The organism is Burkholderia stagnalis (genome assembly GCF_902830275.1).
Classification (GTDB): Bacteria; Pseudomonadota; Gammaproteobacteria; order Burkholderiales; family Burkholderiaceae; genus Burkholderia; species Burkholderia stagnalis.
Map to the genome: position 1 here is coordinate 56,720 of NZ_CADESW010000025.1, position 54,989 is coordinate 111,708.

Consider the following 54,989-nt stretch of genomic DNA (forward strand, 5'->3'; position numbering starts at 1 on the left):
CATCGCGCGGCACGCGGCGCTCGCGCTGCGTGTCGCGAGCAAGCGGCTGCCGATTCTGGTGCTCGGCGAAACGGGCGCGGGCAAGGAAGTGTTCGCACGTGCGATCCACGACGCGGGGGCGCGGCGCACGCGGCCGTTCGTCGCAGTCAATTGCGGCGCGCTGCCGGAAGCGCTGATCGAAAGCGAGCTGTTCGGCTATGCGGCCGGCGCGTTCACCGGCGCGCGCAAGCACGGCGCGCGCGGCAAGCTCGCGCTCGCGGACGGCGGCACGCTGTTCCTCGACGAAATCGGCGACATGCCGCTGTCGTTGCAGACCCGCCTGCTGCGCGTGCTCGCCGACGGCGAGGTCGTGCCGCTGGGCAGCGATACGCCGGTGCGCGTCGACCTCGACGTGATCTGCGCAACGCATCGCGATCTCGCGCAGATGGTCGCGGCCGGCGCGTTCCGCGAGGATTTGTATTACCGGCTGAGCGGCGCGGTGTTCGACCTGCCGCCGCTGCGCGAACGGGCCGACGTCCGCGACGTGATCGCCGCGGTGTTCGCCGAGGAAGCGCACGCGACGGGGCACGTGCTGACGCTCGACGCCGCGCTCGCCGAGCAGCTCGCCTTGTACGCGTGGCCCGGCAACGTGCGGCAATTGCGCAACGCGCTGCGCTATGCGTGCGCGGTGTGCGACGCGGCGCGCGTGACGCTGCGCGACCTGCCGGCCGACCTCGCCGCGCGGCTCGCGCCGGGCGCGGCCGGCGCGCTGCGCGACGACGAGCGCGGCCGCATCGTCGCCGCGCTGACCGCGCACCGCTGGCGGCCCGATGCGGCGGCCGAGGCGCTCGGCATCTCGCGCGCGACGCTGTACCGGCGCATCGCAAAGCACCGGATCGTCGCGCCGCATCGCGCGTGACGACCGGCTCCGTTCATGCGGCGTGCGCGTCCGGCTGCGCATCGCGCTGCCGGAACACCTCGTGCGCGGCGAACAACGCGTTCAGCGCGGCCGGAAAGCCCGCGTAGACGGCCATCTGCATGAACACCTCGACGATCTCGTCGCGCGTGCAGCCGACGTTCAGCGCCGCCTCGATGTGCACCTTCAATTGCGGCTGCGCGTTGCCGAGCGCCGCGAGCGCGGCGATCGTCGCGATCTCGCGCGCCTTCAGGTCGAGCTGCGGCCGGCTGTAGACGTCGCCGAACGCGAACTCGATCAGCAGCCGGCCAAAATCCGGCGCGATCGGCTCGAGCGCCGCGATCACGCGTTCGCCCGCCGCGCCGTCGATTTCCTTCAGTTTGTTCCAGCCGCGCGTATAGCGGTCTTCAGCGAGTCGTTCCATGGCGTGTGTCCTGTTCCGGTTGAGAGGATGTCGACTGTCGCCCCGCTTCGCGCTCCGCCGTCTCGTAATAGGCGATCTTCTCGCCGATCACATCGAGGCTCGCCTGCAGTTCCGCGATATGCGCGCGCACCGCGTCGCGGTGCGCGACGAGCAGTTCGCGCCGTGCGCCGAGCGTCGGCTCGCCTTGCGCGCGCAGTGCCGCGAACTGCTGCATCTGCGCGATCGGCATGCCGGTCGCCTTCAGGCGCATCACGAAGCGCAGCCAGTCGAGGTCCATCGGCGCATAGAGCCGGTGTCCGGCCTGCGTGCGCACGATCGCACGCAGCAGGCCGGCCTGTTCGTAGTAGCGCAACGTGTGCGTCGACACGCCCATCAGTTCGGCGACCTGGCCGATCGTCAGTGCGCCGGCGGCGGAAGATTTCGATTCGGGTGACATGACATGCTCGAGGTTAGGACTTAGAGCTCACTCTAAGTCAACGGCTTTTTGCTGGCCAGCGCGAATCGGCGCGGAGATTCCGTCAAACATCGTCAAAACCGCTGCCTGGCGCGGCCTGTACCCTTTACAGCGGCGCACGCGTTCAGCAAGATTGGGACAGCCTGTCTTAAAAAGGGCACGCATTTGTCCTATGCTTAACGGCGACGCCCGGCCTCGCGCCACCCGTCGTCCGTTGCAACAGCCATTCATCCGTCAGAACCAGGGAGCCTTTGCCATGCTGAAGAAGCTGCTGATGCTGTTCGTCGCGCTATCGCTGTCGCTGACCGCGGCCTTCGCCGCGGCCGTCGAGGTCAACACGGCCGACCAGGCCGCGCTCGAAGCCGTCAAGGGCCTCGGGCCCGTGAAGTCGAAGGCGATCATCGACGAGCGCACGAAGAACGGCCCGTTCAAGGATGCCGACGATCTCGCGAACCGCGTGAAGGGGCTCGGCACGAAATCGGTCGCGCACCTCGAGGAAAACGGCCTGACGATCGGCGGCTCGTCGACCCCGCCGAAGGGCGTGAAGGCATCGAAGCCGGCCGCGACCACCGGCACGGCAGCCCCGGCGACGAAGCCGGCCACGACGGCCCCGGCAACGACCGGCGCCGCGACCACCCCGCCGGCCGCGACGACGGCACCGGCCGCCAGCGCACCGGAAGCGGCGTCGAAGCCGGCCAAGACCAAGCGTGCGTCGAAGAAGGGCAAGGCCGCTTCGGCGCCGGCCGCGGACACAAGCGCGAGCGCCAGCGCGCCGGCCGATGCGTCGGCCGCGAAGGCGACGAAGGGCTCGAAGAAGAAGAGCAAGAAGGACAAGGCTGCCTCCGCCGCCGCGGCGTCGGGCGCCTGAGGTGCGCCGCGCGCGCTGCGCGCGGCATCGTCAAACGGGCGCCGCCGACGCGGCGCCCTTTCAGTGAAGGTGAAGAATCATGGGTCTACTCGACATCGTCGGCGGTCTGATCGGCGGCCAGGCAGGCGGCAACTCGCAAAGCGCGCTGCTCATGGCGGCGCTCGAATTCGTCAATAACCAGCCGGGCGGCCTGAACGGCCTGATCGAGAAGTTCAAGGCCGGCGGCGCCGGCGACATCATCGGCTCGTGGGTCGGCACCGGCGAGAACCAGCCGATCTCGCCCGACACGCTGCAGAACGTGCTCGGCTCCGACGCGGTCGGCGCGCTGGCGAGCAAGGTCGGCATCGACCCGGGCCAGGTGTCGGGCATCCTCGCGCAAGTGCTGCCGCACGTGATCAACGGCGCGACGCCGAACGGCGAAGTGCCGGCAGGCGGCCAGCTCGACACGTCGAACGTGCTCGGCACGCTGACGCAGCTCGCCGGCATGTTCGGCGGCAACAAGCAGGGCTGAGCCCCGGCGCGCATCTGGCGCGCCAGATAAAAAAACACCCCGCCTCCCGGCGGGGTGTTTGCTTTTGGCGGCCCGGCATCCCGCGCCGGGCCCCTGTGCGCGCTCAGTGGACGACGCGGTCGAACACGAACTGGCCGTCCTGCACATCGACCGGAATCACGTCCTTCGGGCCGAAACGGCCCGCGAGGATCAGCTTCGCGACCGGGTTCTCGATCTCCTGCTGGATCGCGCGCTTCAGCGGCCGCGCACCGAACAGCGGATCGTAGCCGACCTTGCCGATCTGCTCGAGCGCGGCTTCCGACACGTCGAGCGCCATGTCGAGCTTCGCGAGCCGGTCGTGCAGGCGCGCGAGCTGGATCTTCGCGATCGACTGGATGTTGCTGCGGTCGAGCGCGTGGAACACGACAACGTCGTCGATCCGGTTCAGGAACTCGGGGCGGAAATGCTGCTTCACCTCGAGCCACACCGCGTCCTTGATCTCGTCCTGCGGTGCGCCCGTCATCGCCTGGATCACCTGCGAGCCGAGGTTCGACGTCATCACGATCACCGTGTTCTTGAAGTCGACCGTGCGGCCCTGCCCGTCCGTCATGCGGCCGTCGTCGAGCACCTGCAGCAGCACGTTGAACACGTCCGGGTGCGCCTTCTCGATCTCGTCGAGCAGGATCACGCTGTACGGCTTGCGGCGCACGGCTTCCGTCAGGTAGCCGCCCTCCTCGTAGCCGACATAGCCCGGCGGCGCGCCGATCAGCCGCGCGACGCTGTGCTTCTCCATGAACTCGCTCATGTCGATGCGGATCAGGTGCTCCTCGGAATCGAACAGGAACCCCGCGAGCGCCTTGCACAGCTCGGTCTTGCCGACGCCCGTCGGGCCGAGGAACAGGAACGACCCGTACGGACGGTTCGGATCGGCGAGGCCCGCGCGCGAACGGCGGATCGCGTCGGCGACCGCGTCGATCGCCTCGTTCTGGCCGACCACGCGCTCGTGCAGCTTCTCCTCGATGTGCAGCAGCTTTTCACGCTCGCCCTGCATCATCCGCGACACGGGGATGCCGGTCGCGCGCGACACGACTTCCGCGATTTCCTCGGCGCCCACCTGCGTGCGCAGCAGGCGCGGCCGCGTCGGGCTGTGCTGCTCCTTCTCCTCGGCCTGCGTGACCTGCTTGAGCTGCGCCTCGAGCTGCGGCAGCTTGCCGTACTGCAGCTCGGCGACCTTCTCGAGCTTGCCTTCGCGCTGCAGGCGCGCGATGTCGGCGCGCACCTTCTCGATCTCTTCCTTCAGCTGCGCGCTGCCCTGCACCGCGGCCTTCTCGATGGTCCAGATCTCCTCGAGGTCCGCATACTCGCGGCCGAGGCGCTCGATCTCTTCCTCGATCAGCTGCAGGCGTTTCTGCGACGCTTCGTCCTGCTCCTTCTTCACGGCCTCGCGCTCGATCTTCAGCTGGATCAGCCGGCGGTCGAGCTTGTCCATCTCTTCGGGCTTCGAATCGATTTCCATCTTGATCTTCGAGGCGGCCTCGTCGATCAGGTCGATCGCCTTGTCCGGCAGGAAGCGGTCCGTGATGTAGCGATGCGACAGCTCGGCCGCGGCGACGATCGCCGGGTCGGTGATGTCGACGCCGTGGTGCAGTTCGTACTTCTCCTGCAGCCCGCGCAGGATCGCGATGGTCGCCTCGACGCTCGGCTCGTCGACCAGCACCTTCTGGAAGCGGCGCTCGAGCGCGGCGTCCTTCTCGATGTACTTGCGGTATTCGTCGAGCGTGGTCGCGCCGATGCAGTGCAGTTCGCCGCGCGACAGCGCCGGCTTCAGCATGTTGCCCGCATCCATCGCGCCTTCGGCCTTGCCCGCGCCGACCATCGTGTGGATTTCATCGATGAAGACGATCGTCTGCCCTTCGTCCTTCGCGATGTCGTTGAGCACCGCCTTCAGGCGCTCCTCGAACTCGCCGCGATACTTCGCGCCCGCGAGCAGCGCCGCCATGTCGAGCGACAGCACGCGCTTGCCCTTCAGCGTCTCCGGCACCTCGCCGTTGACGATCCGCTGCGCGAGGCCTTCGACGATCGCGGTCTTGCCGACGCCCGGCTCGCCGATCAGCACCGGGTTGTTCTTGGTGCGGCGCTGCAGGATCTGGATCGAGCGGCGGATTTCGTCGTCGCGGCCGATCACCGGGTCGAGCTTGCCCGCGCGGGCGCGCTCGGTCAGGTCGACCGTGTACTTCTTCAGCGCTTCGCGCTGGCTTTCGGCATCCTGGCTATGCACCTGCGAGCCGCCGCGCACCGCGGCAATCGCGGCTTCGAGCGCCTTGCGCGTAAGGCCGTGCTGGCGCGCGAGCTTGCCCGCTTCGCCCTTGTCGTCGGCCACCACGAGCAGGAACATCTCGCTCGCGATGAACGTGTCGTTGAGCTTCTGCGCTTCCTTGTCCGCCTGGTTCAGCAGGCCGACCAGCTCGCGGCCGATCTGGATGTCGCCGCCCGTGCCCGTCACTTGCGGCAGGCGCGAGATCGCCTCGTTCAGCGCGCCCTGCAGCGCCTGCACGTGAACGCCCGCGCGCGACATCAGCGAGCGAGCGGAACCGTCGTGCTGCGCGATCAGCGCGGCCAGCACGTGGACGGGTTCGATGTATTGATTGTCGCGGCCTGCCGCGAGACTTTGCGCGTCCGAGAGCGCTTCCTGGAATTTGGTGGTGAGCTTGTCGATTCTCATGTAGAGACCTCCAATTTTCGAATAACACCAAATTGAGGATGGTTATGCGGCTTTCAAGCGATTTCGTGTCGATTCAGCGCAAAAATGTTGCGGGAGCGGCGCAGCGTGCGAGCCGGCGGCCTGGGCGGCGAGGTGGTCAGCCTTCGAGCGGCGACGGTTCGGCGGGCGACGTGGCCCGCACGACGGCGATCGGCTGGATGCCGAGCAGCGCCGCGAGCGGCGCCGCGGGCTGGGCGAGCTCGCCGAGCGTGTGCCGGTCGAGCTCCGTGAAAAATGCGTCGCGCGCCGCCGCCAGCACGCCCTTCAGGCGACACTGCGGCTCGATGACGCAGGCCCTCGGCGCTTCGCCGCCGGCAAAGCAGCCGACCAGCGCAAAATCGTTCTCGGTCTCGCGCACGACCTGGCCGACCGTCAGGCGCGTCGACTCCGGAAACAGCCGCAGCCCGCCATTGCGGCCGCGCACGGTGTCGACCCACCCGAGCTCGCCCAGGCGCTGCACGACCTTCATCAGATGGTTCTTCGAGATGCCGTAGGCATCCGAGATCTCCTGGATCGTCGCAAGACCTTCACCCCGCACGGCGAGGTAAAGCATGACTCTCAGCGAGTAGTCGGTGTAGTCGGTGAGTCTCATGGGCGAAAGAACAGTCGTTGATGATCCTGCACGGATGGGACGGGCGGCGGGCGCGCGCCCTGCGCGGGGCCCGCGGGCTGGCCGGCATGCGGCGCCGGTTGCCGGGACAGCCGCCGCGCAATAAGATGCAGGGCATTCGCACGTTTATCGAGGGGTTGGCCGACGCTATTGTGCGTCAAAATCATGCCGGCGTCCCGCCCTTTGCCCGGCCCCTATTTCCATCATGACCGCCACGCCTACCCTGCCCGACGCCGCGCCGAACCGGCCCCGCGACACGGAACCGACCGAAGACAACATCCGCGCACTCGTCTACGCGTTCTACGACCGCGTGCGCGCCGACCCGCTGCTCGGCCCCGTATTCGATGCCAGGCTGGCCGGCCGCTGGGAGGACCACCTGCCGAAGATGGTGACGTTCTGGTCGAGCCTCGTGCTCGGCACCAAGGGCTACCGCGGCAACGTGCAGCAAGCGCACCAGCCGCTCGACGGCGTCGAGCCCGCGCATTTCAGCCGCTGGCTCGCGCTGTTCCTGAACACGGTCGATGCGCGCTACACGCCGCCCGCGGCGGTTCGCTTCATGGAGCCGGCGCTGCGGATCGCGCAAAGCCTGCAGCTGAGCCGCTTCGGCTGGGATTACCGGATTCCGCCCGAGCAGCAGGCGCTGCTCGACGCCGTCGCGCCGCGCCGCCGCGATCCGGGCGACGACGTCGCCCACCTGCCGTCGCGTACGCGCGGCGAGCCGTTCCCGGCGAAGATCATCGGGCGCAATCCGGCCGACGAATAAGCCGCGCTCAGCGCGGCGCGTTGCCCGATTCGACGCCCCAGCGCGCGAGCGCGGCGTCGTCGGTACTGCGGGCGTCGACCCAGCGCTCGCCGTCGGGCGTCGTTTCCTTCTTCCAGAACGGCGCCTGGGTCTTCAGGTAGTCCATCACGAACTCGCACGACGCGAACGCGTCGCCGCGATGCGCGGCGACCGTCGCGACCAGCACGATCTGGTCGAGCGGATACAGCTTGCCGACGCGGTGCACGATTGCGACGTCGATGCCCGGCCAGCGCCGGCATGCGTCGTCGGCGATCGCGTCGAGCGCCTTCTCGGTCATCCCCGGATAGTGCTCGAGCTCCAACGCGGCGACCTCGTCGCCGTCGTTCAGGTCACGCACCGTGCCGACGAAGCACGCGATCGCGCCGATCTTCGGATTGCGCGCGCGCAGCGCCGCCACCTCGGCGTTCAGATCGAAGTCTTCGGCCTGGACTCTCACCGTCGCCATCGCGCCCCCTTAGCCGCCCGTCACCGGCGGGAAAAACGCGACCTCGCAGCCGTCGGTGATCCGCGTGCCGGCATCGGTCATCTCGTGATTGCAGGCCATGCGCAGCGCGCGGCCTTCCGCGAGCGTGTCGGCCCACGCGCCGCCGCGCAGGCGCAGCCACGCGCGCACGTCGCCGACGGTCGTCACGCCGTCCGGCACGTCGGCCTGTTCATCGGCCACGCCCAGCGCCTCGCGCACGCTGGCAAAGAATTTCAGTTGAATCTTCATGTCGGGAAGCCGCCGGATTACGACAGCAGTTCGGAAAACGGAATGAAACGCACGGTCTCGCCCGCGCTGATCGCATGATGCGGCGGATTGTCGATCAGGCCGTCGCCCCAGACCGTCGACGTCAGCACCGCCGAACTCTGGTTCGGGAACAGGTCGAGGCCGCCCGCCGCGTTCACGCGCGCGCGCAGGAATTCGTTGCGCCGGTCGCCCTTGCCCTGCGAGAAATCGGCGCGCAGCGACAGCGCGCGCGGCGCGACGTCGCGCACGCCGGACAGGCGCAGCAGGAACGGCCGGACGAACAGCAGGAACGTGACGAAGCTCGACACCGGATTGCCCGGCAGCCCGATGAAATGCGCGTCGGCACGGCCGTCGCCGCGGCGGATCGCGCCGAACGCGAGCGGCTTGCCCGGCTTCATCGCGATCTGCCACAGCGCGAGCCGCCCTTCGGCCTCGACCGCGGGCTTCACGTGGTCCTCGTCGCCCACCGACACGCCGCCGCTCGTCAGGATCACGTCGTGGTCGCGCGCGGCCTCGCGCAGCGTGTCGCGCGTCGCGGCGAGCGAATCCGGCACGATCCCGTAATCGGTCACGTGGCAGCCGAGCCGCTCGAGCAGCCCGCGCAGCGTGAAGCGGTTCGAGTTGTAGATCGCGCCCGGCTTGAGCGGCTCGCCGGGCATCGTCAGTTCGTCGCCGGTGAAGAACACCGCGACGCGGATCCGCCGCGCGACCGACAGCTGCGCGCAGCCGACCGACGCGACCAGCCCGAGCGCCTGCGGCCCCAGCCGCGTGCCGGCGGGCAGGATCACCGAGCCGCGCCGGATGTCCGCGCCCTGTGCGGTGATCCATTCGCCGGCCTTCGGCGTATGGAGGATCTCGACCGCGTCGCCGTCGAGTTCGGCCTGCTCCTGCATCACGACGGCGTCGGCGCCGGGCGGCACCGTCGCGCCGGTGAAGATGCGCGCCGCCGTGCCGGCGGCGAGCGGCGCGGCCGGATGGCCGGCCGGAATGCGCTGCGACACCGGCAGGCGCCGGTCGCCGTGCATCAGGTCGGCCACGCGCACCGCGTAGCCGTCCATCGCGCTGGTATGCATCGGCGGCACGTCGAGCGGCGATTCGACGTCGGCGGCCAGCACGCGCCCGAGCGCGTCGAGGGTGGCGACGGCTTCGGCGCCGGGCAGCGGCGTCGCGGCGTCGAGCAGCGCGCCGAGCGCTTCGGCGGTCGACAGCATCGGCGCGCGCGGCGCCGCGGGGTTCGGATTCGACATCGATTGAATCGGGGATCGTTGGGTGCAATACACCATTGTAGCGACGCCGCCGCGCGGGCGCGCGATATGGCGGGCATGCGGGAACTGTGATCGGCGCGCATGCGCGGCACTGGCACTTGTTTCGCGCGCTGCCCGGCGGCAGGCCCGGGCGGCAGCCACCAAGCAAAACGGCCGGAACCCCGATCCGTTCGACGAATCGGCGTTCCGGCCGTCCGGCGTTGCCGGGCACGCGGCCCGGCAACGCGTCACGCGCCCGTATGCACGGCGATGAAGTCCTTGACCTGCTGCGCGTCGGCCTTCACGACCTCGAAGCGCTGCGGCAGCGCCTCGAGCCCGTCGAACGCGGCCGGCCGCTCCGGCTCGCGATCGAGCGCTTCGCGGATCGTCTCCCCGAACTTGATCGGCTGCGCCGTCTCGAGCACCACCATCGGCACGCCGGCCTCGAGATGCTCGCGCGCGACCTTCACGCCGTCGGCGGTGTGCGTATCGATCGTCGTCGCATAGCGCGCGAACACGTCGCGGATCGTCGCGATCCGGTCCGCATGGTTGCTGCTGCCCGACACGAACCCGAATTCCGCGACGCGCGCGAAATCGCCGCTCGCCGTCAGGTCGAAGCCGCCCTTTTCCTCGACGTCGCGGAACAGCTGCATCACACGCGCCGGATCGCGGCCGAGCAGGTCGAACACGAAGCGCTCGAAGTTCGACGCCTTCGAGATGTCCATGCTCGGGCTGCTCGTATGGTAAGTGTGCTCGGCGCTGCGCACGCGGTACGCGCCGGTGCGGAAGAACTCGTCGAGCACGTCGTTCTCGTTGGTCGCGACGACGAGCTTCGCGATCGGCAGGCCCATCATCCGCGCGATGTGGCCCGCGCACACGTTGCCGAAGTTGCCCGACGGCACCGTGAACGACACGCGCTCGTCGTTGCTCTTCGTCGCGGCGAAATAGCCCTTGAAGTAGTAGACGACCTGCGCGACGACGCGCGCCCAGTTGATCGAGTTGACCGTGCCGATCTTGTGTTTCGCCTTGAACGCGTGATCGTTGGACACGGCCTTCACGATGTCCTGGCAGTCGTCGAACACGCCTTCGACCGCGAGGTTGAAGATGTTCGGATCCTGCAGGCTGAACATCTGGGCCGTCTGGAACGCGCTCATCTTCTTGTGCGGCGACAGCATGAACACGCGCACGCCGGCCTTGCCGCGCATCGCGTATTCGGCCGCGCTGCCGGTGTCGCCCGACGTCGCGCCGAGGATGTTCAACGCCTGGCCGTGCTTCGCGAGCGTGTACTCGAACAGGTTGCCGAGCAGCTGCATCGCCATGTCCTTGAACGCGAGCGTCGGGCCGTTCGACAGCTCGAGCAGCGAGATCGGCGCGCCGTTCTCGGTGCCGAGCGTCTTCAGCGGCGTGATGTCGGCCGCGTTCTCGCCGTGGCGCGTATTGCGATAGACATCGGCCGTGTAGGTGCGGCGCGTGATCGCGCGCAGGTCGTCGGCCGGGATGTCGTCGCTGAACTTCGACAGGATCTCGAACGCGAGATCCGCATACGGCAGCGTGCGCCAGCGCGCGAGCTCGTCGGCGGACACCTTCGGATACTCGGCCGGCAGGTAGAGCCCGCCGTCCTTCGCGAGGCCGCCAAGCAGGATGTCGGAGAACGTGTGGCGCTCGCCGATGCCGGCGCCGCGCGTGGAGATGTAGTTCATGTGTTCCGCTCCAGTCCTCAGTTCAGTGCTTCCATGCGCAGCTTCGTCACCTTCGACACGACCGTCGCGAGATCCTCGATCCGCGCGATCGCCGCGTTCACGTTCTTCTCGATGGTCACGTGCGTGATCAGGATGATGTCGGTCTCGCCGTTCGCGTCGTCGACCTCCTCCGATTCCTTCTGCAGCAGCGCGTCGATCGAGATGCCCGAATCGGCGAGGATGCGCGTGATGTCGGCGAGCACGCCGGTCTGGTCGGCCACGCGCAGGCGCAGGTAGTAGCCGCTCGTCACTTCTTCGATCGGCAGGATCGGCGTGTTCGACAGGCTGTCCGGCTGGAACGCGAGATGCGGCACGCGGTGCTCGGGGTCGGCCGTGTGCAGGCGGGTGACGTCGACGAGATCCGCGACGACCGCGGAAGCAGTGGGCTCCGCGCCCGCGCCCTTGCCGTAGTACAGCGTCGTGCCGACCGCGTCGCCGTGCACGACGACCGCGTTCATCGCGCCCTCGACGTTCGCGAGCAGGCGCTTCTCGGGGATCAGCGTCGGATGCACGCGCAGCTCGATGCCGCGCTCGGTGCGGCGCGTGATGCCGAGCAGCTTGATCCGGTAGCCGAGCTCTTCCGCGTAGCGGATGTCGGTCGCATCGAGCTTGCTGATGCCTTCGACGTACGCGCGGTCGAACTGCACCGGCACGCCGAACGCGATCGCGCTCATGATCGTCGCCTTGTGCGCGGCGTCGACGCCTTCGATGTCGAAGGTCGGATCGGCTTCCGCGTAGCCGAGCGCCTGCGCGGCCTTCAGCGCGGTCGCGAAATCGAGGCCGCGGTCGCGCATCTCCGACAGGATGTAGTTGGTCGTGCCGTTGATGATGCCGGCGATGTACTGGATGCGGTTCGCCGTCAGGCCTTCGCGCAGCGCCTTGATGATCGGGATACCGCCCGCGACGGCCGCCTCGAACGCGACCATCACGCCCTTCTCGCGCGCGGCCTCGAAGATCTCGGTGCCGTGCACCGCGAGCAGCGCCTTGTTGGCGGTCACGACGTGCTTGCCGTTCGCGATCGCGCGCAGCACGAGCTCGCGCGCGATGCCCGTGCCGCCGATCATCTCGGCGACGATCGAGATCGACGGATCGTCGACCACCGAATTGAAATCATCGGTGATCTGCGCGCTGCCGGCGTCGCCGGCGAGTGCGGCCTGCGCCTTGGCCGGGCTGCGCACCGCGATGCGCGACACCTCGATGCCGCGCCCTGCGCGCCGCTTGATTTCTTCCTGGTTGCGGCGCAGCACCGTGAAGGTGCCGCTGCCCACCGTGCCGAAGCCCAACAGGCCAACTTTGATCGGTTCCATGCTGCGTGTGATCGATGAGTAAAAAGTGAATAGGTGGCTGGAGCTCGCCCCGGCTCAGACCGAGTGACGCTTGCGATAGCCGTCGAGGAAACGGGCGATCCGGTTGATCGAATCGGTCAGGTCGTCGAGGTTCGGCAGGAACACGACGCGGAAATGATCCGGCGTCGGCCAGTTGAAGCCCGTGCCCTGCACGAGCAGCACGCGCTCCTCGAGCAGCAGGTCGAGAATGAACTGCTGGTCGTTCTGGATCGGATAGAGCTTGGGGTCGAGCCGCGGGAACATGTAGAGCGCGGCCTGCGGCTTCACGCAGGTCACGCCCGGAATCGACGTGAGCATGTCGTACGCGAGATCGCGCTGCTTGAACAGGCGGCCCGACGGCACGAGCAGCTCGTTGATGCTCTGGTAGCCGCCGAGCGCCGTCTGGATCGCGAACTGCCCCGGCACGTTCGCGCACAGGCGCATCGACGACAGGATGCCGAGCCCCTCGAGGTAGTCCTTCGCGCGCCGGCGGTTGTCGCCGCCAAGGCCCGACACGGCCATCCAGCCCGCGCGGTAGCCGCACGAGCGATAGCTCTTCGACAGGCTGTTGAACGACACGGTGATCACGTCCTCCGACAGCGAGCCCATTGCCGTATGCTCGCGGCCGTCGTAGACGATCTTGTCGTAGACCTCGTCGGCGAACACGATCAGGCCGTGCTGGCGCGCGATCTCGAGCAGATCGCGCAGCAATTCGTCGGAATAAAGCGCGCCCGTCGGGTTGTTCGGGTTGATCACGACGATCGCCTTCGTGTTCGGCGTGATCTTGCGGCGGATGTCGTCGAGATCGGGCATCCACGCGTTCTGCTCGTCGCAGATGTAGTGCACCGGCGTGCCGCCGGACAGGCTGACCGCCGCCGTCCACAGCGGATAGTCGGGCGCCGGCAGCAGCACCTCGTCGCCGTCGTTCAGCAGCGCCTGGGTCGCCATCACGATCAGCTCGGACGCGCCGTTGCCGATGTAGATGTCGTCGAGTCCGACCCCGACCACGCCCTTCTGCTGCGTGTAGTGCATCACCGCCTTGCGCGCCGAGAACACGCCCTTCGAATCGGAATAGCCCGACGACGCCGGCAGGTTGCGGATCATGTCCTGGATGATCTCGTCCGGCGCATCGAAACCGAACGGCGCGAGGTTGCCGATGTTCAGCTTGATGATGCGGTGGCCTTCTTCCTCGAGGCGCTTCGCGTGCTCGAGCACCGGGCCACGGATGTCGTAGCAGACGTTGAGCAGCTTGTTCGATTTCTGGATCGGTTTCACGACGACACGGTTCCTGGATAATGCCTGGCGGCCTTGGGGGGACGGGAATCGAAACTGGAGAGCGGCCGGTCTGCGCGCGCTGTCTAGGCTGGACGATTGCAGCGGCCGGGCGCAACTTGTGGCGACGCACGACGCAATTGGCGCCCGGGGGCAGCCAAAAAGTTATAATTTAGCGGATTTTGGCCGACTTTCGCAATGCACCATAGCCGCGCCGGGCCCGCGCCGTCAGGCGCCCCGCGCATCCGGCACGCGAAAATGGCCGCCCGGCCGGGCGGCCCCACCCGGGCGGCCCCATCGAATTCCCCTTTCGGAACCGCGGACATACTGATTTGAAACTGCACCAGGACACGAGCGGCGCGCTCAACACCATCACCGGCTATGGCCCCGATTACGTCGACATCAATCTCGAGCGTCACGAACAGAGTGTCATCGTGCTGCCCGGCGCGCCGGTGCAGGCGTGGCCCGTGTCGTCGTTCGACGCGCTCGCGCCCGAGCATTTCGCGGCGCTGCTCGAGCCGGCGCCGGAAGTCGTGATCTTCGGCAGCGGCGCCCGCCTGCGCTTCCCGCACCCGCGCCTGCTCGCGGCGCTCGCCGCGCGCCGCATCGGCGTCGAGACGATGGACTTCCAGGCCGCCTGCCGCACCTACAACATCCTGATGGCCGAAGGCCGCAAAGTCGCCGCCGCGCTCTTAATTGAACGTTAATCGCCGATAAGGTAAAACCCTTGCCGGCGCACCGGGCCACGCCAGGCCGGGCCCGATCCCCGGTCCGGCACGTGCCCCGTCGCCAGCCGCCGGGGGCACACCACAACAACCAACAGGCTGAAATTCCATGAACGATACGCCGTCGAGGCTACCGCTCAACCGCACCGCGCTCGTCCTCCTGATCCTCGCGCTCGCGGTCATCTGGTTCGTGCCGCTCGGCATGCGCCACCTGATTCCCAGCGACGAAGGCCGCTACGCCGAGATGGCGCGCGAGATGTTCGTCACCGGCGACTGGATCACGCCGCGCTACAACGGCTACAAGTATTTCGAGAAGCCGCCGCTGCAGACCTGGCTCAACGCGCTCACGTTCGCGTGGTTCGGCGTCGGCGAATGGCAGGCGCGGCTCTACACGGCGCTTGCGAGCTTCGCAGGCGTGCTGCTCGTCGGCTTCACCGGCGCGCGCCTGTTCAACCCGCTGTCCGGCTTCCTCGCCGCCGTCGTGCTCGCGAGCGCGCCGTACTGGAACCTGATGGGCCACTTCAACGCGCTCGACATGGGCCTCGCGTTCTGGATGACGGCCACGCTGTGCGCGCTGCTGCTCGCGCAGCGCCCCGGGCTGCGCCCCGCCGCCGCGCGCGGCTGGATGTGGGCCTGCTGGGCCGCGATGGCGTTCGCGGTGCTGTCGAAGGGGCTCGTCGGCCTGATCCTGCCCGGCGCCGTGCTGGTGCTCTATACGGCGATCGCGCGCGACTGGGCGCTGTGGAAGCGCCTGTACCTCGTCAGCGGGCTCGTGATCTTCTTCGCGATCGTCACGCCGTGGTTCGTGCTCGTGCAGCAGCGCAACCCGGAGTTCTTCAACTTCTTCTTCATCGTCCAGCAGTTCCGCCGCTACCTGACGCCGGAGCAGAACCGCCCCGGCGCGTTCTATTACTTCGCGCCGGTGCTGCTGGTCGGCTTCCTGCCGTGGCTGTCGGTTGCGTGGCAGAGCGTGCGCCATGCGCTGCGCATGCCGCGCCAGCCGAACGGCTTCGCGCCGATGCTCGTGCTGCTGATCTGGAGCGCATTCATCTTCCTGTTCTTCAGCGCGTCGCACTCGAAGCTGATCTCGTACGTGCTGCCGGTTGCGCCGGCGCTCGCGCTGGTGATCGGCGCGTACCTGCCGCTCGTGTCGGCCGACCGGTTCCGCCGGCATCTGCTCGGCTATCTCGTGTTCCTCGTCGTCGCGGCGTTCGGCATCATCTTCCTCGCGCACCAGGGCGACGCCCGCACGCCGAATGCGCAGTACCGCGCGTTCCAGATGTGGCTGTACGGGGGCCTCGCGATCGCGGCCGCACTGACGCTCGCCGCGGCGTGGCTGAACCGCCATGCGCGCGCCGGCGTCACGGCGGCGATCACCGCGTTCGCCGCGGCGTGGCTCGCGTTCGGCACGATCGGCGGCACGGGCCACGACGAATTCGGGCGCTACAGCTCGGGCGCGCTGCTCGCGCCCGCCGTGCGCGCCGAGCTCGCGAAGCTGCCGGCCGACACGCCGTTCTACTCGATCGAGATGCTCGACCACACCTTCCCGTTCTACGTCGGCCACACGACGATCATGGTCGCGCGCCAGGACGAGCTCGCGTTCGGCATCTCGGTCGAGCCGGATAAATGGATCCCGACCGTCGACCAGTGGATCGCCCGCTGGAAGCAGGAGCGCTACGCGCTCGCGATCATGCCGACGGGCCAGTTCGACGCGCTCGTCAAGCAAGGCGTGCCGATGCGCGTGGTCGCGCGCGACAACCGCCGCGTGATCGTCGAAAAGCCGCAATCGTAAGGACGCCAACCCGTGAACCCCATCTCGTTCATCTGCATCATCACCGGCGTCATGCTCAACGCGTGCGCGCAACTGCTGCTCAAGGCCGGCGTCAACGCCGTTGGACACTTCGAATTCAGCCGTGCGAACATCGTCCCCGTCGGCCTGAAGATCGCCACCCAGCTGCCGATCATCGGCGGCCTCGGCTGCTACGTGCTGAGCGTCGTCGTCTGGATCGTCGGGCTGTCGCGCGTCGACGTGTCGATCGCGTACCCGATGCTGTCGCTCGGCTACGTCGTCAACGCGTTCGCCGCGTGGTACCTGTTCGGCGAGGTGCTGTCCGTCCAGCGGCTGGTCGGCATCGGCATCATCCTGGTCGGCGTGGCCGTGCTCGCGCGCAGCTGAGCGGCCCTGCCCGGCGGCCCGATTAAGCGGCCGCCTACAAAAAATCACGCTACGAATCCGCCAACCGGTGTCTAATGCCGGTTTCGGACGACCGACCGACCCTTTTATTACACGCCATTACGAGTGAAGCGTTCATGAACCAGACTGCCGTTCCGTTCCTGCCGTTCACCCGCCCGGAAATCGACGAGGAAACCATCCAGGGTGTCGTCGAGGTGCTGCGCTCGGGCTGGATCACCACCGGCCCGCAGAACCAGCGGTTCGAAGCCGCGCTGTCCGAATACTGCGGCGGCCGCCCGGTGCGGGCGTTCAATTCGGGGACCTGCACGCTCGAGATCGGCCTGCGCATCGCCAGCGTCGGCCCGGGCGACGAGGTGATCACGTCGCCCGCGTCGTGGGTGTCGACCAGCAACGTGATCCTCGAGACCGGCGCGACGCCGGTGTTCGCCGACATCGACCCGGTCACCCGCAACATCGACCTCGACCTGCTCGAAAAGGCAATCACGCCGCGCACGAAGGCGATCATCCCGGTGTACCTGGCCGGCCTGCCGGTCGACATGGACCGCCTGTACGCGATCGCCCGCGCGCACAACCTGCGCGTGATCGAGGACGCCGCGCAGGCGCTCGGCTCGACGTGGAAAGGCAAGCGCATCGGCGCGATCGGCGACATCGTGTCGTTCAGCTTCCACGCGAACAAGAACCTCACGACGATCGAGGGCGGCGCGCTCGTGCTCAACAACGAGGACGAGGCGACGCTCGCGCAGAAGTACCGGCTGCAGGGCATCACGCGCACCGGCTTCGACGGGATGGACTGCGACGTGCTCGGCGGCAAGTACAACCTGACCGACGTCGCCGCGCGCGTCGGCCTCGGCCAGCTGCCGCACCTCGCGCGCTTCACCGCGCAGCGCCATGCGCTCGCCCGCGCGTACTTCGCCGCGTTCGAAGGCGGCGCGGCCGCGAAGCTCGGCCTCGGCCTGCCGCTCGCCGAATTCGAGCACGGCAACTGGCACATGTTCCTCGTCACGCTGCCGCTCGAGCGGCTGACGCTCACCCGCGCCGAATTCATGGCGCAGATGAAGGAGCGCGGCATCGGCACCGGGATCCACTACCCGGCCATCCATCTTTTCACGCTGTACCGCGCGCGCGGCTTCAAGGAGGGCATGTTCCCCCACGCCGAACGGTACGGCGCGTCGACCGTCACGCTGCCGCTCTTCACGCAGATGACGGAAGGCGACGTGCGTCGCGTCGTCGACGCCATCAACCAGATTTGCGAACAATACGGAAAGTAAGCCTACATGAGTCACCTTGAAGCACGCGCCGGGCATCCGGGCGCCGGACGTCCGGGCGCAGCCAACCCGGAGGTATCGGTCGTCATCCCCGTGTACAACGAGGAAGACGGCCTCGCCGCGCTCTTTGCGCGACTGTATCCGGCGCTCGACGCGCTCGGTACGTCGTACGAAGTGATCCTGATCAACGACGGCAGCCGCGATCGCTCGGCCGCCATGCTCGCGGACCAGTTCCACGTACGCCCCGACACGACGCGCGTCGTGCTGCTGAACGGCAACTACGGCCAGCACATGGCGATCCTCGCCGGCTTCGCGCAGTCGCGCGGCGAGATCGTCGTCACGCTCGACGCCGACCTGCAGAACCCGCCCGAGGAAATCGCCAAGCTGGTCGCGAAGATGCGCGAGGGCTACGACTACGTCGGCTCGATCCGCAAGCAGCGTCAGGACAGCCTGTGGCGGCGCAAGGCATCGGCCGCGATGAACCGGCTGCGCGAGCGCATCACGCGCATCAAGATGACCGACCAGGGCTGCATGCTGCGTGCGTACAGCCGCCGCATCATCGACACGATCAACGTGTGCGGCGAGGTCAACACGTTCATCCCCGCGCTCGCGTACACGTTCGCGCAGAAGCCGACCGAAGTCGAGGTCGCGCACGAGGAACGCTTCGCGGGCGAATCGAAGTATTCGCTGTACAGCCTGATCCGCCTGAACTTCGACCTCGTGACGGGCTTCTCGGTCGTGCCGCTGCAGTGGCTGTCGTTCATCGGCGTGATCCTGTCGCTCGGCTCCGCCGCGTTGTTCGTGCTGCTGCTCGTGCGGCGCTTCATCGTCGGCGCGGAAGTGCAAGGCGTGTTCACGCTGTTCGCGATCACGTTCTTCCTGCTCGGCGTGATCATCTTCGCGCTCGGCCTGCTCGGCGAGTACATCGGCCGCATCTACCAGCAAGTGCGCGCGCGCCCGCGCTACCTGATCCAGACCGTGCTCGAGCGGCACGGCAACGTGCAGGACGCGCCGTCGGGCGAAGGCCGGCAGGAGGTCGCGCGATGAAGCCGCGCGCCGTCGTCTTCGCGTATCACAACGTCGGCGTGCGCTGCCTGCAGGTGCTGCTCGCGCGCGGCGTCGACGTCGCGCTCGTCGTCACGCACGAGGACAACCCGAACGAGAACATCTGGTTCGGCAGCGTCGCGTCCGTCGCCGCCGCGCACGGGATCCCGGTCGTCACGCCGGCCGATCCGGCCGACCCGGCGCTGCGCCGCGCGCTCGCCGACGCGCAGCCGGACTTCATCTTCTCGTTCTACTACCGGCACATGCTGCCGGTCGACCTGCTCGCGGTCGCGCCGCGCGGCGCGTACAACATGCACGGCTCGCTGCTGCCGAAATACCGGGGTCGGGTTCCGACCAACTGGGCGGTGCTCAACGGCGAGACCGAAACCGGCGCGACGCTGCATGAAATGGCCGCGAAGCCCGATGCCGGCGCGATCGTCGGCCAGACCGCAGTGCCGATCCTGCCCGACGACACCGCCGCGCAGGTGTTCGACAAGGTCACGGTGGCCGCCGAGCAGACGCTCTGGCGCGTGCTGCCCGCGCTGCTCGCGGGCGAGGCGCCGCACCTGCCGAACGATCTCGCGGCGGGCAGCTATTTCGGCGGGCGCAAGCCCGAGGACGGCCGGATCGACTGGTCGAAGCCCGCCGCCCAGGTCTACAACCTGGTCCGCGCGGTCGCGCCCCCGTATCCGGGCGCGTTCACCGATCTGCACGATGCGCGCTTCGTCGTCGCGCGCGCGCGCCTCGCGGCCCCCGGCAGCCCGGCCGCGGCCGCGGCGGCGGATTTGCCGCCCGGCCTGCACGTAAGCGATAATGCGCTGTTCGGCGTTTGCGGCGACAGCCGCGCCATATCCATTCTCGAGCTGTGGCGGCAGCGCGACGGCAGCGAAACCATCGTGTCGCCCGCGGAATTCGCGCAGTTCATTCATTCTTCCCGTCATTCATGAAAGCAAAAAAAGTCCTGATCCTGGGTGTGAACGGCTTCATCGGCCATCACCTGTCGAAGCGCATTCTTGAGACCACCGATTGGGAAGTGTTCGGCATGGACATGCAGACCGACCGGCTTGGCGATCTCGTCAACCACGAGCGGATGCATTTCTTCGAAGGCGACATCACGATCAACAAGGAGTGGGTCGAGTATCACGTGAAGAAGTGCGACGTGATCCTGCCGCTCGTCGCGATCGCGACGCCCGCGACTTACGTCCAGCAGCCGCTGCGCGTGTTCGAGCTCGACTTCGAGGCGAACCTGCCGATCGTCCGCTCGGCCGTGAAGTACGGCAAGCACCTCGTGTTCCCGTCGACCTCCGAGGTCTACGGCATGTGCTCGGACGAGCAGTTCGACCCGGACAACTCCGCCCTCACCTACGGCCCGATCAACAAGCCGCGCTGGATCTACGCATGCTCGAAGCAGCTGATGGACCGCGTGATCTGGGGCTACGGGATGGAAGGCCTGAACTTCACGCTGTTCCGCCCGTTCAACTGGATCGGCCCGGGCCTCGACTCGATCTACACGCCGAAGGAAGGCAGCTCGCGCGTGGTCACGCAGTTCCTCGGCCACATCGTGCGCGGCGAGAACATCAGCCTCGTCGACGGCGGCTCGCAGAAGCGCGCGTTCACCGACATCGACGACGGCATCAGCGCGCTGATGAAGATCATCGACAACCCGAACGGCGTCGCGTCGGGCAAGATCTACAACATCGGGAATCCGAAGAATAATTTCTCGGTTCGCGAACTCGCGCACAAGATGCTCGAGCTGGCCGCCGAATTCCCGGAGTACGCCGATTCGGCGAAGAACGTGCAGCTCGTCGAAACGACGTCCGGCGCGTACTACGGCAACGGCTACCAGGACGTGCAGAACCGCGTGCCGAAGATCGACAACACGATGCAGGAGCTCGGCTGGGCGCCGCAATCGACGTTCGACGACGCGCTGCGCAAGATCTTCGAGGCGTACCGCGGCCACGTCGCCGACGCGCGCGCACTCGTCGAGCAGCAAGGCTGACGGGACGCTCGCTTGGCTCGCATCGTCCTCAAGATCGACGTCGACACGCTGCGCGGCACGCGCGAAGGCGTGCCGAACCTCGCGCGCATCTTCGACCGCTTCAGCGCGCGCGCGACCTTCCTCTTCAGCCTCGGGCCCGACCATACCGGCTGGGCGCTGCGGCGCGTGTTCCGCCCCGGGTTCCTGAAGAAGGTGTCGCGCACGTCGGTGGTCGAGCATTACGGCGTGAAGCAGCTGATGTACGGCGTGCTGCTGCCGGGCCCCGACATCGGCCGCCGCGCTGTCGCCGACATGCGCGCGATCCACGAGGCCGGGTTCGAATGCGGGATCCACACGTGGGATCACGTGTACTGGCAGGACAACGTGCGCGAGCGCGACCGCGACTGGACCGCGCGTGAAATGCAGAAGAGTCACGCGCGCTTCGCCGAGATCTTCGGCGCGCCGCCCGTCACGCACGGCGCGGCGGGCTGGCAGATGAACGACGCGGCGTTCGAGCAGATCGACGCATGGGGCATGCGCTATGCGTCCGACGGCCGCGGCCATTCGCCGTACCTGCCCGTCGTCGGCGGCCGGACGCTGTCGCACGTGCAGATGCCGACCACGCTGCCGACGCTCGACGAGGTGCTCGGCGTCGACGGCGTCGACACGCACAACGTCGCCGCCCACATTCTCAAGTTCACCGAAACCAATCCGCGCGACCAGGTCTTCACGCTGCACGCGGAGCTGGAAGGCCAGAAGCTCGCGCCGGTGTTCGAGCAGCTGCTCGCCGGCTGGCGTGCGCAGGGACATACGTTCGCGACGATGGGCGACTATCACGCAACGCTGGACCGCGACACGCTGCCATCGTACCCTGTCACGTGGGGCGAAATTCCGGGCCGCTCCGGCGAGCTGATCGTCCAGCCGGACTGATCCACACGCGGCGCGGCCACCGCCGCGCCGCCCGCCTCGCACGGCCGCACACCCGCGCCGTCGCACATGCGCCCTCTGATAACAACAGGAGAAACACGTGTCCGTCGAAGTTGACCGTCAAGTTCCCGATTTCACCGCACCAGCCACCGGCGGCGACCTGTCGCTGTCCGACCTGCGGGGCAAGAAGCTCGTGCTGTATTTCTATCCGAAGGACAACACGCCCGGCTGCACGACCGAGGGGCTGCAGTTCCGCGATCTGTATCCGAAGTTCAAGAAGGCCGGCGCCGAAATCGTCGGCGTGTCGCGCGACAGCCTGCGCTCGCACGACAACTTCAAGGCAAAGCTCGAGCTGCCTTTCGCATTGATTTCCGATGGCGACGAAGCGCTGTGCGCGCTGTTCGATGTCATCAAGATGAAGAAAATGTATGGCAAGGAAGTGCGCGGAATCGAGCGCTCGACGTTCCTGATCGACGCCGACGGCGTGCTGCGTCAGGCATGGCGCGGGATCAAGGTGCCGGGCCATGTGGAGGACGTGCTAAAGGCTGTACAAGCGCTTTGAGGCGCGTTATATTGGGCCGCAATGAATGCCAGTTCGTCCCATATTTCTCGTAGCTGCGCCGGCGCTCGTAGCCATGCTTTCCGGCACCTGACGCGCAACACGACGGTATCAGCCGAGCCGCTTGCTCCGGTCGACGGGGCAGCGGCTTTTTTTATGGACTGCGCGCCGGCACTCGGTCCGGCCCTTCACCCCGTCAAGGAGCTGATCGACACTTAGGCGAACCGGCGAAACGAATTTCATGTGCGCCACCGCGCGCAAACTGCATGCGTCGCCGTCACGAAGCAGGATGCGATCAGCGGCGCATGCCATGCGACACGATTCCTCCCGAGGGACACCATGCCTTTGCCTACCCCCCCCAGCAAGCTCGGCAGCCTGCTGCCGCCCGACGAATACAAGGCGAAAGCGCGACCCGCGAAAGCCGCGAAGAAATCCGCCGAAGGGGACGTTTCCACAGCCGGTGAATATGGCCCGGCCAGCGTGGCCCAACCGATGACCGAAGCCGCGAACACCGCTGCGCCGCTGCGTGCGGTCGGCGCGAGCGCGTCCGCGCAGGAAGCCGCGAGCGCGCCCGCGCGCTCGCGCAAGAGCAAGCAGACGGCCGCGTTGCTGCAGCCGGTGCCGGCCCGCGCCGAACCGGCCGCGCCGGTCGCGCCGGTCGCACGCGGGGAGAAACCCGCCGCCGCGAAACCGGCCGCCGCGCCCGCGCGCGAAGCCGGCGCCGCGGTGAAATCGCGCGGCCGCAAAGCCGCCGAAGCCGAGATGCAGAAGCTGTTCGTGCTCGACACGAACGTGCTGATGCACGACCCGAGCAGCCTCTTCCGCTTCGAGGAACACGACGTCTATCTGCCGATGATGACGCTCGAGGAACTCGACAACCACAAGAAGGGGATGTCCGAAGTCGCGCGCAACGCGCGCCAGGTGAGCCGCACGCTCGACGCGCTCGTCGCCGACGCGGGCCCGATCACGAACGGCATTCCGCTGTCGCGCCTCGGCAGCCGCGAAGCGCTCGGCCGCCTGTATTTCCAGACGACGCTCACCAACATTCCGCCCGTCGAAGGCCTGCCGGAAGGCAAGGCCGACAACCAGATCCTCGGCGTCGTGCGCGCGCTGCAGCGCGACCGGCCGGACCGCCAGGTCGTGCTGGTGTCGAAAGACATCAACATGCGGATCAAGGCGCATGCGCTCGGCCTGCCCGCCGAAGACTACTTCAACGACCAGGTGCTCGAGGACAAGGATCTCCTCTACACCGGCGTGCGCGAGCTGCCGCAGGATTTCTGGACCAAGCACGCGAAGGGCATGGAGAGCTGGCAGGACACGAAGACGGGCACCACGTATTACCGCGTGACGGGCCCGCTCGTCGGGTCGATGCTCGTCAACGAGTTCGTCTATCTCGAGCCGCAGAACGGCGAGCCGACGTTCCATGCGATCGTCCGCGAACTGAACGGCAAGACGGCGCTGCTGCAGACGCTGCGCGACTACAGCCACCACAAGAACAACGTGTGGGGCATCACCGCGCGCAACCGCGAGCAGAACTTCGCGCTGAACCTGCTGATGAACCCGGAGATCGACTTCGTCACGCTGCTCGGCCAGGCCGGCACCGGCAAGACGCTCGTCGCGCTCGCGGCGGGCCTCGCGCAGGTGCTCGACGACAAGCGCTACAACGAGATCATCGTCACGCGCGCAACCGTCCCGGTCGGCGAGGACATCGGTTTCCTGCCCGGCACCGAGGAAGAGAAGATGCAGCCGTGGATGGGCGCATTCGACGACAACCTCGAAGTGCTGCAGAAGACCGACGACGCAGCCGGCGAATGGGGCCGCGCGGCGACGCAGGAGCTGATCCGCTCGCGCCTGAAGGTCAAGAGCATGAACTTCATGCGCGGCCGCACCTTCGTCGACAAGTACCTGATCATCGACGAGGCGCAAAACCTCACGCCGAAGCAGATGAAGACGCTCGTCACGCGCGCGGGCCCCGGCACGAAGATCGTCTGCCTCGGCAACATCGCGCAGATCGATACGCCGTACCTGACGGAAGGCAGCTCGGGCCTCACCTACGTCGTCGACCGCTTCAAGGGCTGGGGCCATAGCGGCCACGTGACCCTCGCGCGCGGCGAACGTTCGCGGCTCGCCGACTACGCGTCGGACATCCTGTGATTTCGTAACCCGGCATGCCGGCCCGCCCGGGCCGGCCGCCGATGCCGAACGGCGCTCCCGCAACGGAGCGCCGTTTTTATTTGGGGTCGAAATCAATGGCGATTCGCGCGACATAACGGCCCATATTTACACGCGAAACTTCAAGTAAATTCTCAGGAACGGTTGCCTAAGCCCCGTCGGAACGACTACCATCGGGTCTGTCTGTTGTCATACGATAGGCGAGCGCATCGCGTTCGCCCGCCCCGCTCGTGATGCTTCGAATCTGGCTTCCCGTCGCCGTCGTCTCGCTGCTTTCGGCCTGCTCCAGCGTGCCGCCGCAGTCGTCTCGCCCGTCCGGCATGACGATCGCCACGCCCCGCGCTTTCCCGCCGCCCGCCAATTTCCCGAAATTCATCGACCACAGCGTCGGCCAGGAAGAAATCTCGATCCAGGCGATGAGCCTCGTCGGGGTGCCGTACCGCTGGGGCGGCAACACGCCGGACAGCGGCTTCGACTGCAGCGGGCTCGTGCGTTACGTGATCGGCCGCGCAGCCGACGTGAACCTGCCGCGCACGACCGCCGACATGAGCGGCCGCGGCATGTCGATCGACCCCGAGCAGGTCGCGCCGGGCGACCTGATCTTCTTCAACACGACCGGCCGGCCGCATTCGCATGTCGGCATCTACGTCGGCAAGCTGCGCTTCGTCAATGCGCCGTCGACCGGCGGCACCGTGCGGCTCGACTACCTGACGAACCCCTACTGGGCGAAGCGCTTCGACGGGATCCGCCGCGTCGCGCCGCCGAAGGGAGCGCCGGCGCCGACGCCGTTCGATGCGCCGACTTATGAAGCGCGGCGCGACGTGCCGCGCGCGCAGCCGGCCGCGCCGGCGCCTGTCGTGACGGCGGCAGCGCCGCGTCAGCCCGCTTATGCGGCCGTGCAGCCGAGCGTGCCGCCATCGCCGGCGCAAGCGCCGATTGCGCCCGTCGCGACAACCGCGCCGGCCATGGCGACCGCCGCAGCAGCCCCAGCCATTTCCGCCGATCCGTACGAACCGCCGCCGCCGCGCATGGCAGCGGCCCAACAGCAGGCGGTATCCGTGGGCGGCGTCGCCGCGGAAACGGCAAACGCAGCGCCGCCCGCTGGCGCACCTGAAACCGGCACGCTGATTCCGACGACGGCGCTGACGGCCGCCGAAGCCGCCGCATTCGACGCGGAGCCGCCGCCTGCCGCAGCGCCCCGTCAGGCGCGCGTCGCCGCCCAGCCTGACGCCGTGCAAGTAATGCGCGCGTCGACGCAATCCGCGCCGGTCAGTGCGCGCACCGGCACGACCGACGATCCGATTGCACGGTTCGCGAACGGAAGCTACTGATTCGCGCGGCGCGGGCGCGGCGCAATGGCGCCGTGCTTGCCGCCATCCGCATGCCGAACGGAATACGGTCGCCTTGGCTCGATCGTGAATGGCGGCCTCGCCACCTTCGCCCCCTGTCCCGCTCCATACACCCTGGCGCAAGGCAGCTCATCCGCCCCGCCCGCGCGCCCCACACCACACTCGAGCCCGCCCAAACAAAAAGCGCCGCAGCCTGTCGGCATGCGGCGCTTTCAGCGTCGAAGCGTCGATCGGTCGCGATCAGAATATCTGGTGGCCAACCCACCAGCCACCCGCCGCGAACAGCGCGGCCGCGGGCAGCGTCAGCACCCACGCCCACACGATGTTGCCGGCGACGCCCCAGCGCACGGCCGACAGCTTCTGCGTCGCGCCGACGCCGACGATCGCGCCGGTGATCGTGTGCGTGGTCGACACCGGAATGCCGAGCCACGACGCGATGAACAGCGTCATCGCGCCGCCCGTCTCCGCGCAGAAGCCGCCGACCGGCTTCAGCTTGGTGATCTTCTGGCCCATCGTGCGCACGATCCGCCAGCCGCCGAACAGCGTGCCGAGGCCCATCGACAGGTAGCACGCGCCGATCACCCATGCCGGCGGCGCATCGGCCGTGGCCGATGCATAGCCGCTCGCGATCAGCAGCATCCAGATGATGCCGATCGTCTTCTGCGCGTCATTGCCGCCGTGGCCGAGGCTGTACAGCCCGGCCGACAGCAGCTGCAGCCGGCGGAAACGCCGGTCGACCTTGCTTGGCGCGGTGCGGAAATACAGCCAGGACACGCCGAGCATGAACAGCGAGCCGAGGATGAACCCGAGCAGCGGCGAGATGAAGATGAACGCAATCGTCTTCATCAGCCCGTCGATGTTCAGCGAACCCCAGCCCGACTTCGCGAGCGCCGAGCCGACGAGGCCGCCGATCAGCGCATGCGACGAGCTCGACGGAATCCCGTAGTACCAGGTGATCACGTTCCAGCCGATCGCGCCGACGAGCGCGCCGAATATCACGTAGTGGTCGACGATCGCGGGATCGATCGTGCCTTTGCCGACGGTCTGCGCCACCTTCAGGTGGAAGATGAAATACGCGATGACGTTGAACGCGGCGGCGAACGCCACCGCCTGCTGCGGCTTCAGCACCCCGGTGGACACGACGGTGGCGATCGAGTTCGCTGCGTCGTGGAAGCCGTTCATGAAGTCGAATACGAGCGCGACGAGCACCAGTGCCGCGACCATCCAGAGGGCGAGTTGTATCGAATGCATCGTGTTCCGCTCAGGCGTTTTCCAGCACGATGCCTTCGATGATGTTCGCGACGTCCTCGCACTTGTCGGTGATCTCTTCGAGCAGCTCGTAGATCGCCTTCAGCTTGATGAGGTTCTTCACGTCGTTTTCTTCGCGGAACAGCTTCGACATCGCCGCACGCAGCACGCGATCCGCTTCCGACTCCCAGCGGTCGATCTCCTCGCACGCCTTGAGGATCTGCGCCGACTGCTTCATGTCGGACAGCAGCGCGACGGCCTGCTGCACGTGCTGCGCCGACTGCGTGACGATGTGCGCGAGCTGGCTCGCCTCCGACGTCACGGCCTGCACGTCGTACAGCGACACCGCGGTCGCGACGTCCTCCATCAGGTCGAGGATGTCGTCCATCGTCGTGATCAGCTTGTGGATCTCGTCACGATCGAGCGGCGTGATGAAGGTCTTGTGCAGCAGATCGATCGCTTCGTGCGTCAGCTTGTCGGCCGCTTTCTCGGCCGACTGCACGTTTTGCTTGTGAATCTCGGCGTCGGCGAGATTGTCGATCAGCAGTTCGAGCTCGCGGCCACCGGAAACGATGTACTTCGCGTGCGCATTGAAGATTTCGAAGAACTTGCCCTCGGTGGGCATGAATCGACCGAACATGGGATTCCTGAGAGATTGTCAGACTACTGTCACGAAAACGGGCGACATTGTACCGTTTTCGGTCGCGACGCGACGCGCGCATATGCGCGCGTCGGGATTGGATACAACGCTTGGTGATTTAGGGGTTTACATCCGGCGTTACTCGCCGTAGAAGGTTTGCGCCCCCGCAAAGTTGTCGAACTTCGTGTATTGCCCCAGGAACGTGAGTCGAACGGGGCCGATCGGGCCGTTACGCTGCTTGCCGATGATGATTTCGGCCGTGCCCTTGTCGGGGCTGTCCGGATTGTAGACTTCATCGCGGTAGATGAACAGGATCACGTCCGCATCCTGTTCGATTGCGCCCGATTCGCGCAGGTCCGACATCACCGGGCGCTTGTTCGGACGCTGTTCGAGGCCGCGGTTCAGCTGCGACAGCGCAATCACCGGCACGTCGAGTTCCTTCGCCAGGCTCTTCAGCGAACGGGAGATTTCCGAGATTTCGGTCGCGCGGTTCTCGCCCGCCGACGAACCCGACATCAGCTGCAGGTAGTCGACGATGATGAGGCCGAGCTTGCCGCACTGGCGGGCGAGCCGGCGCGCGCGCGAGCGCAGTTCCATCGGGTTCAGGCCGCCCGTCTCGTCGATGAACAGCTGCGCCTCGCTCATCTTCTGCACCGCGTGGGTCAGCTTGGGCCAATCCTCGTCGGTCAGGCGCCCGGTTCGCATCCGGTGCTGGTCGAGCCGGCCGACCGAACCGAGCATACGCATCACGAGCTGGGTGCCCGGCATTTCCATCGAGAACACCGCGACCGGCAGCCCGTACTCCACCGCGACGTATTCGCCGATGTTCATCGAGAACGCGGTCTTGCCCATCGACGGACGGCCCGCGACGATGATCAGCTCGCCGCCGTGCATGCCCGACGTCATCCGGTCGAGATCGACGAAGCCCGTCGGCGTGCCCGTCACGTCGCTCGGGTTCGCGGTGTGATACAGCGTATCGATGCGCTCGACGACCTGCGTGAGCAGCGGGCCGATCTCGAGGAAGCCCTGGTTGCCGCGCGCGCCCTCTTCGGCGATCGAGAACACCTTCGATTCCGCCTCGTCGAGCAGCTGGCGGACTTCCTTGCCCTGCGGGTTGAACGCATCGGCGGAAATCTCGTCGGCCACCGACACGAGCCGGCGCAGCACCGCGCGGTCGCGCACGATCTCCGCGTAGCGGCGGATGTTCGCCGCGCTCGGCGTGTTCTGCGCGAGCGCGTTCAGATACGCGAGCCCGCCGACGTCGTCGGCCTTGCCCGACGTGGTCAGCGCTTCGTATACGGTCACCACGTCGGCCGGGCGCGTCGACGCGATCAGGCGGCCGATATGTTCGTAGATGATCCGGTGGTCGTAGCGATAGAAATCGCCCTGCGACAGAAAATCGGCAATCCGGTCCCACGCCGCGTTGTCGAGCAACAAGCCGCCCAGCACCGACTGCTCGGCTTCGACCGAGTGCGGCGGGACTTTCAGCGATTCGATTTGATGATCTTGCGGCGCGTTCATGGGTTGGGATTATCGCGAATTGAGCGCGGAGGCGCCAGCCGGTCCGGCGTCCGGGCAACAAAAAAGGCAGGCTCCGGTTACCCGGGCGCCTGCCCTTCATCCGGGCGGCGGGAGCCGCCCGGCAATGCTTCGTGTCGCTTACGCGTGGTCGCCGATCACGTTGATCGTGACGTCGACGACGACGTCCGTGTGCAGCGCGACCTGGACGCCGTGCTCGCCGATCATCTTCAGCGGGCCTTCCGGCAGGCGAACTTGCGCCTTCTCGACGTCGTAGCCTGCCTTCTTCAGCAGTTCAGCGATGTCGCCGTTCGTGACCGAGCCGAACAGACGGCCGTCCACGCCCGACTTCTGCGTGATTTCGAACGACTGGCCGTTCAGCTTCTCGCCGACTGCCTGCGAAGCTGCCAGCTTTTCAGCGGCGACCTTCTCGAGCTCTGCGCGGCGCACTTCGAATTCGGCGATCGCTTCCTTCGTCGCGCGGCGTGCCTTGCGGTTCGGGATCAGGAAGTTGCGAGCGTAACCGTCCTTGACCTTGACGATATCGCCCAGGTTGCCCAGATTGGCGACTTTTTCCAACAGAATGATTTGCATTCGAATTCTCCTTATTGCGTCGCCTGATTACGCCTTGTGCTGATCGGTGTACGGCAGCAGCGCGAGGAAGCGCGCACGCTTGATTGCCGTGTCCAGCTGACGCTGATAGTGCGCCTTCGTACCCGTCAGGCGAGCCGGCGTGATCTTGCCGTTTTCGCCGATGAAGTCCTTCAGCGTTTCCGTGTCCTTGTAGTCGATCTGCTCGACGCCTGCTGCCGTGAAGCGGCAGAACTTCTTGCGCTTGAACAGCGGGTTTTGTTGCTGACGACGCTTGTCGAATTTCTTACCAGTGGGGCGGGCCATGTTCAGTCCTTTCCAATGTCCTGCAATGCTGTGATGTGAAACACCAAGGTTCTCGCGTTACGGCTTTTCTTCGCCAGGAAGCCCGTGAACAGCGTCTCGACGCCCATTTCACGGCTTTCCAGCCTGCCGCTCGCCTCACCGGCCGCCACCGCCTCGATCGTCATTTCGACCTGGCGGGGAATGCCTGCTTCGACGACTTCCGTGCGGTGATGCAACGTGGCGCTTGCGATCGGAACGCCGGCGGGGGTGTACCGCACCGGTGCGCGTTCGACGACGCTCGCCGTCAATTGCAACCTGTTCACGTGAGTGGCGCGCTCCTTGGTGGCTTAAATGACTACGAACTTAAGCCTGCGCTTCGGTCGGCTGAGCAGCAGCCGCCTTCTTGGCTTCTTCGCGCTGAACTTCCTTCATCATCGGCGACGGGCCGGTTTCGGCCTTCTTCATCTTGACGATGAGGTGGCGCAGCACGGCGTCGTTGAACTTGAACGCGTGTTCGAGTTCGTCGAGCGTCGTCTGGTCGCACTCGATGTTCATGCAGACGTAGTGAGCCTTCGCGAGTTTCTCGATCATGTAGGCCAGTTGGCGACGGCCCCAGTCCTCGACACGGTGGATCTGACCGCCGTGCGACGTGATCGTGGTCTTGTAACGCTCGATCATCGCGGGCACTTGCTCGCTCTGATCGGGGTGCACGATGAATACGATTTCGTAATGACGCATTACACACTCCTTGTGGATTGAAGCCACCCGGGCGTCTGAACCGGTGTGGCAAGTGAGAAGCCGAAGATTCTAACCCGGATATGGGTCGCGCGCAAGGTTCATCGATGATTCGCCGCGCGATTCGGCCGTGTTTTCAACGACTTGTGGCCGCGCTGCGTCGACGGCCGCGCGACATTCGGCGGGGTCGGATTCCATGCCCCGCCGTCATTCGGTGCGCGGCGCGACGAGACGCGCGTTCAGCGCCGTCCTGAACGCCACGAGGGCCGACGGCTCGGCGTCGGTCACCGCCCACCACGTCATGCCGGCCGCGTCCCAGCGATCGACCGCATAGCCCTGCGACACGGTCGCGTACGGCGCCGCCTGCCCGCCTTCCGCGGACGGCCGCACATAGACGTCGATCACGTGCTGCCGGTAGCGGTAGACCAGCACCGCCACGCGCCGCTGCCCGACGTAGTCGAGCCGCCCGCCCGCGAGCGGGAAGCCGCTCACAGCCAAATCCTCCACCGGCGGCGCATAGTCGAGCCTGCCGTTGAACCACGGCTTGACCGTGTGGCGGTCGGTCGAGATCACGTCGATGTCGCGCGCCGACAGGCCGGCGCGCACATGGCTCGCGACGAGTTCGTCGACCGTGCGCTCCGTTGCCGCGCGGTGCGCGGACAGCGTCAGCCCAGCGCCCGCGGCAAGCGCGATCGCCAATGCGACGCCCCAGCCGAGGCCCGGCAGCGCGACGGCGCGCGGCCCCGGCCGGCCGGCCTGCTGCGGGCCGCGCACCGCGCCCCGCAGGCCGAGCCGCTCGAACCACCGCGGCCCGCGCGGCATCGCACGGGGCGCGTCCTGCGCCGCCGGCAGCCCGGCGAAGATGCGTGCGCGCAGCGCGTCCGGCGCGCGATGGTAGTCGGCCTGCCGGACCGCCTGGCTCAGCGCGACGATCCGGTCGCGCTCGCGCCGGCAAGCATCGCACGCGTCGACATGCCGCTGGATCCGCAGCGCATCGGGCGCCGGCAGTTCGCGGTCGACGTCCGCGCCGAGCAGTTCACGCGCTTCGTTACAGTCCATCGATAGCCTCCGATGCCGTTCCGGCCGCCGGCGCGCCGCCCGGCGCACTGCCGGCCGGCGGCGCTGCCGCGCGGGCCTCGTCCCGCTGCCCGCCGACGCGTTCGCCACGCTCGCCGCCAAGCAGCGCCGCGAGCCGGCGGCGGCCGCGCGCGAGCCGCGACATCACGGTGCCGACCGGCACGTCCGCGATCGCCGCGATCTCGCGATAGCTCAAATCCTCCATTTCACGCAGCACGAGCACTTCCCGATATTCGGCCGGCAGTTTCGCGAGCGCCGCGTTCACGAGCCGGACGTCCTCGCCGCGCAGCAGCTGCGCGAGCGGGTCCTCCGCCGCCGGATGCCAGTCGTCGGGCGAATCCGGGCTGTCGAGCGCGTCGGGCGCCGCGACCTCGTGCGCGTGAGTGCGCCGGCGCCACTCGGTGTACCAGGTGTGACGCACGATCGTCAGCAGCCACGGCCGCGCATTGTCGCCGCGGCACGCATCGACGAAGCGCAGCGCGCGCACGCACGCCTCCTGGACGACGTCCTCCGCGTCGCTCGCGTTGCCGCACAGCCAGCGCGCGAGGTTGTACGCGGCATCCAGGTGCGGCAGCACCAGCGCGCGAAAGCGCTCGCCGCGCGCCGCCGCGTCCGGCGCCGCCCGTTCGTCGACCGTCCGGCCGGATTGCCCCACGTCGCCTCCTGTAGATTCCTGCGGCCGCGGCCGCCTCCGCCCGGCGCGCAAGGCCCGGACGGGCCGGCGATACGCGCGCGTTCGTGAATCCTGACTGCCCGTGGATCGAGTTTATTCCCGCCGGATGCGCGCAAAGACGAAAAATAATCCGGGAATGGCGGCCGCGCGCCGCCGGTATCACCGGCATGCCCGTCACCGTCATCGAAAGGAGCCGCCGTGCCGTACCCTCTCCCGTTCCCGAAACACCCGGCAGCGCGCCCGGCCTGCCGCGCCCGCCGGCCTGCGGCGCGCATTCGATCGGCCTCGGCCGGTCACGGCAACGCCTCGACAGCCGCGCCTATGGCGTGCTGCTCCAGTAGCCGGGGCGCGCGTACGCGTCGCGCAGGTAGTCGATGAAATAGCGCACGCGCGCCGGCACGTAGCGCTGCTGCGGATAGACCGCGAGGATGTCGTAGTCGGGCAGCGCATATTCGTCGAGCACGGTCTCGAGCTCGCCCGTCTCGAGCTGCGCGGCGATCTCCCAGGTCGAGCGCCAGCCCAGCCCCAGCCCTTCCGACGCCCAGCGGTGCAGCAGCTCGCCGTCGTTGCAGTCGAGATTGCCGGTCACGCGCATCGTCGCGATCTTGCCGTGGCGCTGGAAATACCAGCCGCGGTTCTGGCCGCCCTGCAGATTGAATGCGAGGCAGTTGTGCTTCAGCAGATCGTCGAGCGTCTTCGGACGGCCGTGCCGGCGGAAGTAGTCCGGCGTGCCGCACACGACGCGCCGGTTCGACGCGAGCTTCACCGCGACGAAATTCGGATCGACCGCGCCGCCGATGCGGATCGACAGGTCGTAGCCCTCGCGCACGAGGTCGACAACGCGGTCGGTCAGGTTGAACGACAGCTGCATGTCCGGCTTGTCGGCGAGAAAGCCCGGCGCGTGCGGCGCGACGTGCTTGCGGCCGAACGCGGCCGGCGCCGACACGATCAGGTGGCCGCTCACCGAGCGCCGCCCGGCGGCCAGCTCGTTCTCGGCCTGATCCCATTCGGCGAGCAGCCCGCGGCAGCGCTCGAGGAACGCCGCCCCCTCCTCGCTGACGACCAGGCGCCGCGTCGAGCGGTACATCAGCTTCACGCCGAGGCGCTTCTCCAGCGCGTCGATGCGCCGCCCGAGCACCACCGGCGACACGCCCTCCTCCAGCGCGGCCGCCGCGAGGCTGCCGGCATCCGCGACCCGCACGAACGTCTCGATTTGCTTGAAGCGGTCCATCTCGCGTCTCCTGTCGACCGGCGTTGGCGCTTCAGCGCTTACTCCGGCCCCATGCAAAGCTCATGACGGCCGGGCGAAGCCCGGAACACCGCCATTCCATACTTTTAGTTTCGAAAAAAGCGACTGCGGCTGATCTTATCAAACCTTTGGTGCATCCCTAAAGTGTCCCCAACAGACCGATCCGCAACATTCAAGGAGACATTCATGGCCAAGATGAGAGCCGTTGACGCCGCCGTGCTCGTGCTCGAGAAGGAAGGCATCCAGACCGCGTTCGGCGTGCCGGGCGCCGCGATCAACCCGTTCTACTCGGCGATGCGCAAATCGGGCGGCATCAGCCACGTGCTGGCGCGCCACGTCGAGGGCGCATCGCACATGGCCGAAGGCTTCACGCGCGCCGCGCCGGGCAACATCGGCGTGTGCATCGGCACGTCGGGGCCCGCCGGCACCGACATGATCACCGGCCTCTACTCGGCATCGGCCGACTCGATCCCGATCCTCGCGATCACCGGCCAGGCGCCGCGCGCCCGCCTCTACAAGGAAGACTTCCAGGCCGTCGACATCGAGTCGATCGCCAAGCCCGTCACCAAGTGGGCCGTCACCGTGCGCGAGCCGGCGCTCGTGCCGCGCGTGTTCCAGCAGGCGTTCCACCTGATGCGCTCGGGCCGTCCGGGCCCGGTGCTGGTCGACCTGCCGATCGACGTGCAGCTCGCCGAGATCGAGTTCGACATCGACACCTACGAACCGCTGCCGGTCTACAAGCCCGCGGCCACCCGCGCGCAGATCGAGAAGGCGCTCGCGATGCTCGACGACGCGGACAAGCCGCTGATCGTGTCGGGCGGCGGCGTGCTCAACGCGGCGGCCGAGGATCTGCTCGTCGCGTTCGCGGAAACCGTCGGCGTGCCGGTAATCCCGACGCTGATGTCGTGGGGCGCGATTGCCGACGACCATCCGCTGATGGCCGGCATGGTCGGCCTGCAGACGTCGCACCGCTACGGCAACGCGACGATGCTCGCGTCCGACTTCGTGCTCGGCATCGGCAACCGCTGGGCGAACCGCCACACCGGCAGCATCGACGTGTACACGAAGGGCCGCAAGTTCGTGCACGTCGACATCGAACCGACCCAGATCGGCCGCGTGTTCGGCCCGGATCTCGGCATCGTGTCGGACGCGAAGGCCGCGCTCGAACTGTTCGTCGCCGTCGCGCAGGAATGGAAGGCCGCCGGCAAGCTGAAGGATCGCAGCGCATGGGTGGCCGAGTGCCAGCAGCGCAAGGGCGCGATGCAGCGCAAGACGCACTTCGACAACGTGCCGGTCAAGCCGCAGCGCGTGTACGAGGAAATGAACAAGGTGTTCGGCCGCGACACGTGCTACGTGAGCACGATCGGCCTGTCGCAGATCGCGGCCGCGCAGTTCCTGCACGTGTTCAAGGCGCGCAACTGGATCAACTGCGGCCAGGCCGGCCCGCTCGGCTGGACGATTCCCGCCGCGCTGGGCGTGCGTGCCGCCGACCCGAGCCGCCCGATCGTCGCGCTGTCCGGCGACTACGACTTCCAGTTCATGATCGAGGAGCTCGCCGCGGGCGCGCAGTTCAAGCTGCCGTACGTGCACGTCGTCGTGAACAACTCGTACCTCGGGCTGATCCGCCAGGCGCAGCGCGCGTTCGACATGGACTACTGCGTGCAGCTCGCGTTCGACAACGTCAATGCGCCGGAACTGAACGGCTATGGCGTCGACCACGTGGCGGTGGCCGAAGGCCTCGGCTGCAAGGCGCTGCGCGTGTTCAAGCCGGAAGAGATCGAGCCGGCGCTGAAGCAGGCGCAAGCGCTCGCGGAAGAGTTCAGCGTGCCGGTGGTCGTCGAAGTGATCCTCGAGCGCGTGACCAACATTTCGATGGGCGCCGAGATCGACGCGATCAACGAGTTCGAGGATCTCGCCGAGAAGGCCGAACACGCGCCGACCGCGATCTCGCTGCTCGACTGACCCGCCCCGTCCATTTGACTGACCGACCGAAGAGGCCTCGCTCATGCCGAAGTTTGCTGCAAACCTGACCATGCTGTTCAACGAAGTGCCGTTCCTCGACCGCTTCAAGGCGGCCGCGGACGCGGGCTTCGACGCCGTCGAGTTCCTGTTCCCGTATCCGTTCGCGAAGGAGGAACTCGCCGAGCGGCTCGAGACGCACCGCCTGCGCCTGGTGCTGCACAACCTGCCGGCCGGCAACTGGGACCAGGGCGAGCGCGGCATCGCGTGCCTGCCCGATCGCGTCGGCGAATTCCAGGAAGGCGTCGGCCGCGCGATCGAGTACGCGAAGGCGCTGAAGGTGCCGCAATTGAACTGCCTGGTGGGGATTCCGTCGGCGAGCACGCCGCGCGACACGACCTTCGTGACGATCGTCGACAACCTGCGCTTCGCCGCCGCCGCGCTCAAGCGCGAAGGCATCCGCCTGCTCGTCGAGCCGTGCAACAGCTTCGACATCCCGGGCTTCGCGCTGAACCGCTCGTCCGACGGGCTCGACGTGATCCGCGCGGTCGGTTCGGACAACCTGTTCCTGCAGTACGACATCTATCACATGCAGCGCATGGAAGGCGAACTGGCCGCGACGATCGAACGCAATCTCGCGTCGATCGGCCACGTCCAGCTCGCGGACAACCCGGGCCGCAACGAGCCGGGCACGGGCGAGATCCACTACGCGTTCCTGTTCGCGCTGCTCGACCGGCTCGGCTACGCGGGCCACATCGGCTGCGAATACAAGCCTCGCACCACCACGACGGAAGGCCTCGGCTGGCTGCAAAGCGTCGCCGGCTGCGCGCCGGGCTCGGCGCGCCGCGCCGCCTGAGCATCGCCCCATTCCGTCATCGCCCCTATAGGAGACTTACACATGGCAACCATCGGTTTCATCGGCCTCGGCATCATGGGCGCGCACATGGCGCGCAACCTGCTCAAGGGCGATTACCAGCTCGTCGTGAACGGCGCGTTCCCGATCCCGGACGACCTGCGCGCCGGCGCCAAGGTCGTCGCGAATTCGACCGAGGTCGCACGGAACGCGGACATCATCATCTCGATGGTTCCCGACACGCCCGACGTGCGTAACGTGCTGTTCGCCGACGACGGCGTCGCGAAGGGCCTCACGGCCGGCAAGCTCGTGATCGACATGAGCTCGATCTCGCCGCTCGATACGCAGGAATTCGCGAAGCAGATCAACGCGCTCGGCTGCGACTACCTCGACGCGCCGGTGTCCGGCGGCGAAGTCGGCGCGCGCGAGGCGACGCTGACGATCATGGTCGGCGGCCCGGAGCAGGCGTTCGAGCGCGCGAAGCCGCTGTTCGAGAAGATGGGCAGGAACATCACGCTCGTCGGCGACAACGGCGCGGGCCAGACCTGCAAGGTCGCGAACCAGATCATCGTCGCGCTGAACATCGAAGCCGTCGGCGAGGCGCTGCTGTTCGCCGCCCGCTCGGGCGCGGATCCGGAGCGCGTGCGCCAGGCGCTGATGGGTGGTTTCGCCGCCTCGCGCATCCTCGAAGTGCACGGCGCGCGGATGACGAAGCGCACGTTCGATCCGGGCTTCCGCATCGAGCTGCATCAAAAGGACCTGAACCTCGCGCTCGACGGCGCGCGCAAGCTCGGCCTCGCGCTGCCGCACACCGCGAGCGCGCAGCAGCTGTTCAGCGTGTGCGCATCGCACGGCGGCAAGGCATGGGATCACTCGGCGCTCGTCCGCGCGCTCGAAATCATGTCGAACTTCGAGATCGCGCAGAAGGCTGAATAACGCCGAATGCCGCCCGTTCCCGCGGGCGGCGCACATTACAGGCGCATGCCGTGTCACGGCTGCGCATCGATGCGCGCGGATTGCGCGCATCACGGTGGGGCGCCCCGCCGCGCATTGCAGTCGCATGCGCGGCGGGGCGAAAACGCCGCTCTGGGCTGAGAGCGGCGAGGTGGGGTCCGCAGCGGCACCCGGCGACGCCGGGGAAGCCTTGGTCGGTCAGACGTCGTCGTCGGGTGTCCGTCTGTCGGATTTCACGTCTTACACTTCTTTACGTTCGCGCGCGCGATATTTCATGCAATTGACGCCGCGACCGCCTACACTTTCGCCACGCCTTTCGAAAAAACCGCCGCGCTCGCGTTCACGCCCAGCGCGGTGTTTTTTTCGCCCCTTCACGGCGCGTTTTCTTTTCAACCACCTAAGGAGTGCAACGATGGGTCTTCTTTCGTTTATCAAAGAGGCGGGTGAAAAACTGCTGGGTCATGCCGACGCGCAAGCGGCCGAAGACCCGAATGCCGCAAACCAGACCGCGGCCGATGCAATCAAGCATTACATCGACACGCAGGGCCTCGACACGTCGAACCTGACCGTCGCGTTCGACGGCGCATCGCGCACCGTGACGCTGTCGGGCAGCGTCGCCGATCTCGACACGAAGGCGAAGGTCAAGGTCGCGGCCGGCAACGTCCAGGGCGTCGCGGGCGTCAACGACGACGATCTTCAGCCGGACGATCCGGAAGTGCAGTACCACGACGTCGTGTCCGGCGACAACCTGTGGAAGATCGCCGAGAAGTACTACGGCGACGGCACGAAGAACACCGCGATCTTCGAAGCGAACAAGCCGATGCTGTCGAGCCCCGACCGCATCTATCCGGGCCAGAAGCTGGTGATTCCGCCGCAGGCCTGAGCGCCCGCGCAGGATCGTCAAACGCAGAAGGCAGGCCGTCGGCCTGCCTTTTTTCATGGTCGCCCGGCGCGGCGCGCGCTCAGCAGGCGTCGAACAGGCGCTGCACGTCGCCGCGCGCGTGAATCCCGTTTGCCAGCGCGAGCATCAGCAGCACGCGCGCCTTGTACGGGTTCAGCGAACCCGCGCTCACGAAGCCGAGCGCATCGTCGTTGGCCGCGCCATTCTTCATCACGTGCCCCGAGCCGACGCGCGACGCGCGCGCGACGACCACGCCCTGCTTCACCGCATCGGCGAGCGCCGCCTGCAGCGTCGCGTGGATCGAGCCGTTGCCGGTGCCCGCGACGACGAGCCCGCGCACGCCGGCCGCCACGAGCGCATCGACCGCGGTGCGCGTGACACCCGCATAGCTGGCAACAACCTCGACCGCCGGCCATTCATTACGCATCGCCAGTTGCGAATCGCACGCGCGCGTCACGCGGCGCGCGAATTCGACGCGGCCGTCCTGCACCCAGCCGAGCGCGCCGAGTTCCGGCGATTGAAACGCATCGACCGCATAGGTGCTCGTCTTCAAGACATCGCGCGCGCCATGGATCCGGTTGTTGAACGCGACCAGCACGCCCTGCCCGCGCGCGGCCGGGTGCGCGGCGACCGTCACCGCGTTGAGCAGGTTCAGCGGGCCGTCGGACGACAGCGCGGTTGCCGGGCGCATCGCCGCGGTCAGCACGACCGGCTTGTCGCCCCGCACGGTCAGGTGCAGCGCGTAGGCCGTTTCCTCGAGCGTGTCGGTGCCGTGCGTGATCACGATGCCGTCGATCGCGTCGTCGGCCATCAGCGCGGCGATGCGCGCGGCAAGCGTGTTCCACAGCGGCAGCGCGAGATCCTTGCTGTCGATGCTGGCGACCTGCTCGGCGTCGATGCGCGCGACCGACGCGAGCGCCGGCACCGCGTCGAGCAGAAAATTGACGCCCAGCGCGCCGGCCTGGTAGCCGGCCGTGCTGGCCGCGTCGGGCGCGGCGCCGGCAATGGTGCCGCCGGTGGCGAGTACGGCGATGCGCGGCAGTGCCTGCGATGAAGGAGAAGCGGGATTCAAGGTATTCATGGGCGCGATTGTAATGGCTCGCGCGCCGCGCGGCCCGGCCCGGCGCATGCGCATCATGGTTTGTCCCGATCGCGCGGCCGGGTTTGCCGTCAACGCGGCCCGCTCCCGCCACGTTATAGGAAGTGCCGTTTCGGTGTTTTTCACATTGATTTGCCAGAATCGAAACGCGCGGCAGGATGCGTTCCCGCTATGTGTCCCGCGTCGCGACGGCGTCAATCAAACGCAATTCACCCCATGGGAGTGTCAAATGAAAATCCAATCGCTCGTGGCCGCACTGCTCGTCGGCGGCATGCTGGCTTCCCCCGCATTCGCGCAGAACAGCCAGCAGGACAAGATGAAGGCCTGTAACACCCAGGCAGCCGGCAAGACGGGCGACGCACGCAAGGCATTCATGAAGGATTGCCTGTCGGCGAAACCGGCGAAGGCGATGTCGCAGCAGGACAAGATGAAGGCCTGCAACAAGGACGCCGCCGGCAAGAAGGGCGACGACCGCAAGGCATTCATGAAGAGCTGCCTGAGCGCCCAGCCGGCCGCCTGATTCCGCCCGCGCACGCAACGATGCCGCGCACCGTTTCGACGGGCGCGGCTTTTTTGTTGCCAGTTGCACCGCCCGCCACTGATACCGGGCATACGGTGCGGCAATTCGCCGCGTTTTCTTCTATGATGGCTGCAACGCGGCCCATCCAAGCAAAAGAAGCGCCATCGGGCCGCCCTCGACAACGACGCGCGCGCCGCGTCAAACGGAGGCTTGGATGGCATGGAGACAACACCGCTGGTTCCGCCGCTGGCTGATCGTGATCGTGTTCTGGGCCGTGCCCGTCGCGATCGTCGCCGTACGCGAGATCCGCGAGGAAATGGCCTACAACAAGGCGGACCTGCAGCTCGCGCTGACCACCTGGCAGCTTACCGACGCGCAGCACGCAGCCGGCGCCGCCGCGCGCTGCCACGGCGAGCCTGACGAAGCGCGCGCGGCCGGCTGCCCCGCCGACGTGCTCGCGGCCAACGCCCCCCGCCAGCAGGCCGCGCGCGACTTCTACGTGGTGCGCCGCAACACGCTCGCGAGCTACCTGTGGCACGCCTTCGTCGGCTATTGGGTCGTGCCGGCCGCGTTCCTGTTCGCCTGCGGCGTCGTCATCGCACTGATCCGCCGCGCGCTGCGACGGCCGCCGATCAAGCCGCCGGTCGCGCATTGACGCGCGCGTGCGGCGCGTCATTTCGCCCGCCTCCCCTCCCCGCTGCATGCGGCTCGCGCTGCGTTGGCGCGTCGCGACGCGCGTTGACGATTTGACGCTTTTTCACTTCCGAACGGAAAGCACGCGTATCGCGCTGTGATATAACTTCCGACGTGATCCGCCCCCAAGCGGAAGTCACGCAACATCACCGATGGAGAAGAACGATGCAAAAACGGAATCTCGTGCTGAAAGCAGCCGCCGCGCTCATCGTCGGTAGCCTCGCGCTCACCGGATGCACCACCACCCCCGACAAGCCCGACAACGCCGCGACCAATGCGTCGAAGCGCCAGGCGATCGATTCGAGCGTCGATGCGACGCTGTCGCGCCTGTATTCGACGGTCAAGGGCTCGCGCGAGCTCGTCTCGAAATCGCGCGGCGTGCTGGTGTTCCCCGAGGTGATCCAGGCCGGCTTCATCGTCGGCGGCCAGACCGGCAACGGCGCGCTGCGCGTCGGCGGCGAGACGATCGGCTACTACAACACGTCGTCGCTGTCGGTCGGCCTGCAGGCCGGCGCGCAGTCGAAGGCGATCGTGTTCCTGTTCATGACGCAGGATGCGCTCGACGAATTCCGCAAGTCGGAAGGCTGGGCAGCCGGCGCAGGCGCATCGGTCGCGCTCGTGAAGGTCGGCGCCAACGGCGCGATCGACACGACCACGGCCACCGCGCCGGTGCAGGTCGTCGTGCTGACGAACGCGGGCCTGATGGGCGACGTGTCGATCAACGGCACGAAGGTCACCAAGCTGAAGATCTGACGCCTGCCGCCCGCGCGCCGCGCGGGCCACGATGCGCAAACGGCGATGCCCTCGCGGGCATCGCCGTTTTTTTTGCGCGTGCGCGTGCGCGGGCCTGCCGGGCCGCTCAGGTGGTCGAATCGATCACCTTGAAGCGCGCGCGCTTCTGCGCGCGGATCACCGACTGGTAGACGTCGACGTACTGCTGCGCCATCCGCCGCGACGTGAAGCGCTCCTCGAAGCGTTGGCGCACCCGCGCGCGCGGCAGAAGGTGCAGCCGGTTGACGGCCGCGACCGCGCTGATCTCGTCCTCGACGATGAAGCCCGACACGCCTTCATCGAGCACTTCCCCCACCGACCCGCGGTTGAACGCGATCACCGGCGTGCCGCACGCCATCGCCTCGATCATCACCAGGCCGAACGGCTCCGGCCAGTCGATCGGGAACAGCAATGCATGCGCGCCGGACAGGAATTCCGCCTTCTGGTGATCCGCGATCTCGCCGACGTACTCGACGTGCGGCAACGCGAACAGCGGCTTGATCTCGCGCTCGAAATACTCCTGGTCCGCCGCGTCGATCTTCGCGGCGACCTTGATCGGCAGTCCGCACTGCTGCGCGATGCGGATCGCGGTGTCGACCCGCTTTTCGGGCGAGATGCGGCCGAGGAACGCGAGATAGCGCGGCTCGACCGGCTGCGGCGTATACAGCGATTCGGGCAGCCCGTGATAGACGGTCGTCAGCCATCTCGCCTGCGGCAGCGGCTGGCGCTGCGCGTTCGAGATCGAGATCACCGGCGCGGTGTCGAAGGTATCGAACACCGGCTGCTGCTCGGGCAGGTCGAGCCGGCCGTGCAGCGTCGTCACGTAGGGCGTTTCCTGCCGGTTGAAGACCGAGAACGAGTAGTAGTCCATGTGGAAATGGAGCACGTCGAAGTCGTTCGCGCGGCGCGCCACCGTTTCCATCAGCAGCATGTGGGGCGCGATCCGGTCGCGGATCGACAGATCGAGCCGCAGCGCGCGCGGCCACACGGGCTCGAGCTTCGCGCGCGTCTGCGAATCGCCGCTCGCGAACAGCGTCACGTCGTGACCGAGGTCGACGAGCGCCTCGGTGATGTAGGACACGACGCGCTCGGTGCCGCCATACAGTTTCGGCGGCACCGATTCGGTCAGCGGGGCGATCTGGGCAATTCTCATGATCCACGTCTCCAGTGGGCCGGCGCGTCATCGGCCAAATCAAATATCTCATTATTGGCGATCCGGCGGCACCGCACCGGTCGTCTTGCATTTTATGGGTGTTGTTACAGACCGGATACATCCGTGCGCGCCGCCTGCCCCGGGTCAGCGCGACGGCCACTTCCACGGGGGCAGATCGCGCGTGTCGGCGTCCACCAGGCCGGTCGCGCCGAGCTGCTTGTCGAGCACCAGCGATTCGCAGCCGGCCTCGCGCTCCAGCGTCGCGATCAGCCGCGCCGCATGCGACACGACGATCACCTGCGAATGCCGCGCGGCCTGCGCGATCAGGCGGCCGAGCGCCGGCAGCAGGTCCGGGTGCAGGCTCGTTTCCGGTTCGTTCAGCACCATCAGCGCGGGCGGCCGCGGCGTCAGCAGCGCCGCCGACAGCAGCAGGTAGCGCAGCGTGCCGTCCGACAGCTCGGCGGCCGCCAGCGGCCGCAGCAGCCCCGGCTGGCGCATCAGCACCTCGAAGCGGCCGCGGCCGCCCGGGTTGTCGATCTCGACCGATGCGCCGGGAAACGCGTCGTCGATCGCCGCATCGAGCGCCGACGGGTCGCCGATCTCGCGGATCGTCTGCAGCGCGGCGGCCAGATCGGCGCCGTCGTCCGCGAGCACCGGCGTGTGGGTGCCGATGTGCGACTGCCGGGCCGGTGCCTGCGCGTCGGTGCGGAAATGGTCGTAGAAGCGCCACGAGCGGATCCGCTCGCGCACCGCGATCATCTCCGGCGCGCCGGTCGGATCGGCGAATTCGGTCATCATGCTGTCGAAGCTCGCAACCGGCTGCGGAACGGTCAGCCAGTCGCCGGACGCGCCGCGCGCGCGGATCTGCGCGCCCTGCCGGTCGACCAGCAGCGTCGACGGCCGCAGCGCCGGCCCGCTCCAGATGCATTCGCGCTTGACGACCGGATCGAGCCCGAAGGCCGACCCGCTGTTCGGAACCGGCAGCCCGAGATCGATCGCATAGCCGAAATCGTCGCTCGCGAAGCCGAGCTTCAGGCTCACCGGCCCCGAGCGCACCGTGCCCGTGACGGGCACCTCGCCCGCCAGCATCGCCCGCGAGAAGCGCTCGGGGCCGGCCCACAGCGTCGACGGCAGCCCGCCCTCGCGGGCCAGCGACGGAATCACGCGGCCCTGCGCGGTGTCGGCCAGCAACCGCAGCGCGCGGTACACGCTCGACTTGCCGCTGCCGTTCGGCCCCGTCACGACGTTCAGCGCCGCGAGCGGCACGATCAGCTCGCGCAGCGAGCGGTAGTTGGCGATGGCGAGCGTATGGAGTGCCGGCATGGATCGGTTCGGGTCAGCGTCCGTCGACGGCCTGCGGGTCGGCCGCGGTGTTCGCCGCCGTGCTGGCGGCAGGCGCCCGCTCGTGCGGACGTTCGGGGTTCGGTGCGTCGGGCGCCGATGCGTGCGGATACAGCTCGGTGCGGCTGCGCGGCAGGCACTGCGGATAATGCGCGTGGAGGTACGCGATCAGCCCTTCGCGCACGCGGCAGCGCAGGTCGAAGCACTGCGACGAATCGGCCGCGCTCACGAGCGCCCGCAACTGCATCGTGCGCTCGGTCGCGTCGGTCACCTGCAGCACCTGCACGCGGCCGTCCCACTCGGGCGCGGCGTGCACGAGGCGCGCGAGCTCGTCGCGCAGCGGCGCGAGCGGCGTGCGGTAATCGACGGACAGGAACACCGTGCCGATGATCTCCGAGCTGTTGCGCGTCCAGTTCGCGAACGGGTTCTCGATGAACCACTGCAGCGGCACGACGAGGCGCCGCTGGTCCCACAGGCGCACCGACACGTAGGTGCCGGTGATCTCCTCGATGCGCCCCCACTCGCCCTGGATCACGACCACGTCGTCGAGCCGGATCGGCTGCGTCAGCGCGATCTGCAGGCCCGCGATCAGGTTGCCGAGCACCGGGCGCGCGGCGATGCCGGCGACGAGGCCCGCGACCCCGGCCGACGCGAGCAGGCTCGCGCCGACCTGGCGTACGTTCGGGAAGGTCATCAGCGCGGCGCCGGTGCCGATGATCACGATCAGCACCATCACGGTGCGGGACAGCACGCGCGCCTGCGTGTGGATGCGGCGCGCCTGCAGGTTGTCGGCGGTATCGATCGGATGCGCGTCGATGATCGCCTCGCCGACCGCCGCCACGAGCCGCACCAGCAGCCAGGTCAGCGCGACGATCGTGCCGACGGCCGCCGCGGTGCGCATCCCGCGCACGAACGACATGCCTTCGTCGGCCTGCAACCACACGAATTCGAGCGCGAGCAGCGCGAGCGTGACGAGCGACGGCCGGTCGATGTAGCGCAGCACCACGCTCATCATCGGATATGGGCTCGCGATGCGCTTGACGATGCGCGCGCCGACGCGGTGCGCGGCCGTGCCGACCAGCACGACGACGGCCGACACGATCAGCGTGCCGAGCCACGAATGCAACGGCGCATCGGCGATGCGCTGCAGTTCCTCGAGTGAAATCATCGGCGCCTGAGCTTCTTCGGTTATGACGCGCTCATGCGCGTCGTCCTGGATGCATCGGCGACGCCCGGGCGCGGCACCGGCCCGGGCACGGCTTCAGGTCAGCTGCCGCCCCTGCAGGGGAACGCCTTGCCGAGGCCGAGCGACACCGCGGTGCTCGCGTTGTAGTCGGCCAGCTTCGGATTTTCCGCGATGTACTTGCGCACCGCGTCGGTCATCTGCTGCGCCTTGATGTCGGGCGGCAGGCAGAAATACTGGCCGACGCGCGGCCCGGTCGTGCCGCCGATCGCGTCGATGGTGTTGTAGACGCCGTCGGCGGCGCCCTCGATATAGGCCGCGCACGACGCCCGCGACTTGACGTCCGTCTTCGCGCACAGCCGGTCGAGATCCGCGCCCGTGAACGCCGCCGCCGACAACGGCACGGCAAACGCCGCGGCACAAAACATAGCCCGCAACATGGTGTTCCTTATGTCAATGCGGCCCGCAGGCCGCCCGCTGCATGACCGGCGCGGGCTCCGCCGCGCCGCAAAACCGTCATTTTGCACTCTTTTGGGCGTCGCCCGGCGCCGATGCGCCGACGCGCTCCGTGCGCTTGCTCAGGATGTCGATCGCATCCGGCGCCTTGTAGTGCTTCGCGAACTCCAGCGCGGTGATGCCGAGCTGGTTCTTCACCTGCGGATCGGCGCCCTGGTCGAGCAGCAGGTTGACCGTCGACCCGTGGTTGCCGCGCGCCGCCATCATCAGCGGCGTGGTGCCGTTCGGCGACGCGGTGTCGATGTACGCGTCGTGATCGAGCAGCACCTTGACGACCGCGTCCTGGCCGTTGGTGGCCGCATAGTGCAGCGGCGCCCAGCCCTTCTTGCTGACTTCCGCGCCCTTGTCGATCAGCAGCTTCACGAGGCCGACGTCGCCGTTCAGCGACGCGAGCATCAGCGCGTTCTCGCCCGCCTTGTCTTCCTTCTCGAGGTCGATCTTCGGCGCCGCGGCCAGCGCCGCCGCGACCTTGTCGGATTTCTCGCGCGCGGCGATCACGAGCAGCGGATCGCCGTTCGGCGCGACCGTGTTCGGATCGAGGCCATTCTTCAGCTGCTTGCCGATGTCGGCGATGTCGTCGAACTTGACCGCCTTGACGAGCGCGTCGAGCGATTCCGCGTGCGCGCCGATGGCCGCGAACAGCCCGCCGGCGACGAGTGCGGCCGCGACGAGCGCGCGTTTCGGCAGATGGTTGGTCGGCTGGGTCATTGTTGTGGGCTCCTTCCCTGGGTTGTCGGCTGCGCCGCGCCGCCGTCAGCGGGCAATCTTGAACAGCCGGAAAAAGTTCTGCGTGGTCGCGTCGGCCAGCGCTTCGACGGCGATGCCGCGCTCGGACGCGATAAAGCGTCCGACATGGCTGACGTACGCAGGTTCATTCGGCTTGCCGCGATACGGCACCGGCGCGAGGTACGGCGAATCGGTCTCGATCAGCAGCCGGTCGAGCGGCACGCGGCGCGCGACGTCCTGCACGTCGGTCGCGTTCTTGAACGTGACGATCCCCGACAGCGAGATGTGGAAGTTCTGCGCAAGCGCCTGCTCGGCGACCGGCCAGGGCTCGGTGAAGCAGTGCATCACGCCGCCCGGCACCGCCGCACGCTCCTCGGCCATGATCCGCAGCGTGTCCTCCGACGACGAGCGCGTGTGGATGATCAGCGGCTTCATCGTCGCGTGCGCGGCGCGGATGTGCGTGCGGAACCGCTCGCGCTGCCATTCCATGTCGGCGATCGAGCGGCCTTCGAGCCGGTAGTAGTCGAGGCCCGTCTCGCCGATCGCGACGACCTTCGGGTGCGCGGCCAGCTCGACGAGCTCGGCGAGCGTCGGCTCCCGCGCGTCCTCGTGATCGGGATGGACGCCGACCGACGCGTACACGTTGTCGTGCGCGTCCGCGATCGCGAGCACGTCCGGCAGGGTCTCGAAATCGACCGACACGCACAGCGCGTGCGTGACGTCGTGCGCGCGCATGTTCTCGAGCACGGCCGGCAGGCGGTCGGCGAGCCCCTTGAAATTGATGTGGCAATGAGAATCGACGAACATCGTGTTTCCTGAATACGGTTGACAGGCGACGGCTAAGCGCCCGATGCGCGGCCGTCCAGCCGCTTCCCGACGATCACGAGATCGCGCTCGACGCCGTCGAGCACGGCCACGCGCGGCAGATGCCCCCAGCGCTCGAAGCCGAAGCGCGCGAACAGCTTCAGGCTCGCTTCGTTGTGCCCGAAGACGAAGCCGAGCGCCGTGTCGACGCCGAATTCGGGCGCGCGCGCGAGCGCCGTGTCGAGCAGCCGCGTGCCGAGCCCCTTGCCGCGCGCCGCCTCGTCGAGATAGATGCTGATCTCGGCGGTGCGACGGTACGCCGGCCGGCCGTAGAAATCCGAGTAGCTGAGCCACGCGATCACGCGCCCGGCCTCCTCGACCACCCACAGCGGCCGCGTGCGCGGGCCGTGCGCGGCGAACCACGCCCGCCGGCTGTCGACGCTGACGGGCTCGAGATCGGCCGTGACCTGGCGCGACGCGACCGTCGAGTTGTAGATCGCGACGATCGCCGGCAGATCGGCCTCGGTCGCATCACGATAGAAATCGGTCATCGCACGTCCACCCGGACTTCAAACCCCAAGATCCATCCCGCGCTCACGCGAACATGTCCCGGTAGCCGAGAAACAGTTCCTCGAACACCAGCCGCGCGTTGAGCGGATGGTTTTCCACCATGCGCTGACGCGTCACGGCCTTCATGAAGCGCGCGAACGCGTTCGCGTCGAGCGCGCTTGCGCAGCGCGCGAGCGCCGGCGCATGCGTCGGGAAATAGCGCGGCTCGCCGGCCATCCGCTGGGCGAGCAGGTCGTACAGCCAGCGCTGCAGCCAGCCGAGCACGAGCGGCATCGGCAGCTTCTGCAGCGCCTCGCCGCACGCGAACGGGTCGCACCCCGCGCCCGCCGCGAGCTGGCCGAGCGTGAAATCGCGCAGCGGCCGGTTCTCGTCGCTCGCGAGCGCGAGCGCCGCGAGCGGCGCGCCGCCCGCCTCGGCGAGCAGCGCCGGCGCGTCGGCGACGCCCTGCGCGGCGAGCCACGCGGCAGCGGCCTCGGGCGCGGGCACCGTCATCGGCCATTGCCGGCACCGGCTGATGATGGTCGGCAGCAGGCGGTCGATGCGCGCCGATACGAGCAGGAACACGACGCCCGGCGGCGGCTCCTCGAGCGTCTTCAGCAGCGCGTTCGACGCGGCGACGTTCAGCGCCTCGGCCGGATACAGCACGACGACGCGCGCGCCGCCGCGGTGCGAGCCGACGCCACAGAAATCCAGCAGCGCGCGCACCTGCTCGATCTTGATCTCCTTGCTCGGTGCGCGGGTCTTCTTGCCGCCGTCGTCCGCGTCCGCGGGCTTGCCGGCATCCTCCGCCGCGCCCGGCGCCTCGCCGGCGAGCGCTTCCGGCAGCACGATCCGGTAGTCCGGATGGTTGCCCTGCGCGAACCAGTTGCACGCCGCGCACGCGCCGCACGGCTCGCCGTCCGGCTGCGGCGTTTCGCACAGAAAACCCTGCGCGAGATGCTGCGCGAAGCGCAGCTTGCCGATGCCGGCCTGGCCGTGCAGCAGCAGCGCATGCGGCCATTGCGCGCGCAACTGCTGCAGGCGGTTCCAGTCGTCGGTTTGCCACGGATAGATCATGTGCGTCCTTGGTCGGGGCTTACAGCGCGGCGAGCACGCCTTCGAGCTGCTTGCGGATGTCGGGGATCGCCTGCGTCGCGTCGACGATCGCGAAGCGGTGCGGCGCCTCTTCCGCACGCCGCAGGTATTCGCCGCGCGTGCGCGCGAAGAACGCGTCGGATTCGCTCTCGAACTTGTCGGGCATCCGCGCCGCGCCGCGCCGCTCGCTCGCGACCTGCGGCGCGACATCGAACAGCACCGTCAGGTCCGGCTGGAAGCCGCCCTGCACCCAGCGCTCGAGCGCCTCGAGCTTGTCGCGCGGCAGCCCGCGGCCGCCGCCCTGGTACGCGAAGGTCGCGTCGGTGAAGCGGTCGGATACGACCCAGTCGCCGCGCGCGAGCGCCGGCTCGATCACGAGCGCGAGGTGCTCGCGCCGCGCGGCGAACATCAGCAGCGCCTCGGTCTCGAGGTCCATCGGCTGGTTCAGCAGGATCTCGCGCAGCTTCTCGCCGAGCTGCGTGCCGCCCGGCTCCCGCGTGACGACGACCTGCCGGCCGGCGCCGGCCAGCTTGCCCTGCAGACGTTCGCAAAACCAGTTCAGGTGGGTGGTCTTCCCCGCCCCGTCGATGCCTTCGAACGTGATGAATTTCCCGCGCGCCATTATTGACCTCGTATGTATTTGTCCACGGCCTTGTTGTGATCGCCGAGCGTATCGGAGAACACGCTCGTGCCGTCGCCCTTCGCGACGAAGTAGAGCGCGCTCGTCGTCGCCGGATTGATCGCCGCCTGCAGCGCCGCGACGCCGGGCAGTGCGATCGGGGTCGGCGGCAGCCCGCGCCGGGTGTACGTATTGTAGGGAGTGTCGGCCTGCAGGTCGCGCTTGCGCAGGCGGCCGTCGTACGCGTCGCCGAGCCCGTAGATCACCGACGGATCGGTCTGCAGCGGCATGCCGATGCGCAGCCGGTTCGCGAACACGGCCGCGACGAACGAGCGGTCGGCCGCATGCCCGGTTTCCTTCTCGACGATCGACGCGATCGTCAGCGCTTCGTAAGGCGTCTTGTACGGCAGGCCCGGCGCACGCGCCGCCCAGGCCTCGTCGAGGCGCGTCTGCATCAGGCGATACGCGCGCCGGTAGATGTTCAGGTCGCTCGTGCCCTTGTCGAACAGGTAGGTGTCCGGAAAGAACAGCCCTTCGCCGCTGCCTCGCCGGACCGTGCCGTCCGGCGCGCCGATCGCGCGCAGCAGGTCGGCGTCGCTCATGCCGGCCGTCGTGTGCACGAGATCCGGATTGCCGTCGAGTTCCGCGCGCATCCGCTTGAAGGTCCAGCCTTCGATCACGGTCGCGACGAATTCGTTGACGTCGCCGCGCGCGATCTTCTGCAGCACCTCGTACGGCGTGACGCCGGTCTTGAACTCGTAGTTCCCGGACTTGAGCTGGCTCGACAGGCCGAGCACGCGCGTCATCGCGACGAAGACGAACGGCTGGACCGGCACGCCGCCGCGCTTCAATTGCTGCGCGACGCTCTTCACGCTGCTGCGCGGCTTGATCGTGACGTCGAGCGACGCGGCGCCGAGCAGCAGCGGCCGGGTCGCCCAGTAATACACGCCGCCGACGCCGGCGCCGGCCGCAACGACGGCCGCCACCGCGACCGTCGCGACGCATTTCTTCAGTAGGGACAGCACAATGGGTGTTTGACTTTAAAGCGGTAAATCGCTGATTTTCAACAGAAAGTCGCTCGACGGCGAGCCGTGGGGCCGGCCGCGTTCGTGGATTCCCGGGGGTGTTGAGCCCTGTATTGTATCGATGTGGGCACGCTTTGGTCAGCGCATCGCGCCGCGACGCGCCCGCAATGCTGCGCGGCCGGCCCGGCGCACATGACATCGCCATGCCTTGCCGCACAAGGCCCTGACACGCGTCACACAAGCCTCACTCCAGTAAGGGCATGCCAAACGCGACTTCGGCAAGGCCCATATAATGTTCGTTCGCCTACGCCAAAGTCGGAATCGACTGTTCCCTCATTCCATGAGCACTCCGTTCGCCTCAACGGCCGCCCCGGCTGCCGCCCCCGCATCGCTCCCCGTCTTTCCCCGCCCGCCGGCCGCCGATTTCGACGCGGCGGGCGCATACATGCTGCTTCCGCAATTCGGCGTGATCGACGTCGCGGGCGACGACGCGGCCACCTTCCTGCACAGCCAGCTGACCAACGACATCGAGCACCTCGACCCCGCGAGCGCGCGGCTCGCCGGCTACTGTTCGCCGAAGGGCCGCCTGCTCGCGTCGTTCCTCGCATGGCGCGCCGGCCACGACGTGCGCCTGCTGGTGTCGAAGGACGTGCAGGCCGCGGCGCAGAAGCGGCTGTCGATGTTCGTGCTGCGCGCGAAGGCCAAGCTGACGGATGCCAGCGGCGCGCTCGCCGTGGTCGGCTTCGCCGGCGACGTGCGCGCGGCGCTGTCGGGCATCTTCGACGCGCTGCCGGACGGCGTGCACGTGAAGGTCGACGGCCCCGCCGGCGCGCTGATCCGCATGCCGGACGCCGCCGGCAAGCCGCGCTATCTGTGGATCGGCCCGCGCGCGGAGGTCGACGCGCGCCTCGCCGCGCTCGACGGCAAGCTGCCGGCCGTATCGCCGGCCGTGTGGGACTGGCTCGACGTCCGCGCGGGCGAACCGCGCGTCACGCAGCCGGCGGTCGAGCAGTTCGTGCCGCAAATGATCAATTTCGACGTGATCGGCGCGGTGAACTTCCGCAAGGGCTGCTATCCGGGCCAGGAGATCGTCGCCCGCAGCCAGTATCGCGGCACGATCAAGCGCCGCACGGCGCTCGCACACGTCGCGGGCGACACCGATGCGGTGCACGCCGGCATCGAACTGTTTCACAGCGACGACCCCGGCCAGCCGTGCGGGATGATCGTCAATGCGGCGGCCGCGCCGGCCGGCGGTGTCGACGCGCTGGTCGAGATCAAGCTCGCCGCGCTGGACAGCGGCAGCGTGCATCTCGGCGCGGCGGACGGCCCGGCGCTCGCGTTCGAGCCGCTGCCGTACGCATGGCCGACGGAAGTGTGACCCTTTCCCCCCTTCGTACGCCGGCCTTCGCTTCACGGCCGGCGCCCGAGGTTTCAAGCGAGAGATTCGCCCGATGTGTCTGATTGCCTTCGACTGGCAGCCTGATGCCGCCGCCGGTCCCGTGTTCACCCTTGTCGCCAACCGTGACGAGTTCTTCCGCCGCACCAGCGCGCCGCTGTCGTGGTGGGAAGAAGCGCCCGGCGTGCTGGCCGGCCGCGATCTCGAAGCCGGCGGCACGTGGCTCGGCGTATCGCGCGACGGGCGTTTCGCCGCGCTGACGAACTATCGTGCGCCGTTCGACATCCGCGCGGGCGCACCGACCCGCGGCAAGCTCGTGTCCGACTACCTGAGCGGCCCGCCTGCCGCGCCGCTCGACTATCTCGCGCGGCTCGCCGAGCACGCGGCGGTGTACAACGGCTTCAACCTGCTGGTCGGCGACTGGAAGCGGCGCGAGCTCGCGTGGTTCTGCAACCGCGCGGCCGAAGGCGCGAGCGGCGTCGACGCGCCCGCGCGCGTGCCCGCCGGCGTGCATGCGCTGTCGAACGCGCGGCTCGACACGCCCTGGCCGAAGGTGGTGCGCAAGCGCGCCGAACTCGGCACGCGGCTGACCGATGATCCGGCCCCGCCGCTCGACGACCTGATCGCGATGATGCGCGACCCGCACATCGCCGCCGACGACGCGCTGCCGCACACGGGCATTCCGCTCGAGCGCGAGCGCGCGCTGTCGGCCGCGTTCATCGAGACGCCGGAGTACGGCACGCGCGGCACCACCGCGCTGCGCGTCACGATGAAGGAAGGGGTGCGGCTGACGGTCGAGATCAAGGAACGCTGCGACGACGACGGTTCGCACCGCATCGTCCGGCCCGGCGCGTTCGAGCGCGCGTTCACGTTCGACATCGACGCGGCACAGGCGCGCTGACGCACCGCCATCGCACGCTCACGGCGCGCGCGTCATTTCGACGTGCGGCACGCCGATCTCGACGAACGGATCGCCGATCGCCGTGAAGCCGTGCCGGACGTAGAACGGCACGGCGGCTGCCTGCGCATAGAGCCGCACGAGCGGCTCGCCGCGGCGCCGCGCCTCGTCCATCAGCGCGCACAGCACCGCGGAACCGGCGCCCTGCCCGCGCGCGCCGGCCAGCACCGCGACGCGGCCGATCGTGCCCGACGGCAGCAGCCGCCCGGTCGCGATCGCGCAACGCGTGCCCGCCGCGGCGTCGAACCGGTAGGCGACCGCATGGCGCGACAGTGGATCGTCGTCGTCGAGTTCCCATTCCGGCGGAATGCGCTGCTCGCGCACGAACACCGCGTCGCGAATGCGCGCGGCGTCGCCGCCGAGCCTCGCCCAGTCGCCCGTCTCTACCACGCAGTCCGCCATATGCGCCCTCCGCGCGGCCGTGCCGCCGTCAGATCTCGTCGAATGCCGCCTTCAGCGCCGCCACCGCATCCGCGTGCGCGGCGCGCACCTCGGGCACGAAGCCGCCCATCTTGAAGAATTCGTGAATCATCCCCGCGTAGCAGGTCAGCGTGACGGGAACACCCGCCGCGCGCAGCTTGTCCGCATACGCGGCGCCCTCGTCGCCGAGCGGATCGTATTCGGCGGTCGCGATCCACGCGGGCGCGACGCCCGCGAACGACGGCGCGCCGCGGGTGCCGTCGAGCGGCGCGAACCGCCAGTCGTCGCGGTCGGACGGCTCGCGCAGGTATTGCGAGAAGAACCACTGGATCGTGTCCTGCGACAGCAGGTAGCCGTTCGCGAGCCGCGCGTGCGAATCGGTCTGCTGATGGCCGGTCACGCCCGGATAGATCAGCAGCTGCAGCGCGAGCCGGATGCCCGCGTCGCGCGCCAGCGCCGCGCAGACGGTTGCGAGCGTGCCGCCCGCGCTGTCGCCGCCGATCGCGAGCCGCGCCGCGTCGATGCCGAACGCGACGGCCTCGCGATGCAGCCAGCGCAGTGCGTCGTCCGCATCGTTCACCGCGGTCGGAAACTTGTGTTCGGGCGCGAGCCGATAGTCGACCGACAGCACCGCGCATTGCGCATCGCGCGCGAACATCCGGCACAGCGCGTCGTGCGTGTCGACGCTGCCCACCGTGAAACCGCCGCCGTGGTAATAGACCAGCGCCGGCAGCGGCTCGGCGAGGCTCGGCGCGACCGGCAGGTAGAGGCGCGCGCCGATCGAGCGGCCGTCGCGGGTCGGCACGACGCAATCGTCGACCGAATGCATCGGCGCGGGCATCACGTCGAGGATCGGCGCGCTCTTCTCGTAGGCCGCGCGCGCCTGCTGCGGCGTCTGGTGATGATAGGACGGACGTTTCGCGCGCTCGACCATGTCGAGTATCTGGGCGATCTTCGGATTCAGCGGCATCGAAATACCGGCGCCTGCGCGGCGCCGCTCACGGACAAGCGTCGTATGATGCCACGCCCGCGTCAGACGAGCTGGACGAGCTGCTTGCCGAAATTGTGGCCCTTCAGCATCCCTAGGAAGGCTTCCGGCGCACGCTCGAGCCCGCACGCGATCGACTCGCGGTAATGCAGCTGCTTCGTCGCGACGAGCTCCGTCAGCTCCGCGAGCGCCGGCGGCCATGCGTCCGGATGCTCGAACACGATGAAACCCTGCATTCTCAGCCGCGAGCGCAGGATCAGCGCGGGATTCGTCAGCGGCGCGCTCGCGCCGTCGTAGGCTGCGATCATCCCGCACACGGCGATGCGGCCGAACGCGTTCATGCGGGCCATCGTCGCGTCCAGCACCGCGCCGCCGACGTTCTCGAAGCAGCCGTCAACGCCGTCGGGCGTCGCGGCCGCGAGATCGTCGACGAGCCGGCCGGCCTTGTAGTCGACGCATGCGTCGAAGCCGAGCGTGTCGACGACGTAGCGGCATTTGTCGGGGCCACCCGCGATGCCGACCGCGCGACACCCGGCGCGCTTCGCGAGCTGGCCGACGACGCTGCCGACCGCGCCGCTCGCGGCGCTGACGACCACCGTCTCGCCGGCGTTCGGCACGATGAT

General features: G+C 68.0%; 58 protein-coding genes and 1 pseudogene (2 of these 59 running past the window's edge). 24 read left to right on the forward strand and 35 right to left on the reverse strand.

What is annotated here, in order from left to right; all coding sequences use genetic code 11:
• Positions 1–898: the 3' portion of a sigma-54-dependent Fis family transcriptional regulator gene (locus HWY45_RS31125; RefSeq protein WP_059882721.1), read on the forward strand. 1,025 nt of this gene lie to the left of the window's left edge; 898 of the gene's 1,923 nt are visible here — the last part of the coding sequence; the start codon falls outside the window, past its left edge; it ends in the stop codon at positions 896–898.
• Positions 899–911: 13 nt separating this feature from the next.
• On the opposite strand, the gene HWY45_RS31130 is transcribed toward HWY45_RS31125, so the two are convergent.
• Together HWY45_RS31130 and HWY45_RS31135 are read right to left on the reverse strand one after the other, a co-directional pair.
• Positions 912–1,319, reverse strand: a complete 408-nt coding sequence (locus HWY45_RS31130) for a carboxymuconolactone decarboxylase family protein (RefSeq protein WP_059567262.1) — start codon at positions 1,317–1,319, stop codon at positions 912–914.
• Positions 1,303–1,755 (reverse strand): MerR family transcriptional regulator, encoded by a 453-nt coding sequence (locus HWY45_RS31135; protein ID WP_059809418.1) that lies wholly within the window; start codon positions 1,753–1,755, stop codon positions 1,303–1,305. The genes HWY45_RS31130 and HWY45_RS31135 overlap by 17 nt, the downstream gene beginning before the upstream one ends.
• A gap of 274 nt (positions 1,756–2,029) precedes the next feature.
• Here HWY45_RS31135 and HWY45_RS31140 point away from each other — a divergent pair, with 274 nt between their 5' ends.
• Positions 2,030–2,641, forward strand: coding sequence for a ComEA family DNA-binding protein (locus HWY45_RS31140; protein WP_059882723.1), 612 nt, complete (start codon positions 2,030–2,032; stop codon positions 2,639–2,641).
• Between the two features lie 79 nt (positions 2,642–2,720).
• On the forward strand, positions 2,721–3,152 hold the full coding sequence (locus HWY45_RS31145; protein ID WP_059567268.1) for a YidB family protein: 432 nt from the start codon (positions 2,721–2,723) through the stop codon (positions 3,150–3,152).
• 103 nt (positions 3,153–3,255) lie between these two features.
• Here HWY45_RS31145 and clpB read toward each other — a convergent pair whose 3' ends face one another.
• Positions 3,256–5,853: an ATP-dependent chaperone ClpB gene (clpB, locus tag HWY45_RS31150; protein WP_059809428.1), complete on the reverse strand. Its 2,598-nt coding sequence runs from the start codon at positions 5,851–5,853 to the stop codon at positions 3,256–3,258.
• 136 nt (positions 5,854–5,989) lie between these two features.
• On the reverse strand, positions 5,990–6,484 hold the full coding sequence (locus tag HWY45_RS31155; protein ID WP_059882726.1) for an Rrf2 family transcriptional regulator: 495 nt from the start codon (positions 6,482–6,484) through the stop codon (positions 5,990–5,992).
• 223 nt (positions 6,485–6,707) lie between these two features.
• On the opposite strand from HWY45_RS31155, the gene HWY45_RS31160 reads away from it, so the two are divergent.
• On the forward strand, positions 6,708–7,265 hold the full coding sequence (locus HWY45_RS31160; RefSeq protein WP_059882729.1) for a group III truncated hemoglobin: 558 nt from the start codon (positions 6,708–6,710) through the stop codon (positions 7,263–7,265).
• A gap of 7 nt (positions 7,266–7,272) precedes the next feature.
• Here HWY45_RS31160 and moaE read toward each other — a convergent pair whose 3' ends face one another.
• The 6 genes from moaE to HWY45_RS31190 form a co-directional block, all read right to left on the reverse strand.
• Positions 7,273–7,749 (reverse strand): molybdopterin synthase catalytic subunit MoaE, encoded by a 477-nt coding sequence (gene moaE / locus HWY45_RS31165; protein WP_017332257.1) that lies wholly within the window; start codon positions 7,747–7,749, stop codon positions 7,273–7,275.
• 9 nt (positions 7,750–7,758) lie between these two features.
• The gene (moaD, locus tag HWY45_RS31170) at positions 7,759–8,016 is read right to left on the reverse strand and encodes a molybdopterin converting factor subunit 1 (protein ID WP_059809433.1); all 258 of its coding nucleotides are present in this window, start codon (positions 8,014–8,016) and stop codon (positions 7,759–7,761) included.
• Between the two features lie 17 nt (positions 8,017–8,033).
• On the reverse strand, positions 8,034–9,281 hold the full coding sequence (locus tag HWY45_RS31175; protein ID WP_059882730.1) for a molybdopterin molybdotransferase MoeA: 1,248 nt from the start codon (positions 9,279–9,281) through the stop codon (positions 8,034–8,036).
• Between the two features lie 245 nt (positions 9,282–9,526).
• On the reverse strand, positions 9,527–10,978 hold the full coding sequence (gene thrC / locus HWY45_RS31180; RefSeq protein ID WP_059567280.1) for a threonine synthase: 1,452 nt from the start codon (positions 10,976–10,978) through the stop codon (positions 9,527–9,529).
• 17 nt (positions 10,979–10,995) lie between these two features.
• A complete protein-coding gene (locus tag HWY45_RS31185; RefSeq protein WP_059567282.1) occupies positions 10,996–12,324 on the reverse strand; it encodes a homoserine dehydrogenase in 1,329 nt (442 codons plus the stop codon).
• A 54-nt stretch (positions 12,325–12,378) separates the two neighbouring features.
• Complete coding sequence (locus HWY45_RS31190) at positions 12,379–13,617, reverse strand: pyridoxal phosphate-dependent aminotransferase (protein WP_059882731.1); 1,239 nt, start codon at positions 13,615–13,617, stop codon at positions 12,379–12,381.
• Between the two features lie 329 nt (positions 13,618–13,946).
• Between HWY45_RS31190 and HWY45_RS31195 the strand changes: the two genes are divergently transcribed.
• The 9 genes from HWY45_RS31195 (at position 13,947) to HWY45_RS31235 (ending at position 22,309) form a co-directional block, all read left to right on the forward strand.
• A complete protein-coding gene (locus HWY45_RS31195) occupies positions 13,947–14,321 on the forward strand; it encodes an Mth938-like domain-containing protein (RefSeq protein WP_059567286.1) in 375 nt (124 codons plus the stop codon).
• Between the two features lie 127 nt (positions 14,322–14,448).
• Entirely contained in the window at positions 14,449–16,131 is a 1,683-nt protein-coding gene (locus HWY45_RS31200; protein WP_059882734.1) for a glycosyltransferase family 39 protein, read from the forward strand.
• 12 nt (positions 16,132–16,143) lie between these two features.
• Complete coding sequence (locus HWY45_RS31205; protein WP_017332265.1) at positions 16,144–16,515, forward strand: EamA family transporter; 372 nt, start codon at positions 16,144–16,146, stop codon at positions 16,513–16,515.
• A gap of 134 nt (positions 16,516–16,649) precedes the next feature.
• The gene (locus HWY45_RS31210; protein ID WP_059882735.1) at positions 16,650–17,801 is read left to right on the forward strand and encodes a DegT/DnrJ/EryC1/StrS family aminotransferase; all 1,152 of its coding nucleotides are present in this window, start codon (positions 16,650–16,652) and stop codon (positions 17,799–17,801) included.
• Positions 17,802–17,807: 6 nt separating this feature from the next.
• On the forward strand, positions 17,808–18,845 hold the full coding sequence (locus HWY45_RS31215) for a glycosyltransferase (protein ID WP_059567293.1): 1,038 nt from the start codon (positions 17,808–17,810) through the stop codon (positions 18,843–18,845).
• On the forward strand, positions 18,842–19,789 hold the full coding sequence (locus HWY45_RS31220; protein WP_059882736.1) for a formyltransferase: 948 nt from the start codon (positions 18,842–18,844) through the stop codon (positions 19,787–19,789). Before HWY45_RS31215 ends, HWY45_RS31220 begins: the two co-directional genes overlap by 4 nt.
• On the forward strand, positions 19,786–20,841 hold the full coding sequence (locus HWY45_RS31225; RefSeq protein ID WP_026044706.1) for a bifunctional UDP-4-keto-pentose/UDP-xylose synthase: 1,056 nt from the start codon (positions 19,786–19,788) through the stop codon (positions 20,839–20,841). Before HWY45_RS31220 ends, HWY45_RS31225 begins: the two co-directional genes overlap by 4 nt.
• A 12-nt stretch (positions 20,842–20,853) precedes the next feature.
• On the forward strand, positions 20,854–21,750 hold the full coding sequence (locus HWY45_RS31230) for a polysaccharide deacetylase family protein (RefSeq protein ID WP_059567297.1): 897 nt from the start codon (positions 20,854–20,856) through the stop codon (positions 21,748–21,750).
• A gap of 97 nt (positions 21,751–21,847) precedes the next feature.
• A complete protein-coding gene (locus tag HWY45_RS31235; protein ID WP_059567299.1) occupies positions 21,848–22,309 on the forward strand; it encodes a peroxiredoxin in 462 nt (153 codons plus the stop codon).
• A gap of 193 nt (positions 22,310–22,502) precedes the next feature.
• Here HWY45_RS31235 and HWY45_RS37375 read toward each other — a convergent pair.
• Positions 22,503–22,750: pseudogene (locus HWY45_RS37375) on the reverse strand (hypothetical protein); the annotation flags it as partial.
• Between HWY45_RS37375 and HWY45_RS31240 the strand changes: the two are divergent.
• Complete coding sequence (locus tag HWY45_RS31240; protein ID WP_059809828.1) at positions 22,646–24,460, forward strand: PhoH family protein; 1,815 nt, start codon at positions 22,646–22,648, stop codon at positions 24,458–24,460. The pseudogene HWY45_RS37375 and the gene HWY45_RS31240 overlap by 105 nt on opposite strands.
• A 251-nt stretch (positions 24,461–24,711) precedes the next feature.
• The gene (locus tag HWY45_RS31245) at positions 24,712–25,809 is read left to right on the forward strand and encodes a C40 family peptidase (protein WP_059882737.1); all 1,098 of its coding nucleotides are present in this window, start codon (positions 24,712–24,714) and stop codon (positions 25,807–25,809) included.
• A 258-nt stretch (positions 25,810–26,067) separates the two neighbouring features.
• Here the strand turns inward: HWY45_RS31245 and HWY45_RS31250 are convergent, their stop codons facing one another.
• The 10 genes from HWY45_RS31250 to HWY45_RS31295 form a co-directional block, all read right to left on the reverse strand.
• Positions 26,068–27,078: an inorganic phosphate transporter gene (locus HWY45_RS31250; RefSeq protein ID WP_059567304.1), complete on the reverse strand. Its 1,011-nt coding sequence runs from the start codon at positions 27,076–27,078 to the stop codon at positions 26,068–26,070.
• 10 nt (positions 27,079–27,088) lie between these two features.
• Positions 27,089–27,715 carry a DUF47 domain-containing protein gene (locus HWY45_RS31255; protein WP_026044709.1) on the reverse strand — a complete coding sequence of 209 codons (627 nt, stop codon included), beginning with the start codon at positions 27,713–27,715 and terminating at the stop codon, positions 27,089–27,091.
• 138 nt (positions 27,716–27,853) lie between these two features.
• Positions 27,854–29,236, reverse strand: a complete 1,383-nt coding sequence (locus HWY45_RS31260; protein WP_059567306.1) for a replicative DNA helicase — start codon at positions 29,234–29,236, stop codon at positions 27,854–27,856.
• 138 nt (positions 29,237–29,374) lie between these two features.
• The gene (gene rplI / locus HWY45_RS31265) at positions 29,375–29,827 is read right to left on the reverse strand and encodes a 50S ribosomal protein L9 (protein WP_026044710.1); all 453 of its coding nucleotides are present in this window, start codon (positions 29,825–29,827) and stop codon (positions 29,375–29,377) included.
• Positions 29,828–29,854: 27 nt separating this feature from the next.
• Positions 29,855–30,130 (reverse strand): 30S ribosomal protein S18, encoded by a 276-nt coding sequence (gene rpsR, locus HWY45_RS31270; RefSeq protein ID WP_004193360.1) that lies wholly within the window; start codon positions 30,128–30,130, stop codon positions 29,855–29,857.
• 2 nt (positions 30,131–30,132) lie between these two features.
• Positions 30,133–30,432 (reverse strand): primosomal replication protein N, encoded by a 300-nt coding sequence (gene priB / locus HWY45_RS31275; RefSeq protein ID WP_011657069.1) that lies wholly within the window; start codon positions 30,430–30,432, stop codon positions 30,133–30,135.
• A 40-nt stretch (positions 30,433–30,472) separates the two neighbouring features.
• The gene (gene rpsF, locus HWY45_RS31280) at positions 30,473–30,847 is read right to left on the reverse strand and encodes a 30S ribosomal protein S6 (protein WP_006402295.1); all 375 of its coding nucleotides are present in this window, start codon (positions 30,845–30,847) and stop codon (positions 30,473–30,475) included.
• Between the two features lie 204 nt (positions 30,848–31,051).
• Positions 31,052–31,903, reverse strand: coding sequence for an anti-sigma factor family protein (locus tag HWY45_RS31285; protein ID WP_059882739.1), 852 nt, complete (start codon positions 31,901–31,903; stop codon positions 31,052–31,054).
• A complete protein-coding gene (locus HWY45_RS31290) occupies positions 31,893–32,576 on the reverse strand; it encodes an RNA polymerase sigma factor (RefSeq protein WP_059882741.1) in 684 nt (227 codons plus the stop codon). The genes HWY45_RS31285 and HWY45_RS31290 overlap by 11 nt, the downstream gene beginning before the upstream one ends.
• Before the next feature lie 337 nt (positions 32,577–32,913).
• Positions 32,914–33,825 carry a LysR family transcriptional regulator gene (locus HWY45_RS31295; protein ID WP_059567313.1) on the reverse strand — a complete coding sequence of 304 codons (912 nt, stop codon included), beginning with the start codon at positions 33,823–33,825 and terminating at the stop codon, positions 32,914–32,916.
• 204 nt (positions 33,826–34,029) lie between these two features.
• Between HWY45_RS31295 and gcl the strand changes: the two genes are divergently transcribed.
• From gcl to lysM, 4 genes are all read left to right on the forward strand, one after another.
• Positions 34,030–35,805, forward strand: a complete 1,776-nt coding sequence (gene gcl, locus HWY45_RS31300; RefSeq protein WP_059882743.1) for a glyoxylate carboligase — start codon at positions 34,030–34,032, stop codon at positions 35,803–35,805.
• 43 nt (positions 35,806–35,848) lie between these two features.
• Entirely contained in the window at positions 35,849–36,658 is an 810-nt protein-coding gene (hyi, locus tag HWY45_RS31305; RefSeq protein WP_059882745.1) for a hydroxypyruvate isomerase, read from the forward strand.
• 42 nt (positions 36,659–36,700) lie between these two features.
• Positions 36,701–37,591: a 2-hydroxy-3-oxopropionate reductase gene (locus HWY45_RS31310; protein WP_059882747.1), complete on the forward strand. Its 891-nt coding sequence runs from the start codon at positions 36,701–36,703 to the stop codon at positions 37,589–37,591.
• 430 nt (positions 37,592–38,021) lie between these two features.
• On the forward strand, positions 38,022–38,492 hold the full coding sequence (lysM, locus tag HWY45_RS31315) for a peptidoglycan-binding protein LysM (RefSeq protein ID WP_059567321.1): 471 nt from the start codon (positions 38,022–38,024) through the stop codon (positions 38,490–38,492).
• A gap of 79 nt (positions 38,493–38,571) precedes the next feature.
• Here the strand turns inward: lysM and HWY45_RS31320 are convergent, their stop codons facing one another.
• Positions 38,572–39,591 (reverse strand): asparaginase, encoded by a 1,020-nt coding sequence (locus tag HWY45_RS31320; protein WP_059882749.1) that lies wholly within the window; start codon positions 39,589–39,591, stop codon positions 38,572–38,574.
• A gap of 247 nt (positions 39,592–39,838) precedes the next feature.
• Between HWY45_RS31320 and HWY45_RS31325 the strand changes: the two genes are divergently transcribed.
• The 3 genes from HWY45_RS31325 to HWY45_RS31335 all read left to right on the forward strand — a co-directional run bounded on the left by HWY45_RS31325 (position 39,839) and on the right by HWY45_RS31335 (position 41,575).
• Positions 39,839–40,129 (forward strand): PsiF family protein, encoded by a 291-nt coding sequence (locus HWY45_RS31325; RefSeq protein ID WP_059567326.1) that lies wholly within the window; start codon positions 39,839–39,841, stop codon positions 40,127–40,129.
• 214 nt (positions 40,130–40,343) lie between these two features.
• Positions 40,344–40,784, forward strand: a complete 441-nt coding sequence (locus HWY45_RS31330) for a hypothetical protein (RefSeq protein WP_059567327.1) — start codon at positions 40,344–40,346, stop codon at positions 40,782–40,784.
• 203 nt (positions 40,785–40,987) lie between these two features.
• Complete coding sequence (locus HWY45_RS31335) at positions 40,988–41,575, forward strand: BPSL1445 family SYLF domain-containing lipoprotein (RefSeq protein ID WP_059567328.1); 588 nt, start codon at positions 40,988–40,990, stop codon at positions 41,573–41,575.
• A 106-nt stretch (positions 41,576–41,681) separates the two neighbouring features.
• Here the strand turns inward: HWY45_RS31335 and HWY45_RS31340 are convergent, their stop codons facing one another.
• The 10 genes from HWY45_RS31340 to mltG all read right to left on the reverse strand — a co-directional run bounded on the left by HWY45_RS31340 (position 41,682) and on the right by mltG (position 50,601).
• A complete protein-coding gene (locus tag HWY45_RS31340; RefSeq protein ID WP_059567330.1) occupies positions 41,682–42,746 on the reverse strand; it encodes a glycosyltransferase family 4 protein in 1,065 nt (354 codons plus the stop codon).
• A 144-nt stretch (positions 42,747–42,890) separates the two neighbouring features.
• Positions 42,891–44,069, reverse strand: a complete 1,179-nt coding sequence (locus HWY45_RS31345; RefSeq protein ID WP_059567333.1) for an AAA family ATPase — start codon at positions 44,067–44,069, stop codon at positions 42,891–42,893.
• Between the two features lie 13 nt (positions 44,070–44,082).
• Positions 44,083–45,255: a mechanosensitive ion channel family protein gene (locus HWY45_RS31350; RefSeq protein ID WP_059809459.1), complete on the reverse strand. Its 1,173-nt coding sequence runs from the start codon at positions 45,253–45,255 to the stop codon at positions 44,083–44,085.
• 98 nt (positions 45,256–45,353) lie between these two features.
• Complete coding sequence (locus HWY45_RS31355; protein ID WP_026044649.1) at positions 45,354–45,710, reverse strand: Rap1a/Tai family immunity protein; 357 nt, start codon at positions 45,708–45,710, stop codon at positions 45,354–45,356.
• Between the two features lie 76 nt (positions 45,711–45,786).
• Positions 45,787–46,494: an ankyrin repeat domain-containing protein gene (locus HWY45_RS31360; protein ID WP_059567335.1), complete on the reverse strand. Its 708-nt coding sequence runs from the start codon at positions 46,492–46,494 to the stop codon at positions 45,787–45,789.
• Between the two features lie 45 nt (positions 46,495–46,539).
• Positions 46,540–47,319: a TatD family hydrolase gene (locus HWY45_RS31365; protein ID WP_059567336.1), complete on the reverse strand. Its 780-nt coding sequence runs from the start codon at positions 47,317–47,319 to the stop codon at positions 46,540–46,542.
• Between the two features lie 32 nt (positions 47,320–47,351).
• Positions 47,352–47,867 (reverse strand): GNAT family N-acetyltransferase, encoded by a 516-nt coding sequence (locus HWY45_RS31370; RefSeq protein WP_059882750.1) that lies wholly within the window; start codon positions 47,865–47,867, stop codon positions 47,352–47,354.
• A 43-nt stretch (positions 47,868–47,910) separates the two neighbouring features.
• Positions 47,911–48,942, reverse strand: coding sequence for a DNA polymerase III subunit delta' (locus tag HWY45_RS31375; protein ID WP_059567340.1), 1,032 nt, complete (start codon positions 48,940–48,942; stop codon positions 47,911–47,913).
• 19 nt (positions 48,943–48,961) lie between these two features.
• Positions 48,962–49,582, reverse strand: a complete 621-nt coding sequence (gene tmk, locus HWY45_RS31380; RefSeq protein ID WP_017331988.1) for a dTMP kinase — start codon at positions 49,580–49,582, stop codon at positions 48,962–48,964.
• Positions 49,582–50,601 carry an endolytic transglycosylase MltG gene (gene mltG, locus HWY45_RS31385; RefSeq protein ID WP_059809829.1) on the reverse strand — a complete coding sequence of 340 codons (1,020 nt, stop codon included), beginning with the start codon at positions 50,599–50,601 and terminating at the stop codon, positions 49,582–49,584. The genes tmk and mltG overlap by 1 nt, the downstream gene beginning before the upstream one ends.
• Before the next feature lie 343 nt (positions 50,602–50,944).
• Between mltG and ygfZ the strand changes: the two genes are divergently transcribed.
• Positions 50,945–51,982 (forward strand): CAF17-like 4Fe-4S cluster assembly/insertion protein YgfZ, encoded by a 1,038-nt coding sequence (ygfZ, locus tag HWY45_RS31390; protein WP_059809461.1) that lies wholly within the window; start codon positions 50,945–50,947, stop codon positions 51,980–51,982.
• 73 nt (positions 51,983–52,055) lie between these two features.
• A complete protein-coding gene (locus HWY45_RS31395) occupies positions 52,056–52,901 on the forward strand; it encodes an NRDE family protein (protein WP_059567346.1) in 846 nt (281 codons plus the stop codon).
• A gap of 18 nt (positions 52,902–52,919) precedes the next feature.
• Here the strand turns inward: HWY45_RS31395 and HWY45_RS31400 are convergent, their stop codons facing one another.
• The 3 genes from HWY45_RS31400 to HWY45_RS31410 form a co-directional block, all read right to left on the reverse strand.
• Positions 52,920–53,360, reverse strand: coding sequence for a GNAT family N-acetyltransferase (locus tag HWY45_RS31400; RefSeq protein WP_059809466.1), 441 nt, complete (start codon positions 53,358–53,360; stop codon positions 52,920–52,922).
• A 28-nt stretch (positions 53,361–53,388) separates the two neighbouring features.
• Positions 53,389–54,348 (reverse strand): alpha/beta hydrolase, encoded by a 960-nt coding sequence (locus HWY45_RS31405; RefSeq protein ID WP_059882752.1) that lies wholly within the window; start codon positions 54,346–54,348, stop codon positions 53,389–53,391.
• Positions 54,349–54,410: 62 nt separating this feature from the next.
• On the reverse strand, positions 54,411–54,989 hold the 3' portion of the coding sequence (locus HWY45_RS31410; protein ID WP_059882753.1) for an NADP-dependent oxidoreductase. The gene runs 420 nt beyond the window's last position; 579 of the gene's 999 nt are visible here — the last part of the coding sequence; its start codon lies off the right edge, out of view; it ends in the stop codon at positions 54,411–54,413.

What these genes read in the sequence shown, in the direction of transcription:
- HWY45_RS31355 (WP_026044649.1), bottom strand. Translation starts at nt 45,710, where the DNA reads ATGTTGCGGGCTATGTTTTGTGCCGCGGCGTTTGCCGTGCCGTTGTCG.
- HWY45_RS31210 (WP_059882735.1), top strand. Translation starts at nt 16,650, where the DNA reads ATGAACCAGACTGCCGTTCCGTTCCTGCCGTTCACCCGCCCGGAAATC.
- HWY45_RS31260 (WP_059567306.1), bottom strand. Translation starts at nt 29,236, where the DNA reads ATGAACGCGCCGCAAGATCATCAAATCGAATCGCTGAAAGTCCCGCCG.
- HWY45_RS31175 (WP_059882730.1), bottom strand. Translation starts at nt 9,281, where the DNA reads ATGTCGAATCCGAACCCCGCGGCGCCGCGCGCGCCGATGCTGTCGACC.
- HWY45_RS31145 (WP_059567268.1), top strand. Translation starts at nt 2,721, where the DNA reads ATGGGTCTACTCGACATCGTCGGCGGTCTGATCGGCGGCCAGGCAGGC.
- HWY45_RS31365 (WP_059567336.1), bottom strand. Translation starts at nt 47,319, where the DNA reads ATGTTCGTCGATTCTCATTGCCACATCAATTTCAAGGGGCTCGCCGAC.
- HWY45_RS31135 (WP_059809418.1), bottom strand. Translation starts at nt 1,755, where the DNA reads ATGTCACCCGAATCGAAATCTTCCGCCGCCGGCGCACTGACGATCGGC.
- HWY45_RS31215 (WP_059567293.1), top strand. Translation starts at nt 17,808, where the DNA reads ATGAGTCACCTTGAAGCACGCGCCGGGCATCCGGGCGCCGGACGTCCG.
- HWY45_RS31220 (WP_059882736.1), top strand. Translation starts at nt 18,842, where the DNA reads ATGAAGCCGCGCGCCGTCGTCTTCGCGTATCACAACGTCGGCGTGCGC.
- HWY45_RS31185 (WP_059567282.1), bottom strand. Translation starts at nt 12,324, where the DNA reads ATGGAACCGATCAAAGTTGGCCTGTTGGGCTTCGGCACGGTGGGCAGC.
- HWY45_RS31330 (WP_059567327.1), top strand. Translation starts at nt 40,344, where the DNA reads ATGGCATGGAGACAACACCGCTGGTTCCGCCGCTGGCTGATCGTGATC.
- HWY45_RS31240 (WP_059809828.1), top strand. Translation starts at nt 22,646, where the DNA reads ATGCCTTTGCCTACCCCCCCCAGCAAGCTCGGCAGCCTGCTGCCGCCC.
- HWY45_RS31310 (WP_059882747.1), top strand. Translation starts at nt 36,701, where the DNA reads ATGGCAACCATCGGTTTCATCGGCCTCGGCATCATGGGCGCGCACATG.
- HWY45_RS31255 (WP_026044709.1), bottom strand. Translation starts at nt 27,715, where the DNA reads ATGTTCGGTCGATTCATGCCCACCGAGGGCAAGTTCTTCGAAATCTTC.
- HWY45_RS31155 (WP_059882726.1), bottom strand. Translation starts at nt 6,484, where the DNA reads ATGAGACTCACCGACTACACCGACTACTCGCTGAGAGTCATGCTTTAC.
- HWY45_RS31200 (WP_059882734.1), top strand. Translation starts at nt 14,449, where the DNA reads ATGAACGATACGCCGTCGAGGCTACCGCTCAACCGCACCGCGCTCGTC.
- tmk (WP_017331988.1), bottom strand. Translation starts at nt 49,582, where the DNA reads ATGGCGCGCGGGAAATTCATCACGTTCGAAGGCATCGACGGGGCGGGG.
- rplI (WP_026044710.1), bottom strand. Translation starts at nt 29,827, where the DNA reads ATGCAAATCATTCTGTTGGAAAAAGTCGCCAATCTGGGCAACCTGGGC.
- HWY45_RS31320 (WP_059882749.1), bottom strand. Translation starts at nt 39,591, where the DNA reads ATGAATACCTTGAATCCCGCTTCTCCTTCATCGCAGGCACTGCCGCGC.
- HWY45_RS31350 (WP_059809459.1), bottom strand. Translation starts at nt 45,255, where the DNA reads ATGATTTCACTCGAGGAACTGCAGCGCATCGCCGATGCGCCGTTGCAT.
- HWY45_RS31340 (WP_059567330.1), bottom strand. Translation starts at nt 42,746, where the DNA reads ATGAGAATTGCCCAGATCGCCCCGCTGACCGAATCGGTGCCGCCGAAA.
- HWY45_RS31160 (WP_059882729.1), top strand. Translation starts at nt 6,708, where the DNA reads ATGACCGCCACGCCTACCCTGCCCGACGCCGCGCCGAACCGGCCCCGC.
- thrC (WP_059567280.1), bottom strand. Translation starts at nt 10,978, where the DNA reads ATGAACTACATCTCCACGCGCGGCGCCGGCATCGGCGAGCGCCACACG.
- HWY45_RS31400 (WP_059809466.1), bottom strand. Translation starts at nt 53,360, where the DNA reads ATGGCGGACTGCGTGGTAGAGACGGGCGACTGGGCGAGGCTCGGCGGC.
- HWY45_RS31250 (WP_059567304.1), bottom strand. Translation starts at nt 27,078, where the DNA reads ATGCATTCGATACAACTCGCCCTCTGGATGGTCGCGGCACTGGTGCTC.
- HWY45_RS31405 (WP_059882752.1), bottom strand. Translation starts at nt 54,348, where the DNA reads ATGCCGCTGAATCCGAAGATCGCCCAGATACTCGACATGGTCGAGCGC.
- moaE (WP_017332257.1), bottom strand. Translation starts at nt 7,749, where the DNA reads ATGGCGACGGTGAGAGTCCAGGCCGAAGACTTCGATCTGAACGCCGAG.
- HWY45_RS31295 (WP_059567313.1), bottom strand. Translation starts at nt 33,825, where the DNA reads ATGGACCGCTTCAAGCAAATCGAGACGTTCGTGCGGGTCGCGGATGCC.
- clpB (WP_059809428.1), bottom strand. Translation starts at nt 5,853, where the DNA reads ATGAGAATCGACAAGCTCACCACCAAATTCCAGGAAGCGCTCTCGGAC.
- HWY45_RS31375 (WP_059567340.1), bottom strand. Translation starts at nt 48,942, where the DNA reads ATGATCTATCCGTGGCAAACCGACGACTGGAACCGCCTGCAGCAGTTG.
- HWY45_RS31345 (WP_059567333.1), bottom strand. Translation starts at nt 44,069, where the DNA reads ATGCCGGCACTCCATACGCTCGCCATCGCCAACTACCGCTCGCTGCGC.
- HWY45_RS31370 (WP_059882750.1), bottom strand. Translation starts at nt 47,867, where the DNA reads ATGACCGATTTCTATCGTGATGCGACCGAGGCCGATCTGCCGGCGATC.
- ygfZ (WP_059809461.1), top strand. Translation starts at nt 50,945, where the DNA reads ATGAGCACTCCGTTCGCCTCAACGGCCGCCCCGGCTGCCGCCCCCGCA.
- rpsR (WP_004193360.1), bottom strand. Translation starts at nt 30,130, where the DNA reads ATGGCCCGCCCCACTGGTAAGAAATTCGACAAGCGTCGTCAGCAACAA.
- HWY45_RS31360 (WP_059567335.1), bottom strand. Translation starts at nt 46,494, where the DNA reads ATGACCCAGCCGACCAACCATCTGCCGAAACGCGCGCTCGTCGCGGCC.
- moaD (WP_059809433.1), bottom strand. Translation starts at nt 8,016, where the DNA reads ATGAAGATTCAACTGAAATTCTTTGCCAGCGTGCGCGAGGCGCTGGGC.
- HWY45_RS31285 (WP_059882739.1), bottom strand. Translation starts at nt 31,903, where the DNA reads ATGGACTGTAACGAAGCGCGTGAACTGCTCGGCGCGGACGTCGACCGC.
- HWY45_RS31130 (WP_059567262.1), bottom strand. Translation starts at nt 1,319, where the DNA reads ATGGAACGACTCGCTGAAGACCGCTATACGCGCGGCTGGAACAAACTG.
- HWY45_RS31245 (WP_059882737.1), top strand. Translation starts at nt 24,712, where the DNA reads ATGCTTCGAATCTGGCTTCCCGTCGCCGTCGTCTCGCTGCTTTCGGCC.
- HWY45_RS31325 (WP_059567326.1), top strand. Translation starts at nt 39,839, where the DNA reads ATGAAAATCCAATCGCTCGTGGCCGCACTGCTCGTCGGCGGCATGCTG.
- HWY45_RS31140 (WP_059882723.1), top strand. Translation starts at nt 2,030, where the DNA reads ATGCTGAAGAAGCTGCTGATGCTGTTCGTCGCGCTATCGCTGTCGCTG.
- HWY45_RS31225 (WP_026044706.1), top strand. Translation starts at nt 19,786, where the DNA reads ATGAAAGCAAAAAAAGTCCTGATCCTGGGTGTGAACGGCTTCATCGGC.
- HWY45_RS31335 (WP_059567328.1), top strand. Translation starts at nt 40,988, where the DNA reads ATGCAAAAACGGAATCTCGTGCTGAAAGCAGCCGCCGCGCTCATCGTC.
- gcl (WP_059882743.1), top strand. Translation starts at nt 34,030, where the DNA reads ATGGCCAAGATGAGAGCCGTTGACGCCGCCGTGCTCGTGCTCGAGAAG.
- hyi (WP_059882745.1), top strand. Translation starts at nt 35,849, where the DNA reads ATGCCGAAGTTTGCTGCAAACCTGACCATGCTGTTCAACGAAGTGCCG.
- lysM (WP_059567321.1), top strand. Translation starts at nt 38,022, where the DNA reads ATGGGTCTTCTTTCGTTTATCAAAGAGGCGGGTGAAAAACTGCTGGGT.
- HWY45_RS31395 (WP_059567346.1), top strand. Translation starts at nt 52,056, where the DNA reads ATGTGTCTGATTGCCTTCGACTGGCAGCCTGATGCCGCCGCCGGTCCC.
- rpsF (WP_006402295.1), bottom strand. Translation starts at nt 30,847, where the DNA reads ATGCGTCATTACGAAATCGTATTCATCGTGCACCCCGATCAGAGCGAG.